The sequence below is a fragment of the Paucibacter aquatile genome (genome assembly GCF_002885975.1).
In the GTDB taxonomy this organism is placed as follows: Bacteria; Pseudomonadota; Gammaproteobacteria; order Burkholderiales; family Burkholderiaceae_C; genus Paucibacter_A; species Paucibacter_A aquatilis.
Map to the genome: position 1 here is coordinate 55,815 of NZ_POSP01000004.1, position 55,521 is coordinate 111,335.

Genomic DNA, 55,521 nt, shown 5'->3' on the forward strand with positions numbered 1-55,521 from the left:
CGATCGCGTCACCGGTGACTGCCGTGATGTCGGTATCGGTGGTCAGATTGGTGGTGGTCACCGTCACCATATCGTTCACCGTCGTGTTGGCGCCGATCTGGAAGTCATTGGCCTTCGCACCTGCGCCGAGGATGGCGGTGCCGTTGAAGGTGGTGCCGGCCAGCACGCGCTGGATTTCCGAGCCCAGCTCGGCGAACTCCTTGCCGATGGAATCCAGGTCCGTGGTGGTGTTGGTGGCATTGCGGGCCTGCACCGCCAGCTCACGCATGCGCTGCAGGGAGTCACCCACTTTGGACAGCGCCCCTTCAGCGGTCTGCGCCAGCGAGATGCCATCGTTGGCATTGCGCACGGCGACGTTCATGCCGCGCACCTGGGCTTGCATGCGCTCGGCGATCGCCAGGCCGGCGGCGTCATCCTTGGAGGAATTGACGCGCATGCCCGAAGACAGGCGCTGCATGGAGGTGGCCAGAGAGAGCTGTGTGGTTGACGCGTTACGTTGTGCGTTCAACGAGCCAATATTGGTGTTGATGATGGAGGGCATTTTCAATCCTTTCGGTGTTCAAGACATCCCGGAAACCCGGTCTATACGGTCGATAACTTGGCCGCTTGCAAAGCGGCTTTGCCAGCAGCCAGGCAGCCGGGGCCGCCTGTTCTGCACCGTCCGCGTCCTGCCTGGTGCGGCGCCTCGCATGAGGCGTCTGCACAGGGCCGGCTGACCGGACCACGGTGTCCCTTGTTTCCTCGGGCCCGTTGGGAAAGTTATCGAGCAATGTCTTGAATCCCTTGAAGATTTTTTCTTGCCTTTTTTTGAAAAACAGCCCTTAAAAAAGACGCTGCCCCGCCGAGAGGGCAGCGTCAAGGGGCTTGTGCTGGAGGGGTGAGGGTCGCCGTTTCTGTGACGACGGGCGTACTCAGGGCCAGCGAGGCTGGCCCGGGGTCATCGAAGAAGCGACAGGACTTGCTGCGGCATCTGATTGGCTTGCGCAATCATGGCCGTGCCCGCCTGCTGCAGGATCTGCGAGCGGCTCAGATTGGCGGTTTCCGTCGCGTAGTCGGCGTCCAGAATGCGGCTTCGCGAAGCGCTCTGGTTTTCCACCGAGACCATCAGATTGGAGATCACGGCGTCGAAGCGGTTCTGGGCCGCGCCCAAGGTGGCGCGCTCGGAGCTGACCGTGTTGATGGCCGTGTCGATATTGTCGATCGTGGTCTTCAGGTCTGCAGCGGTTTTGGTGTTGTCGATCACATCGCTGGTGACGGCTGTGATGTCGGCGTTGCCACCCATATTGGTGGTGGTCACCGTGACCACGTCATTGGTTGTGGTGTTGGCGCCAATCTGGAAGGCCTTGGCCCCTGCGCCAGCACCGAGGATGGCCGTGCCATTGAAGGTGGTGCCGCCCAGCACCCGCTGGATTTCGGCGCCCAGTTCGGCGAACTCCTTGCCGATCGAGTCCAGGTCGGTGGTGGTGTTGGTGGCGTTACGGGCCTGCACACCCAGCTCGCGCATGCGTTGCAGAGAGTCGGCCACCTTGCCCAGCGCGCCTTCTGCGGTCTGCGCCAGCGAGATGCCGTCATTGGCATTGCGCACCGCGACGTTCATGCCGCGCACCTGGGCGCTCATGCGTTCCGCGATGGCCAGACCGGCGGCATCGTCCTTGGCAGAGTTGACACGCATGCCCGAAGACAAGCGCTGCATGGAGATGGAGAGAGAAGACTGTGACGTGGCAACGTTGCGTTGCGCGTTCAGAGAAGCAATATTGCTATTGATGATTGCGGGCATGATGCGCTCCTGTTTCAGCTACGAAGATTCCCGGCTCAGCGCCGACGTGTTGGCAAATGCCTTGCGGCATTTGTGACGTGGACGAAAGCCTTGTGACTCTTCCATCCACCCCGCCCGGCGCCAGTCAGCCTGTGAAGCCCTGCAATCCCTTGCGGGAGTGCTCAACCAGCGGCCTTGTTACCGGACCACGCGCCTGTTTCCAGACCCGTTGGAAGTGGTATCGGACAGCACCCGTCGGAACTTAAGTGCTGTTTGTCAAGAGGCTGGATCGCTCGATAAGCGGCTGGGTCCTGGCCTTGTTCTTCGGATCGCCTGGCGCCCGGAGCCTGCGGACCCCGAGGGCCGGATGCAGCAAGGGCTGAGAAAGCAGAGACAGGCGCAAACAACAAGTGAAGAGGGCCAGCGGCATGCGAGGGTGTCGTGCAGCTGTCGTGAGGCGCGTGTGCGAGCTGTGGCTGGGAAAGTCCTTTTCTTCGTGGATGTGCTGAACTGGAGGCATGCATGGCGCCGGGGCCGCGTGGGCAGCGGCTGGATGGTCCATCAAACCGCCAAGTACCCGGGTTGATGCATGAACTGCAGGTCTCGGTCTTCGATTGCTTCATGCCATCACTTCACAAGGTCAGCTGAAACAGGAGCAGAGCGGGATGGCATCGCGGCCGGTCGAGAGGAGCAATCTCGAATTCGGCCTCGCTCTGACTTGTTTTCGGCGGCGCCGGCTGCGCACAGGCTTGGAGTAAGGGCGCCAAGCCCGTGCTTTTCTCGCGAATCAGGCGTGCACGCCAACCTAAAGTCCACTCCATTGCGGTCGAAATGCGCGCCCCGCGCGTGCGCTTCCAAAGCCAGTACCAGCTCAAGGCCGCAGCACGCACAGCCCGACTGGCCACGGAATGACGTGGCCCGGGTCGGGTGGCTGGTCCGTAGTTTTTTGGATCGATCGGGAACGATGGTGCGCTGGACTCAGGCGCTGGCTGTGAATGGCATCAACACCTTTGGAGATTGAAATGCACACAACGACGCAAGCAAGCAAGAAGGCCGGCAAGCAAGGCCAGATCGAGTCGCAAGCCGCGCTCGCTCCGGCCCCGCAGGCGCAGCCGACCGAAATGGGCACCGAGGCGGCGCTTCTGCTGGCCCAGGCCCGCAATGCTGCCTTTGTCGAGGCCGCGCACGGCCGCTTGGGCCTGGGCATGTCCATGCTCAAGCAGGCGCTGGAGCAGACCCCGATGTCGCACGATCTGATGAGCGATCTGGCCGCCTTGCTGCTGAGCGCTGGCGAGCTGGCCCAGGCCGCGACCTACGCCAAGCGTGCGCTGGAATTGCACCCGCACCATGGCCCCAGCCTCTACACCCTGGGCTTCGCCTGCTCGGGCCTGGGCAAGACCCTGCAGGCCCAGAAGACCCTGCGCCATCTGCTGCGCCTGGAACCGCTGGCCATGGACAGCCTGTTGGACGAAGCCCCGGATCTGCTGCCGGTGGCCGAGGCCGAGCTGGCGCGTTTGAATTCCCTGCTCGGTCTGGGCGACTGAGCGTCGAGGATGACAGGGCGCGCGGCGTGACGCAGTTCACGCCCGCCCTGCGGGCCGGCCCTGGGACAGGGCAGCGCCCCGAAGCAGCGCCCTCGCGCTGGACGCGCTTGTAAGAGTTTGCCTGACAAGGTTCTGGGAAGAACCGGGACTCAAGAGCTGGATTTGGGCTGATGTTGCGGGGCTGATCGGGTCTTCACAATTCGTTTCACGTTGAGACGAATCGCAAACAGACCGGAGTCAGACCATGAACGCAGACCAAATCCTCGCCGAGATCCGTGAAGCCAATCTGAACTACCTGATGCTGGCGCAGAACCTGATCCGCACGGACCGCGAGCAGGCGCTGTACCGCCTGGGCATCTCGGAAGACACGGCCACCCTGATCTCGACGCTGAGCCCGGCGCAGCTGATGAAGATCTCCTCGGGCAACACCTTGCTGTGCCGCTTCCGCATGGACGACGACCTGGTCTGGGGCCTGCTGACCAGCCACAGCAAGACGGCGGCCAACGACGGCGTCGGCCGCCTGCACGCCAGCATCCTGATGGCGGGCCGGCACCAAGAAGCCGCCTGAATGTAGACCCCCGGCTGCGCGGGACCGCGCAGCCACCCCCCGAGGGGGTTCGGATCAAGGCCGGGCAGGGCCCGCCGCTGATTCGCTCCGCGGGGCGCTTGGGAGCGGCCCGGCGCTGCCCCGCAAACACCAACACCAAATTTCGAGAGACTCCATCATGCGCAACAAGAGCATCCTGACCGAAGCCCGCCAGATCGAACGTGCGGTGACCCTGATCAATCTGGGTGCGCGCCTGCAAGTGCTGGAGTCGGAGACGGACCTGTCCTACGAGCGACTGCTGCGCCTGTACAAGGAAGTCTCGGGCAAGAGCCCGAGCAAGGGCCAGCTGCCGTTCTCGACCGATTGGTTCATGACCTGGCAGCCCAACATCCACGCCTCGCTGTTCCTGAACGTGCACGAGTACCTGAACAAGGTGTCGGAGCTGGACGAGATCGACGCGGTGATCAAGGCCTACCAGCTCTACCAGGAGCAGACCCAGGCGCAAGGCCTGGAGGCCATGTTGTCCATCACCCGCGCCTGGCGCCTGGTGAAGTTCATCGACAACGGCATGCTGACCATGACCAAGTGCTCGAGCTGCGGCGGCCACTTCGTGACCCACCCGCATGAGATTGCCCGTCACTATGTCTGCGGCATGTGCAACCCGCCGGCCCGTGCGGGCAAGGGCCGCGCCCAGGGCGCGATCCAGATGCACTGAGCCGCCCTGAGACCGAAGCCTCATGTACCGCGTCTGTCTGGTCGTCATCGCTCGTGATGAGGCGGCGACGATCGCCCGCCTGCTGGACAGCGTCCGGCCCTGGGTCGATGAGATGCTGGTGCTGGACACCGGCTCCAGCGACGCCACGCCGGCCCTGGCCCAGGCGGCAGGCGCGCGCGTGCAGCACTTCGCCTGGTGCGACGATTTTTCCGCGGCTCGCAACGCGGCACTGGACGCCGCGCAAGCGGGCGGGGCGGACTGGCATCTGGTGCTCGATGCCGATGAATGGCTGATCGCCGGTGGCCCGGCCCTGCAGGCTTTGCGCCATCAAGCCCCGGACCATGTCGCCAGCATCGAGCTGGTCGACCATTTTCACGATGGCGCGCAGCGCGAGGCGCACGCCCGGCTGAGCCGCGTCTTGCCAGCTGACGTGCGCTATGCCGGCCGCATCCACGAGCAGCCCCAGCATCAGCTGCCGCTGCGCGCCCTGGCCGTGCAAATCGGCCACGATGGCTATCTGCCCGATCGCCTGCAGGCCAAGCGCGGCCGCAATGAAGCGCTGTTGCGACAGGAGCTGCAGCAGCGCCCGGATGATGCTTACCTTTGGTACCAGCTCGGCAAGGACCAGTCGGTCTACGAGGACTATGCGGCGGCCGAGACCAGCTTTGCCCAGGCGGCGGCCCTGGCGCCGACGCCGCCGGGTTGGTGGATGGACCTGGTCGCGCGGCGGTTGTTCGGCCTCAAGCAGCTCAAGCGCCACGATGCCGGCATGGATTTCGCACAGAGCCAACTGGACGTCTGCGCCGAGTCGCCCGACTTCTTTTTCGCCCTCGGCGACCTTTTGCTCGACTGTGCCGCCGATCTGCCCGAGCAGGCGCCGGCCTTGCTCCCCATGATCGAAGACGCCTGGCGGCGCTGCCTGGAGATCGGTGAGCGACCCGAGCTCAGTGGCGCGGTGGCCGGGCGCGGCAGCCATCTGGCCGCCCACAACCTGGCCCTGGTGCTGGATGGCACCGGCCGCCCGGACGAGGCCCAGGCCTTGCGGCAGCGCTTCGCCCTGGCCGCCTGAGGGCTCGCGAGCCGGCCTTCGAGCTCGCTCTGGATCTGCTGGGTGCGTCCGCAGCTTTTCTGGCGATGGCCGGATGGGCCTGCGGTATCCAATGCTCTGACGCGCACATCCGCGCGCGATTCACAGCGAAGAGCAGCCCCGGCATGAAAACACCCGCCCATCCCCAGGCCCGCCGCATCCAGGCGATGGCGCCGCGTTACATGCAGACCTTTCGTTGTGTGGGGGCTGACTGTGTGGAGAGCTGCTGCGGAAGCTGGAGCATCGCCATCGATGAGCTCACCTACAAACGCTACCAAACGATCCGCATCGAGCCTCTGGCGAGCCAGCTTCGGCACCATGTGCAGCGACATGCCGATCCTGCGTCGGCCCATGGCGCGTACGCCAGCATTTCGCTCAAGATGGACGAAATGTGTCCCATGCTCGACAGCGACCGTCTCTGCAGCATCCAGAAGTCCTTGGGCGCCGAGGCCTTGTCCGGCACCTGCAACGACTACCCGCGCATGTATGTCCATGACGGCCAGCATCTGGGCCTGTGTGCCAGCCTGAGCTGCCCCGAGGCTGCACGCCTTGCGCTCAGCGATGCCTCGGCCCTGGACTTGAGCGAAATCTCGCTGGACATCAATCCCGAACTTGCCCCGGCTTTGCATCGCCGGCGCGACCCCTATCCGTCGGCCGAAGAACCCGATCTGGTGCGCCGTCATGCGCCCATGCTGGCCACGCTCATGGATGCCCTGGTGCGCCTGGATTCACTCACGGCAGAACAGGCCCTGGTGTATGGCGGTCTGCTCTGGCGCCGTATCGCAGCCCTGGGGGAGCCGGGCTCAGCCGCGGCGAGCGATGCGGCGCTGGAGCAGGTGCTTGATCAGTTCTTGCGCCCCGATTCCCTGTCGCGCGCGGCCGAGCTGGTGCAAGGCCTGCCTGTGCCCAAGGAGGCTCAGTTCAGCCTCTTGCTGGGCGCCTGTCAGCGCTTCATGCGCGAGCATGGTGGAAGGGCTTCCTTCCGCGCCCTGATGGATGAGGTCAGCCAGGGCCTGCTGCTGGGCGAGTCCATGGAAGTGTGCCTGGCCCGTTACCAAGATGCCGATCAGCAGGTGCTGCGCCCCTTCCTGGCGCAGCATCCCCATTTGCTCAAGAACTACACGCTCAATGCCTTGCAGGCCGCGGTGTTCCCGCGTCGAGGCACGGCCGAGCTGCAGACGGAGTACATGGATCTGGCCGTTCGCCTTGCCTTGATTCGCTTCTACCTCGTCGGACTCGCGGCCCTGCGTGGCCCGGCTTTTGGGGTGAATGACGTCATCCGTGCGGTCTACGGTGTGGCCCGCAATATCGAGCACAACCGGCGTTTCATGCCGGGTGTGATGCAGCTTCTGCAGGAGCGCGGGGCCCTGCGCCTGGAAGTGCTGGCGACCCTGTTGCTCTGAGCTGAGCTTGCGCCAGGGCAGGGCGCCTGACAGCGTCAAGCTGCCGTCCGCCATGGGCAGGAAAAGCCAGATATTTCACGGTCTGCAGCGGGCTTGTAGGAAGTTGCCTGACAAGGTTCTGGGAAGAACCGGGACTCAAGAGCTGGATTTGGGCTGATGTTGCGGGGCTGATCGGGTCTTCACAATTCGTTTCACGTTGAGACGAATCGCAAACAGACCGGAGTCAGACCATGAACGCAGACCAAATCCTCGCCGAGATCCGTGAAGCCAATCTGAACTACCTGATGCTGGCGCAGAACCTGATCCGCACGGACCGCGAGCAGGCGCTGTACCGCCTGGGCATCTCGGAAGACACGGCCACCCTGATCTCGACGCTGAGCCCGGCGCAGCTGATGAAGATCTCCTCGGGCAACACCTTGCTGTGCCGCTTCCGCATGGACGATGACCTGGTCTGGGGCCTGCTGACCAGCCACAGCAAGACGGCGGCCAACGACGGCGTCGGCCGCCTGCACGCCAGCATCCTGATGGCAGGCCGCCACCAAGAAGCGGCCTGAATGTAGACCCCCGGCTGCGCGGGACCGCGCAGCCACCCCCCGAGGGGGTTCGAATCAAGGCCGGGCAGGGCCCGCCGCTGATTCGCTCCGCGGGGCCGCCCTTCCTTCAAGGAAATAGCGGCCCGGCGCTGCCCCGCAAACACCAACACCAAATTTCGAGAGACTCCATCATGCGCAACAAGAGCATCCTGACCGAAGCCCGCCAGATCGAACGTGCGGTGACCCTGATCAATCTGGGTGCGCGCCTGCAAGTGCTGGAGTCGGAGACGGACCTGTCCTACGAGCGACTGCTGCGCCTGTACAAGGAAGTCTCGGGCAAGAGCCCCAGCAAGGGTCAGCTGCCGTTTTCGACCGACTGGTTCATGACCTGGCAGCCCAATATCCACGCCTCGCTGTTCCTGAACGTGCACGAGTACCTGAACAAGGTGTCGGAGCTGGACGAGATCGACGCGGTGATCAAGGCCTACCAGCTCTACCAGGAGCAGACCCAGGCGCAAGGCCTGGAGGCCATGTTGTCCATCACCCGCGCCTGGCGCCTGGTGAAGTTCATCGACAACGGCATGCTGACCATGACCAAGTGCTCGAGCTGCGGCGGCCACTTCGTGACCCACCCGCACGAGATCGCCCGCCACTATGTCTGCGGCATGTGCAACCCGCCGGCCCGTGCGGGCAAGGGCCGCGCCCAGGGCGCGATCCAGATGCACTGAGCCGCTCTGCAAGCCCCCGCGCCTCGGTCGCTGGCCGTGCTCTGCTGAGTCCTTGCCGACGCTTTCCTCTTCAGCCTTCTTTTCCGCCCCCTCATGCCCTGGATGCGCTGGCCGCTGCCTGCCCTGCTGAGCTGGGGCGCTGCCTGGCTGCTCTTCATGCAGCTGCAGCGTGCGGGGCTCGCCGCTTGGCCGGCCTTGCTGGCCGCCGCGGCGCTGGGTGCCGGCCTGGCCTTCTTCCACAGCGCCCGTTGGCGGCGCCTGATGGTGGCCCTGGGCTTTCCTCTGTCAATTCTTCTGGCCGGCGGTGCGTCCGCTTGGCCGGCTTGGTCCTGGTTGCTGCCCCTGGTCTTGCTGCTGCTGGCTTACCCGCGCCGCAGCTGGGGTGATGCGCCGCTCTTTCCAACCCCCGTGGGTGCCCTGAAGGACTTGCCCGCGCTGGCCCCCCTGGCGCCTGGCGAGGTGGTGCTGGATGCCGGATGTGGCCTCGGTCACGGCCTGCATGAGCTGCGTCGCTGCTACCCGCAGGTGCATCTGCAGGGCATCGAGTGGAGCCCCTTGTTGGCGCGCCTGGCCCGCTGGCTTTGCCCTTGGGCACGGGTCGAGCGTGGCGATATGTGGGCGCAGTCCTGGGCACCGTTCGGCATGGTCTATGTGTTCCAGCGGCCGGAGTCCATGGCCCGGGTCTGGGCCAAAGCCCGTGCGGAGATGCGCCCGGGCAGCTGGCTGGTCAGCCTGGACTTTGAGATCGAGGGGCAGGGCGCCTTGGCCTGTCTGGAGCTGGGTGGCCGGCACCGGGTCTGGCTGTACCAGCTGCCAGGTGCGGTGCGCTGATGCTGTGGTTCTCGGTGAGGCACAGCTGCAGTTTGGGCGGTCAAAACCGGCCAGTTGCATGGAGTGCGCGAAGCAGGCCCCGGGCACACTCAAGCGCATCAAGCTCCGGCCGATAAGGACCGGAGAGCTTTCAAAGAAAACACCATGTTTGTCATCATCGGTTGGGCCGTTTCCATGGCTTGCATCTTCGGCGTCTACATTGCCCACGGCGGCAATATCGGCGTCATTTTGAAAGCCTTGCCGTTTGAAGTGACCACCATTCTGGGGGCCGCCATCGGCGCCTTCCTGGCCAACAACCAGATGAAGGTGGTCAAGGGCGCCGTGGCTGGATTGGGTCAGTGCTTCAAGGGCAGCAAGTTCAGCAAGGCCCGCTATATGGAGCTGCTGGCCCTGATGTACGACATCTTGCAAAAGGCCCGCAAGGAAGGGTTGATGTCGATCGAAAAAGACGTCGAAGACCCGCACAGCTCGCCGCTGTTCCAGAAATACCCCGTGGTCGGCAATGATCACCATGTCACCGAGTTCATTACCGATTACCTGCGCATGATGGTCTCGGGCAATCTCAATGCCCACGAGATCGAGTCGCTGATGGACGCCGAAATCGACACCCACCACGCCGAAGAGCATGCCGCCGTGGCCGCCTTGCAGCGCATCGCGGGCGGCTTGCCGGCTTTCGGCATCGTGGCCGCCGTGCTGGGTGTGGTGAACACCATGGGCTCGGTGGGCCAGCCCCCGGCCGTGCTGGGCGGCATGATCGGCTCCGCCCTGGTCGGTACCTTCCTCGGCATTCTGATGGCCTATGGTTTCGCCGAGCCGTTGGCCGGCCTGCTGGAGCAGAAGGTCGAAGACGCAGGCAAAGAACTGCAATGCATCAAGACCACCTTGCTCGCCAGCATGCAGGGCTACGCCCCGCAGGTGGCCATCGAATTCGGCCGCAAGGTGCTGTACTCGGGCGACCGCCCAACCTTCGCCGAGCTTGAAGCTCATGTGAAGAAGAAGTGAGCTCCATGAGCGGATTGCAGTCTCTCAAGCTTCAAAATATGGCCCTTGGCGTGAGCGGCATGCTGGAGACTTGCCATGGCTGGTGACGCCAAAAAGCTTCAACCCATCATCATCAAGCGCGTCAAAAAGGGCGGCCATGCCGCCCATGGCGGCGCCTGGAAAATTGCCTACGCCGACTTCGTGACGGCCATGATGGCCTTCTTTCTGCTGATGTGGCTGCTCGGCTCCACCACCGAGGGCGACAAGAAAGGCATTGCCGACTACTTTGGCTCACCGCTCAAGGTGGCCATGCAGGGCGGCTCGGGTTCGGGCGATTCCTCCCACATTGTCAAAGGCGGCGGCAAGGACCTGACGCGTGAGTCGGGCCAGGTCAAGGCCGGTGATGTCGAGGCGCGTCAGCGCACCTTCAGCCTGCGTGCGCTCAAGGAAGAGCAGCGCAAGGCCGAGAAGGCCCGGCTGGAAGAGCTCAAGGACAAGGTCGAAGAGGTGCTGGCCAACAACCCGCAACTGGCCTCGCTGGGCGGGCAGATCCGCCTCGACATGACCAAGGAAGGCCTGCGCATCCAAATAGTGGATGAAAACAACCGCCCCATGTTTGACAGCGGCAGCGCAGTTGTGAAACCCTATATGCGGGCCTTGTTGCAGGAGCTCGGCTCCGTGCTCAAGGAAGTGCCCAACCGTTTGACCCTGGAGGGACACACCGATGCTTTGGGATTTGCCGGTGGTGAGCGTGGCTACAGCAACTGGGAGCTGTCGGCCGATCGTGCCAATTCCTCCCGGCGCGAGTTGATCGCCGGCGGCCTGCCGGAATCGCGTACGCTGCGGGTGCAGGGCCTGGCCTCCAGCAAGCTGCTCGACCCCAAGCAACCCGAAAGCCCGATCAATCGCCGCATCAGCATCATCGTGATGAATCGCGATGCCGAGGATGCGGTCTTGAAGAATGTGCCCCCGGAAGAAGACGGCGAAGAGGCTGGCGCTGCAGACCCGCCTGGGGCACCGAAAAACCCCTCAAGTTCCAACCCCAAACCCCGATAAGTCTCTCTAGCCCCTGCGAGGAAAGCCATGAGCACTGACATGAAATTTTTGGTTGTCGACGATTTCTCCACCATGCGCCGCATCGTGCGGGGCCTGCTGAAGGAAATCGGCTACAACAACTGCGAAGAAGCGGAAGACGGGGTCGACGCCCTGAGCAAGCTCAAGCTGGCCAAGTACGACTTCGTCGTCAGTGACATCAATATGCCGAACATGACCGGCTTCGAGTTGCTCAAGGCCATCAAGGAAGATCCCAACCTCAAGCATCTGCCGGTGCTGATGGTGACCGCCGAAGCCCGCAAGGAAGACATCGTGCTGGCCGCCCAGAGTGGTGCCGCCGGCTACATCGTCAAGCCTTTCACCAAGGCCACGCTGGAAGAGAAGGTCGTCAAGATCATGCAGAAACTGGCCGCTTCGGCCTGAGCCCCGGGAGACGACCATGCAGATGGAAGAACTGAGCAAACTCACCAGCGGTACCGATCCGCTGACCGTCTCTCCTGAAGTCTTTCAGCAGATCGGTACCATCACCCGCGTGCTGCACGACACCATGCAGCAACTCGGTGTCATGCCCAAGCTCCAGGTCGCGACCGACGGCCTGCCCGACGCTCGCAGCCGCCTGAGCTACATCGCCACCAAGACGGCCGCCGCCGCCAACAAGGTCTTGAACTCGGTCGACCAGGCCAAGGAAGACCACGCCCACATCACGGCCGCCACCAATGCCATGGCCGCCGCCATCGTGGCCGATCCGGTCAAGGCCGTGGCCAGCGGTGCGGTGCTGAACTTCGTGAAGGAAGTCGAAGACCGCACGGCGCGCATCGACGGCCACTTGACCGACATCATGATGGCCCAGGATTTCCATGACCTGACCGGCCAAGTTGTGGCCAAGGTGGTGACCCTGGCCAATGACCTGGAAGACAGCCTGGTCAAGCTGCTGGTGTCCATCGTCCCGCCCGAGCAGCGCGAGAAGGTCGACCCCAGCATCCTGCAAGGCCCGGTCGTGAACCCCGAGGGCCGCACCGACATCGTCGCCGACCAAGGCGAGGTGGACGATCTGCTGGCCAGCCTGGGCTTCTGAAGCCCTGGGCTTCCAGATTCTCCGGAAAGAAACCCGCTGCGGCGGGTTTTTTGTTGCCTGCGCGAAAGCTGTTGGAAGCAGCGGCAAGCGGCACAGAGCTGCCGTTGACTGTTGGGCTGGTGCCAAGAGGCATCGGGCGAGTGCTTCCGCTCATGTCCTCCGGCCTGTGCTGCGCACAGGCCTCCCCCTTTACTTCGCTTCAGCACTCACCCGACACCCCTTGTCAGTGCGACCGCTCGGCGTTTTCGTCGAAGAAGCAAGGCCTCGCTGGATCGGGACGGCTGGGTGCTCTGCGAAGTGAAGTCAAGGAGGAGACCTCAGCCGCAGGCTGGGGTCGGGGGACATGAACGGAGCAGAGCGCCCAGTCGGTCCGATCAACAAGCAACCCAAGGGCTGCTTCGTGCCGCAAGCCGCCCCAACGCAGCCGCCTCTGGCCCCGGGCAACTTGCCTCACCATGGGCGCAGTGAAAGCGAGCTTTCCCCGGCCTTTTCTGGCTTAAGTTTTCCGGCCTGCCGCGAACAATGGCGACACGGGCGATCTGCATGCCCGTCCACTCGCATTTGCCATGGCCGACCAAGACGCTCAGGACCGAAATTTACCGGCCTCAGCCCGCAAGATCCAACGATCACGGGAAGAGGGCCAGCTGCCGCGCTCGCGTGATCTGGCGCATTTCGCCATGATGGCGGCCGGCGGTGCGATCCTGGCGTTCGGTGGCCCGGGCATCACCAGCTCCCTGCAGCGCATGCTGGAAGGCGCTTTGCAATTCGACGCGCGCCAGCTCTCGCGCGGCGACTTCATGGCCTTGCGTCTGACCGAGCTGACCCTGCAGTTCTGCACCCTGATGCTGCCCATCTGCCTGGGTCTGCTGGTGGTGGCGATCGGCAGCAACCTCGCGCTCGGTGGCTGGAACTGGACCATGAAGCCGCTGCAGCCCAAGTTCTCCCACCTCAATCCCATCAGTGGAATTGGCCGCTTGTTCAGCGGCCAGGGCCTGGGTCAGGCGCTCAAGGCCGTGCTCCTGGCCGTGGTGCTGGGCACCGTGGGCGCCCTGGTGCTGAAGGACCGGATCGCCGCCTACATCGGCATCATGAGCATTCCGCTGCCGGCGGCTCTGGCCTATGCCGGCCAGCAGCTGATGAGCGGGCTGACCCTGCTGGGCGTGGCCCTGGCCTTGTTCGCGGCCATCGATGTGCCGCTGCAGCGCCAGCTCTACCTGCGCCGCATTCGCATGACGCGCGAAGAAGCCAAGCAGGAAATGAAAGAGGTCGAGGGCAATATGGAGATCAAGGCCCGCATGCGGGCCAAGATGCGCGAGATGGCCAAGCGCCGCATGCTGGCTGCCGTGCCCACCGCCGACCTGGTGGTGATGAACCCGACCCACTACGCCGTCGCGCTCAAGTACGACGACGCCAGCATGGCCGCACCCAAGGTGGTGGCCAAGGGCGCCGACCTGCTGGCCATGAAGATCCGTGATCTGGCCAAGGATTCCAAAGTGCCGGTGCTGCAGTCGCCGGTCTTGGCGCGGGCCCTGTACGCCCATGCCGAGGTGGACCGCGAGATCCCGGCCGCCCTGTTCGGTGCGGTCGCCCAGGTGCTGGCCTACATCTACCAGCTGCGCGCCGCCATGGCCGGCCGAGGCCAGACGCCTGAGCAACCGACCCCGCAGGTGCCGCCAGAGCTGGACCCGCACAACAAACCCCATTTCCGCAGCGCGACCGATCTCGACGGTTTGGAGGATGACGAAGAATGAACCCGCTGATCGCCAATCTGCAAGCCCTGCTGGGCCCGCGCGCCGCCGTGCTGAGCGCGCTGGGCGCGCCGGTGGCGGTGATCCTGGTGCTGGGCATGATGGTGCTGCCGCTGCCGCCGTTCGCCCTGGATCTGATGTTCACCTTCAACATCGCCATGGCGGTGATGGTGATGATGGTGGCGGCCAATATGGTCAAGCCGCTGGACTTTGCGGCCTTCCCGACCGTGCTGCTGCTGACCACCTTGCTGCGCCTGTCGCTGAACGTGGCCTCCACCCGCGTGGTGCTGATGGAAGGCCACACCGGCACCGGCGCGGCCGGCAAGGTGATCGAGGCCTTCGGCCATTTCCTGATCGGCGGCAACTTCGCGGTCGGCCTGATCGTCTTTGCCATCCTGGTGGTGATCAACTTCATCGTGGTCACCAAGGGTGCCGAGCGGATCGCTGAAGTCGGCGCGCGCTTCTCCTTGGATGCCATGCCCGGCAAGCAGATGGCGGTGGACGCCGACCTGAATGCCGGCCTGATCAACGAGGCCGAGGCCAAGCGCCGCCGCGCCGAGCTCGGCGACGAGGCCGATTTCTTTGGCTCCATGGACGGTGCCAGCAAGTTCGTCCGCGGCGACGCGGTCGCCGGCATGCTGATCCTGGCCATCAACATCGTCGGTGGCTTCATCATCGGCGTCGCCCAACATGGCCTGTCGGCCAGCCAGGCGGCGGATTCCTACATCCTGCTGGCCGTCGGTGACGCGCTGGTGGCCCAGGTGCCGGCCCTGCTGATCTCGGTGGCCGCGGCCATGGTGGTGTCGCGCGTCGGCACCGAGAAAGACATCGGCAGCCAGATCGGCCGCCAGGTGTTCGGTTCGGCCAAGTCCCTGGCCATCACCGCCGGTGTGATCGGCATGCTGGGCCTGATCCCGGGCATGCCCCATGTGGTCTTCCTGCTGATCGCCAGCACCCTGGGCTACCTGGCCTGGTGGCTGCGTACCCGCGACCAGGCGGCGCAGAAAGCCGCCGAGATCAAGCCCAAGGACAACGCTGCCGCGGCCGCCGAGCCCAATGGCGAAGCGACCTGGGACGACCTCATCCCGGTCGACACCCTGGGCCTGGAGGTGGGCTACCGCCTGATCAGCCTGGTCGACAAGAGCCGTGAGGGCGATCTGCTCAGCCGCATCAAGGGCGTGCGGCGCAAGTTTGCGCAGGAGGTGGGCTTCCTGCCGCCGGCCGTGCACATCCGCGACAACCTGGAGCTGCGCCCCAGCCAGTACCGCCTGAGCCTGCGCGGCGCCGTGGTGGGCGAGGCCGAGGCCTTCCCGGGCATGTGGCTGGCCATCAACCCGGGCCAGGCCACCCAGAAACTGATCGGCACCCAGACCACCGATCCGGCCTTCGGCCTGCCCGCCGTCTGGATCGACGACCGCCAGAAAGATATGGCGCAAATGGCCGGATTTACCGTGGTTGATTGCTCGACCGTGGTGGCCACCCATCTTTCACACTTGATGCAGGTTCACGCGGCCAAGCTGCTGGGCCGAGTCGAGACCCAGGCCCTGGTTGAACACCTGACCAAGCAGGCGCCGCAACTGATCGAAGATGTGATTCCCAAAATGCTAGGCATCGCCAATCTGCAACGTGTCCTCCAGCTCCTGCTGGAAGAGGGCGTGCACATCCGCGATATGCGCTCCATCGTCGAGTCCATCGCCGAGAACGCCGCCCAGATCAGCGATCCGGCCGAGCTGGCCCGCCGCATCCGCACCCACATCGCCCCGGCCATCGTTCAACAGATCTACGGCCCGGTGAAGGAGCTGGATGTGATCGCCCTCGAGCCCGAGCTGGAGCGCCTGGTCACGCAAGCCCTGAATTCCCCCAACGGCGCCGCCCTGGACCCTGGTGTCGCCGACACCCTGGCCCGCAGCGCCGCCGAAACCTCACAAGCCCAGGAAGACCGCGGCGTGCCCGCCTGCCTGCTGGTGCCCGATCTGATCCGCGCCCCCATGGCCCGCCTGCTGCGCCGTGCCGCACCGCGCCTCAAGGTGCTGGGCCACAGCGAAATTCCTGAAACCCACTCCATCCGTATCGGTTCCATCATCGGAGGCACAGCATGAATGTGAAACGCTTCACCGCCCGCACATCACGCGAAGCCATGGCCCTGGTCCGCAAGGCCTTTGGTGATGATGCCGTCGTCCTGTCCAACAAGCCCTGCCCGGAAGGTGTGGAAGTGCTGGCCATGGCGCCGGAAGGCATGTCGCAGATCGAGCGCGTGGCCGCCACCGCGCCGCGCGTGGCCTCGCCCGGCCGCCTGCAGGCCCAGCCGGGTCGCCCGGCCGCCGGCGCGCCCGTGGTCAACCCTTCGGCCAAGAGCTTTGCCGCCCGCACCGGCCAGCGCAGCGAACCCAGCTTTGGCTACAACGACCCCGCCAGCGGCTACGGCGGCGAGGTGGCTGACGATGTCCAGACCCTGGCCATGAGCACCTTGTCCTTCCAGGACTATGTGCGCGAGCGCGTCCTCAAGCGCCGCCAGGCCGAGCTGGAAGGTGCGCCCGATCCCATCTACGCCCAGCAGGCCGAAGCGCCGGCGGTCGCGGCTGACCATCCCGGCGTCAGCTCCCTCAATGCCGTGCGCCAGCAGCGCGCTCAGGCCGCCTTGCAAGCCATGCAGCCGCGCCGCCCGGAGTCGCAGCCCGCGCCTGCTCAAGCGGCGCAGCCGGCTCGCCGCGCCGTGCCGGTGCCGCCCTCGCCGCCGGTGCTGCGCGACGAGATACGCATGCCGGCCACCAGCCTGACAGCCGAGTTGCCCGATCTGCCCGGCCGCGGCCGTCGCGACCAGCAGGACATGATGAACGAGCTGCGTCAGGTCAAGGGCCTGATCGAAGAGCGCTTCGGCGCCCTGGCTTTCATGGAAAAGCTGCAGCGCCAGCCCATCCAGGCCCGCCTGACCCAAAAGCTGCTGGAGCTGGGCTTCTCGCCCGCCTTGGTGCGCAAGCTGGTTGAAGGCTGCCCCAATGAGTTCAAGGGCGCGCAGGCCGCCAAGGGTGAGCCGGCTGATGAAACCCAGTGGGCCGCCAATGTGCTGTCCCGCAATCTGCACACCGATGAAAACAGCCCGGCGCTGGAAGAGCAGGGCGGCGTGTTCGCCCTGATCGGCTCCACCGGCGTGGGCAAGACCACGACCACGGCCAAGATCGCCGCCGCCTTTGCCACCCGCTTCGGCGCCGCCCACCTGGGCCTGATCACGCTGGACGCCTACCGGGTCGGCGCTCACGAGCAGCTGCGCGCCTACGGCCGCATCCTCGGCGTGCCGGTGCACACCGCCCACGACCGCGCTTCGCTGGAAGACCTGCTGGAGCTGCTCTCGGCCAAGAAGATGGTCCTGATCGACACGGCCGGCATGGCCCAGCGCGACAGCCGTACCCACGAGCTGCTCGAGATGCTGGCCCATCCCAGCGTGCGCAAGATCCTGGTGGTCAACGCCGCCCAGCAGGGCGAGACCATCGAAGACGTGGTCAACGCCTGGGGCGCCAAGGACTGCCACGGCCTGGTGCTGTCCAAGATCGACGAGGCCGTCAAGCTGGCCCCGGCCCTGGACACCCTGATCCGCCACAAGCTGACCGTGCTGGGCGTGACCAACGGCCAGCGCGTGCCGGAAGACTGGCACCGCCTGTCAAGCCAGGCCCTGGTGCAGCGCGCCCTGCGCAGCACCGCCGCCGGCGCCTGGCGCATGGACAGCGCCGATGTGAACCTGATTTTTGCCGGGGGGCCCGCGCTTGGCTCCCAACACCCGGCCGCCATGGGCATGTTTTAAGCCCGGATGCTGAAGCCACACGAGACCCCACTCATCATGCGCGACGCTCACACCTCTGCTTCATCCCACGCCCCGCAGGACCAGGCCCATGGCCTGCGCCGCCTGTTCGCCAGCTCGCGGGTGCGCTTCATCCCGGTCGTCAGCAACCCCCATGTGGTGGGCGGCGGCGTGCTGCTGGAAGGCCTGTGCGCGGCCTTCGCCGAGCTGGGCCTGCACACCCTGGTGGTCGATGCCGGTGAGAGCTCGCCCAAGCCTTCGGAGCTGGCGAGTGTGGACCTGGCCTCCTGCGTAGAAAGCCTGTCCAAGGATGTGTCCTATCTGGCCGCGCGTGGCCTGCCCATGCGCTACATCAACGCCAACGGCTCGGCCGCCCAGTTCCTGGAAGCCGTGACCGATGCCGCCCCCTTCGCCGATGTCGTGCTGCTGCACGCCAGCGCGGCCGAACTGGCCCGTGTGGTCGCCCTGCGCGAGGTGCGCCCGGTGCTGCTGGCCGACACCGACAGCATGAGCGTCACCCATGCCTACGCCGGCATGAAATGGCTGGCCAGCCGCGCCGGCCTGATGGTCTACAGCCTGCTGCTGGCCAGCTCGCCGCAGCTGCGCCTCTCGGATCGCATTGCCCAGCAGATCAGCTCCTGCGCCGATGGTTTCCTCGGTGCCGTGCTGCGCGACTGGGCCTGCCTGGACCCCAAGACACCGCCGACGGCACCGGTCTCCCCGGAGATCCGCCATCTGGCCCGTGAGCTGCTGCTGGCCGCCCCGCCGGGAGCCGCGCTGGAAGCCTCGGTCAACGCCAGCCCGCTGCGCCCGCCCGTGCGCATGATGGGTGCAGGGCGCCCGGCCATGGCAGCCACTCTTTGATTGACGCAGGAGCTGATGATGTACACCGCCAAAGGCCGCCTCGATAACTCCTCGCTGATCAAGCAATACAGCCCGCTGGTGCGACGTCTGGCGCACCAGATGATCGCCAAGCTGCCCGCCAATATCGAGATCGACGACCTGATCCAGGTCGGCCTGATCGGCCTGACCGACGCGCTCTCGCGCTTCGATGTCGGCCAGGGCGTGCAGTTCGAGACCTTTGCCACCCAGCGCATCCGCGGCGCCATGCTTGACGAGCTGCGCGGCGGCGACTGGATGAGCCGTGGCACCCGCCGCCAGCAGCGCGAGATCGAAGGCGCCGTGCGCAAGCTCGAGCAAGAGCTGGGCCGTGCCCCGGTCGAAAGCGAGATCGCCGCCGAGATGAAGATCCCCCTGGCCGAGTACCAGGACCTGCTCGGCAAGGTGCGTGGCACCCAACTGGTCTATCTGGAAGACATGTCGGGCGACGAAGGCGACGAGGACTTCCTCGACCGCCATGTGGCCGACCACAGCAACAACCCCATGTTGAAGCTGCAGGACCATCGCATGCGCGAGGCCCTGGTCGCCGCCATCAAGAACCTGCCCGAGCGCGAGCAGTACATGATGAGCATGTACTACGAGCACGACATGAACCTCAAGGAAATTGCGGTCGTGCTCAAGGTCACCGAATCGCGCGTCTGCCAGCTGCACAGCCAGGCCATCGCCCGCCTGCGTGTCAAGCTGCGCGACTGGTAAGCCCCGCTGCCGTAATTTCAGATCCAAGCGGCGCCCAGCTCTTGCTGCTACCCTTCCGGGTGGTCAGGCTCGGTCTCGGAGCCGGCCGCGACTCTAGGGAGGAGACGCCATGTTCTTTGGCTCCAAGCGCCAATCCGCCACCCGATCGAGCGTGCCCATCGCGCACCACGAATCAGCTGCGGGCGCCGCGGCGCCCAGCACCCAGGCGCTGACCCAGCTGCTGGGTAGCCTGTCCCGTTCGGTCTCCCATGTCGGCCGCGATGCCGCCGAGGTGCGCGGGGTACTGGATGACACACAGAAAGTTGTCGATGCCCAGGCCCAGGCCATGGCCGCTCTGTCGGGCGAGCTGGGCCAGGTGCGCCAGGCCCAGCAAGGCATCAGCCGGGCCAGCGAACAAAGCCGTCAGGCCGTGCAGCGCGCCCGCCAGGCCTTGTCCGGCGTGGGCGATGAGGTGGGCGGCATCGTCCAGACCCTGCACGAGGTCGCTGACGCGGCCTCGGACATCAGCAAGATCGCCCTGCAGACCCGTCTCGTTGCGTTCAATGCCTCGGTCGAAGCCAAGCGCGCTGGCGAAGCCGGCCTGGGCTTTGGCGTGGTGGCCGATGCGGTCAAGGACCTGGCCGGCAAGGTCGACGGTTCGTCCAAGGCCATCATGAGCACGCTGTCGGCCCTCGACGCCCGCATCGAACGCTTCAGCATCGAGCTGCGCAGCGCCAGCGGCGGCCTGGCCCAGCAAAGCGCCATCCACCAGGCCTTTGCCGCGGTGGAGCAGGATGTGCTGCACATCGCCGATGCCGCCCGCCAGAGCGAGCAAATCAGTGCCTCGCTCGGCGCCCGCGCGGACGAGTTGGCGGCCGACATCCAGCAGGCGCGCGGCAGCCTGCAGGTGGCCACCGCCTGCAGCGATCGATTCTTGAAGCTCTCGGAAGAGCTGATCGAGCAGATTGCCGGCTCCGGCGTCGAGGTCGAGGATGCCCGCTTCATCGCCGCCGCCCAGCAGGCCGCGGCCCGCATCAGCGCCCTGCTGGAGGAGGCCGTGGCCCGCCGTCAGATCAGCATGGCTCAGCTCTTTGATGAACGCTATCGGCCTCTGGCAGGCAGCGATCCGGCTCAGCATCTGACCGACTTTGTCGAGCTCACGGACCGCCTGTTCCCGGCCGTGCAGGAGCCCGTGCTGCAGCTCGACGACAAGATCGTGTTCTGCATTGCCGTGGATCGCAACGGTTATGTGCCCACCCACAACAAGAAGTACTGCCAGCCTCAACGCCCGGGTGATGTGGTGTGGAACAGCGCCAACAGCCGCTATCGCCGCATCTTCAATGACCGCACCGGCCTGGCTTCGGCGCGCAACCAGCGGCCGTTTCTGCTGCAGACCTACCGGCGTGATATGGGCGGCGGCCGCTTTGTGCTGCTGAAGGAGGCCTCAGCGCCCATCACCGTGCAGGGGCGGCATTGGGGCGGTTTGCGTCTGGCCTTCGGCTTTTGAAGCCTTGGCGCGCTCTGAGCATCAGAGTTGCCAGCAAAAGCCAGCGAAGCGGTTCTGGCCAGGCGGACCGGAGCAGACAGTACGCTCAGTACGGCAAGCCGGGCCAACGACGCCAGAAGGATTTTGATGGCGACGCTCAGGGAGCCACGCAGGCGCGGTTCTTGCCGGTGTGCTTGGCCTCGTACAGCGCCACATCGGCGCGGTCCAGCGCCGCTTCCAGGGTTTCGCCCGGCCGGTACAGGGTCACGCCGGCCGAGAAGGTGACGAACACATCCTTGCCTTCGTGCATGAAGAGGCTGGCCGACAAGGCGCGCTGCAGGCGCTGCAGCACCGCCTGCGCTTCCACCACCGGCGTGCTGGGCAGCATGAGCACGAACTCTTCGCCGCCGTAGCGCGCCACCAGGTCACCCGGACGCAGGTGCTGTGACACCCGCTCCGCCAGGGACTTGAGCGCCACATCGCCGGCACCATGGCCCAGGGTGTCGTTGAGCTTCTTGAAATTGTCGATGTCCAGCAGGGCCAGGGCGATCAGGGCGTTGTCGCCGGTCTCGCGCTCGGCCTTGGCCTGCTCGACCGCGAAGGCGGCCAGCAGGCCGCGGCGGTTGGCGATCTGGGTCAGCTGGTCGGTCTGCACCTCGTTGGAGAGGCGCTGCAACTCGCCCTCGAGCTCGGCGACTTTGGCACTGAGGCTGCTGGCGCGGTCGTGCTCCAGGGTCAGGCGTTCCTGGGTTTGCTTGACCAGGGATTGCACACTGCGGCTTTCTTCCACCATCTCGCGCACCACGCCGGTCAGGCTTTCCAGTGAATCGGCTTTCTCGATCACCTCGGCATAGCGGCCGACGCTGTTCTGGAAACGATCGGTGTGCTGGCCCAGTTCGCCCAGCTCGGCCAGCATCTGGTGGATCAGCGCTTTCAGGGAATCGCGCGCGCGGCTGCGTTCTTCGCGCAGGGCGCGCTGGCGCTCGCGCGTGCCGCCCAGCATCTCGGTGACCGAGCGCACGCCGCGGCCGCTCAGGCCCTGCTCCAGGGTCTGGTTCATGGCCTCGCACTGGCCCTTGGCCCAGGAATCGTCCTCGGCCAGGTCGACCAGGCTGGCGCTCAACTCGCGGCACAGCTCGCCCAGCTCGCCGAAGAGATGCTGGCGGTGGTCCAGCAGATGGCGGGCGCGCTGGCACAAGGCCTCGATCAAGGCCGCCTTCTCGGGCGTGGGGCCGCCGGCCAGCAGGTCCAGATGGGCGGCGTCGAGCTGACGCATCAGCTCATCGGCATAGCCTTCGGGGCTCTTCAGTGCATGCTGGACGGTGCCGTGCAAGCTGGTCTCGATGCCCGGCCAGGGGCTGCTCAGACCGGCACCGGCGGCACGGAAAGTCAGTGGGGCCGAGCCCTCGCCGCCGGCGGTCAGCTCGCTGTCGGCCGCCTCCACCGTGCTGGGCGCGAAGTCTTCTTCGGCAAAAAACTGGCTCGGCGTGCCACCGGGCTCTTCCGATGTGGCGATGCTGGCATCGGCGACATCGCCGTCCCAGCTGTTGACCAACTGGTCCAGGCGTTTGAGCAGGCGCTGGCCGTCGCTGCGGTTGTTTTCCAGCACGCGCTGCAGGCCGTCTTTCTTGCGCGCGACGGTCCATTGCCGGCCGCCGCGTTCCAGGCCGCGCACCAGGCGCTCCAGGGTTTGGGCCATGGCTTCACCTTGGGCGCTGGGACCCTCGCTGCGCTGCAGGCGTTCGAGCTCGCGCAGGGCTTCATCCCAGCGCGACTCGCGCACGCAGACCTGCAGCTCCAGCCGCGCCTGCGCGTTGCTGACGCCCATGCTCAGCAGCTTGGCCAGCAGGGCCTGGGCGCGCTCGGGCAGGGCGGCGGGCGTGGCCTCGACGCCGGATTCCATGGCGTAGGCACGGGCGTAGTTTTCCGGCGTCGGCTCCAGCTGCGCCTGGGCCAGGCGCAGCAGCGCTGCCTTGGCGATCTGGGCCGGCGGCGTGGCGCCCGGCTTGCGGGCGGAGTTGGCGGGCAGAGGCGTGGGGCGGCGAGATTCGTCCATCGGTGTTGTGCTGGCTGAAGCTGGGGCGCGCTAGAGCAGTTTGCCGCCACTCGGGCGCAAGGGGCCGCCGCTCAGGCTGCCGAGGCTGCCTCCCGGATCGCCCTCGAAATCACTGTGGGCCTGGGCAATCCAGGGCGCTTTGCGTGGCAGCACGGTTTGTGCAAGCCATTGCTCGATTTCTTCCGGCGGCAGCGGTTTGCTGAAAAGGAAACCTTGCATCAGGCTGCAACCGAGGCGGTGCAGCACATCCATCTGGCGCAGGGTCTCCACGCCTTCGGCGATCACGCGCAAGCCCATGGCCCGTGCCAGGGCGATGATGGCGGTGACCACGGCCGAGCTCTGCGGCGTGATGCCCAGATCGCGCACAAAAGTGCGGTCGATCTTGACCTCGGAGATGGGCAGCGTCGTCAGATAGGCCAGCGAGGAGTAGCCGGTGCCGAAGTCGTCGATGGAGATTTCCACGCCCACTTCGTTGAGCCGGTGCAGGGCCGGGATGACGTTCTGCAAATCCTTCATCAGATTGTTTTCGGTGATCTCCAGCTGGATCGCCCGGTGCGGCACGCCATAGGCACTGACGCATTGGTGGATGTGCTCGACCAGATCGGAGCGCTCGAACATGCGGCTGGGCAGGTTGACGGCGATCGAGTCCGAGAAGCCAAAGTTGAGCTGCCAGACCTTGGCCTGGCGGGCCGCTTCCTTGAGCGCCCACTCGGACAGGGGCACGATCAGGCCGGTTTCCTCGGCCAGGGGAATGAAGTCGCCCGGGGGCACCAGCTTGTCGCCGCGCTTCCAGCGCATCAAGGCCTCGGCACCCACCATGCGGGCGGCGCGCACATCGATCTTGGGTTGGTAGTGCAGCACGATCTCGCCGCGCTCCAGGGCTTTGTGCAGGGCGCTTTCCAGCTCCAGCTTCTCGCGGCCCTGGCCGGCCAGCTGCGGGGTGTAGAGGGCGGCGGCATTGCGGCCCTGCGACTTGACCGCGTACATGGCCACATCGGAGTTGCGCAGCAGGTCGGCCATGGTCAGACCGTCGCGCGGGTAGATGGCGATGCCCACGCTGGCGGTGACAAAGCATTCCTGGCCCGAGATGAAGATGGGCTCGCGCATGGCCTCGAGCACGCGCTCGGCCACCCGCTCGGCATCACGCTCGTCGCCAATCTCGGGCAGCAGGGCCACGAATTCATCGCCGCCCAGGCGGCCCACGGCCTCCAGGGTGCGGTGCGAGCGGCCGCCGATGGTTTCCAGCATGCCTTCCATGACCTGGTCGGAATGGCGCACGCAGGCGCGCAGGCGCCGGCCCACCTCGATCAGCAGCTCGTCGCCGGCGGCATGGCCCAAGGTGTCGTTGATGATCTTGAAGCGGTCCAGATCGATCAGCAGCAGGCCGACCTCATGGCCGCCGCGGCGCGCCTGCTCGATGGCACGCTCGACGCGCCAGATCAGCTGGCGGCGGTTGGGCAGGCCGGTCAGGGCATCGAAGTGGGCCAGCTGGCGGATGCGGTCCTCGGCCTGGCGGCGGTCGGTCACATCTTGCATCACGCCGGTGTAGCCATTGGCATTGCCATGCTCGTTGAATTCGGGCTCGGCTTCGATGTGGACCACGCGCTGGCGGCCATCGAGCAGGGTCACCGGCAGATCGGTCACCAGCACCGAGTTGTGGGCGATCACGTCACGCAGCAGGCGCAGGAAGAGCGTGCGCTCCTCGTGCGGGATCATGCGCATCACGCCGATGAAATCGAGCCCTTCTTGCGGGCCGCGGCCGAACACGCGCAGCGCCTCGGCGGCCAGGGTGAAGCCACCACCCAGATGCCACTCGAAGCTGCCCATGCGGGCCAGGTCTTGCGCGCGGGCCAGGCGGGCCTTGCTGCGCTCCAGCTCGATGCGGGTGCGTGAGCTGCGCAGCAGGTAGCGAAGGCGCCCGGCCAGCAGGCTCCATTGAGGCGACTTGACGAAGAAATCGGTGGCACCGACCTGGTAGGCGCGGTTGATCGAGGCCTCGTCGTCCAGGCCGGTCAGCATCAACACCGGCGTCGATTCAAAACCTGGGATCTCGCGCAGGCGGGTGCAGGTTTCAAAGCCATCGAGCACCGGCATCATCGCGTCCAGCACGATCAGGTCCGGCGACATATGGGCAATCATGTCCAGCGCCTGCGCGCCGCTGTTGGCCGAGGTGACGTCGAAGCCGCGCTCTTGCAGGGCGGCGCTGGTCATCAGCAGATTGACCTCGTCGTCATCGACCAGCAGCACCTTGGCGCGTGCGGGCAGGTCGTCGTCGAGCTGGGGGCCGGCTGATTTCATGGTGTCGTCGGGGCCAGGCTGGCCAGGGCCAGCTTGACCTGCTGAATGTCGGCCAGCATCGCGTCCAGCAAGCCCTCCAGGCCCTCGCTTTGCTGCTGGCGTGCGCGGGTTTCGATGTCGGCGCAGCGTTCGGCCAGGGCCATGGCCCCGAGGCTGGCTGAGGAGGACTTGAGCGTGTGGCTGACATGGCGCACCACATTCAAGTCCAGCTGTTCCCCGCGCGCCGCCGCCAGCTCGGGCAGCAGGCGGTCCAGGGATTTGAGGTAGGCGGCCAGCACCCGCTCGATCAGCTTGTTGTGGCCGTCGGGGTCAAGCTCACGCAGGCGGTCCAGCGCCACCGGGTCCAGGCAGGAGCTCGCGGCGGCCGCCAAGCTGGCTTCGACCGGCTCGGCGAGTGGGGAAGGAATCGGCGTGGGCGTGGACATGTCAGGAAACGCGGGGCAGGGGCGAGTGTGTCAGACCGGCGGAACGCGCGGAGCGGCCGTGCTGCAGCGGCTCAGAATAGCGTGGCTGGAATGACAAAGCTTGCGCTCCCAAGAGACCCCTCGATATGTGCTTTTGTGGCCGACCAAAGGCCGGACGGAAGTTGCCTATTTTGCCCCTTGTGCAGCGTCCCGTCGGCTTGGAAAAGGCCAAATGGATCACGGCAGCAGGGAGGGGGAAAACCGGCAGTCACTGATGGAATGTAGCCGCAGTGTCAAGCAATTGATCCAAGCGTCTGCGGCGCTCTCGCCCGGCGTTTCCGGCGACTGCCCAAAAGCCGGGCAGGCGCTCCGTACAATGACTCGCATGAACAGCCTCAGCGATGCCCGTGCCAGCACACGCCGACTGCCCCGTCGGGCCGCCGCTGCGTCACTGGCGCTGGTGCTGGGCTTGCTGGTCTTGGCGGCCATGGCCTGGTTCATCACCTTGCAAGATGCCGCGCATTTGAGCGTGGCCGTGGTGGTGCTGACGGTCTTCTGCACGGCCGTGCTGGCCCTGTTGCTGGCCGGCCTGGGTTGGCATGTGGGCGTGCGCCTGACGCGCCAGCGCATGCATGAGGCCTTGCGCGAAGCACGCCAGCACAGCCGCCTGCTTTCGCAGCTGCAAACCGGCTGGCAATGGGCCACCGACGCCGAGCACCACCTGGTGCGCTGGCAAGGGCCGCGCGATGTGCTCAGCTCGCAGTGGGTGGGCAGCACGCATTGCCAGACGCTCTGGGAGCGCTTCCGCCTGGCGCCCGGTGAAGACCTGCCCGAAGGTGCCGACCTGCGCGAGCAGCTGAGCCGCCAGGCAGCGGAATTTGAGCTCCAGCTCCAGCCGATCGCGCCTGAGCTGGCACCGGGCACCTGGGTGCTGCGCGGCCTGGCACGCTGGGATGCCCAGGGGCGATTCGAAGGCTATTGCGGCACGGCACGCCTGCTGGAGCCCGAAGCGGCGGCAGTGCCAAGCCTGCCCCCGGCCCAGGCCAGCACCGCCTGGCTGGATGCGGTGCCTGGCCCGGCCTGGCTGCTCAGCGTGGCGCCGCCGGTGGTGCTGCTGGCCCAGAACGCCCAGGCCGCTGCCGCCGGCGCCCGGGTGGGCGAGCGCTGGCAGGATTGCCAGGCCCAGTTCCCGGCCGAACTGAGCGAGCGCTTGAGCGGCCAACTGCCCAAACCCTACACCGACGCCTCGGGCAGCTATGCCCTGGCCGTGCTGCCGCCTCTGCCGCCACCGGCCCCGCCTGCGGCCGTGGACCCGGGCGAGCATGAGTCCTTCAGCTACACCGTGTCGCACGATCTGCGCGCACCGCTGCGTGTGGTCGAGGGCTTTGCCCGCATCTTGAAAGAAGACTACGGCCGCCTGCTGGACCGCATCGGCAACGACCACCTGGACCGGGTCATGGGCGCGGCCGCGCGCATGAACAGCATGATCGATTCCCTGCTGTCCCTGTCCCAGCTCTCGGCCCAGCCGCTGGCGCGCCAGCCGGTGGACCTCTCGCAGCTGGCCGGTTTTGTGGTCGAAGAGCTGCGTCGCAGTGCGCCCGAGCGTTCGGTGACTGTGCACATTCAGCCACGCATGGTGGTGCAAGGCGACCCGACCTTGCTGCGCATGGTGCTGGAGAACCTCATCGGCAATGCCTGGAAGTACAGCGCCAAGTGCGCGCAGGCGCAGATCCGATTCGAGGCGCAGCTTGAAGAAGGGCAATGGACTTACCGCGTCAGCGACAACGGGGCCGGCTTCGACATGCGTTTTGCCGACCGCCTTTTTGGTGTGTTCCAGCGCCTGCACAGCGCCAGCGATTTCCAGGGCACCGGCGTGGGCCTGGCTTCGGTGCGGCGTATCGTGCGCCGCCATGGCGGTGACATCTGGGCCGAATCGGCCGTGGGCGAGGGCGCCCGCTTCTACTTCACATTGGCTGGCTGAGCCAGCATCTCCAGGGCCTCGACCAGCAGGCGGGCCTGTTCGGTGTCCGAGCGGCCTTCGCTGGCGCTGAGCTTTTGCAGCCGGGCCAAGGCATCGGCACGCGACAGCGAGTAACGGTGCATGAGCACGCCCACCGCAATCGCCTGCACCTCGTCCAGCACCGGGTGCGGCTCGCGTCGCGCGGCCGGGGTGGGCTCGGCCGGGCCGCCCTGACGGCGGTTGGCAAAGGCGGCTTCCACGGCCGGCACGATCTGATGGATGTCCAGGGGCTTGACCAAGTAGGCCACGGCGCCCAGCTCCTTGACCTTGGCCACGGTCTCTTCGTCGGCAAAGGCCGAGAGGAACATGAAGGGGATTTGCAGGTACTCGCGCAGGTAGGCGGCGACGTCGAAGCCGCTCAGGCCTTCCATGCGGATGTCCAGCAGGGCCAGTTCGGGGCGGTGCTCGCGCGCCAACAGGATGGCGTCGTCGCCATTGTCGGCATCGATGACTTCGAAACCGGCCTGCGCCAGACCATAGGTCAGGGTCGCCAGAACCAGACGGTCATCGTCCACTACGAGAATCTTGCCCTTGCTGCTCACCGCTGGAGGTCCCCCGCTGTGCTGGAATGCGGCCGGCTGCTGCCGACCTTGTGTTTGCTGGCATTGTCGCCCAAACCGGGGACCGGGGCGTCCTGGGGTGAGTACGGGGCTGTGCGGGCTCGGCTTTTCGACCGCGGCGTATCGGCTGCGGCGGCTCAGTGTTCGCTTTGCAGGCTGACGCTGGGCTGCAGCAGCTCGACCCGGCAGACCACCAGATCGCCCTGCTGTTCCAGGCTCAGCCGTGCCGTGCGGCGCGGCAGCAGGGCGCGCACCAGGCCCAGGCCCGAGACCCCGCCGGGCACCTGTGCCAGGCTGAAGTCCGGCGGCAGGGTCCCAGGGTTGGTGATGGCGACGCTGACGCTGTCCACCCCGCAGTGCAGGGTGCAGCTGACGGCGCCGGCCGGGCTGTGCTTGAGCGCATTGCTGAGCAGCTCGTTGAGCGTCAGTGCGATCGGGATGGATTCCGCCTCGGGCAGGGTCCAGTCATTGACCCGCTCAGACGTCAGGCCCTCGATATGGCTGGCGATCTGGCGCCCGCTCATGCGCTGCACCGAGCCGATGATGGCGTCCACCACGCGGCGCAGGCGCAGCGGGCCGGAGCTGCCGACCTGCAGGCCGTAGACCTGGGCAATTGCCTGCACCTGACCGACCGCCTCGTTGATGACGCTGGCCACCTCGGGGCGCCGGGCGGCGATCTGCTGCAGCAAGCCGGCCACGCCTTGCAGATTGTTCTTGATGCGGTGGTGCACCTCGCGCACCAGCAGCTCGCGCTGCGAGATGGCGGCTTGCAGGCGCGCCTCTTCGGCAGCACGGTGCTCGGTCACATCGCTGGCCACCAGCAGCAGCTGTTCGGGCGTGCCTTCGTCGATGGCGTCCGGGCTGTCGCCGGTGCCGGCCAGGTGCAGGATGCGCGCATCCCAGACCCGCTCGCGCTCGCCTTCGCCGAGCCGGTATTCGCGCTGCAGCACGGTGCTGGCGCTGGCCGACAGGGCGCTCAACATATCGCGCCGGATCATCTCGCCCTGCAGCGGGCCGAACAGGTCTTCCGGGCTGGCGCCCATCAGCTCGTCCTCGGTGCGGCCGGCCAGGGCGGCGGCCGCCTGGTTGATCTGCTCCACGCGCAGGGTCTTGGCGTCGTGCAGGCTGATGGCCAGGGGCGCGGCTTCGATGATGCGGCTGAGCGAGGCCTGGGCCTGCAGGGTTTGCGCCTCGGCCTGGCGGCGGCGGTCGATGTCCAGCAGGGCAAAGGTCAGCTGGCGGCCGCTGCCGCGGGTGCCGGTGACCACCACATTGCCGACCACCCAGAACTCGCGGCCATCGCGGGCCTTGAGCCGGCACTCGAAGGCCTCGGTCTGGCCCTCGGTCAGCTCGTCCAGGTAATGGGTCTGGCGGAAGGGGTGGTCCGAGGCCGGCGTGGCGACGATGCTCATGGGCTGGCCGGCGAACTCGCTCAGGTCGCCGCCGAACATGCGCCGCGCCGAGCGGTTCATCCATTCGATGCCGCCGCGGCCGACGGTGACGATGCCCACCAGCACCGAGTCCAGCACCGCCCGCTCGCGCTCGGTCTGCAGCATCAGCGATTGCTGGGCGCGCCAGCGGTCGTCCACATTGACGTAGGTGGCGATGATGCCTTCGTCCGGTGCACCGGGCCGCATCACGCGCTTGCTCACCTGCATCCAGAGCACGCTGCCGTCCTGGCGGCGCACGCGGCGCTCGCCGCGCCACAGGCCCTGCCGCTGCAAGGCCTCGCGCACCTCGGCACTGAGATGCTCGAAATCCTGGGGGGACTCGAACAAGGCCTCATGGGCCAGGCCGCCGAGTTCGTGGATGCGGTAGCCGGTCAGTGCGGCCAGGGCGTCATTGGCGCGGGCGATGCGGCCCTTGCGCAAGATGGCGATGCCCACATCGGAGAGGCTGAACATCAGCTCGCGGTCCTGCACCAGGGCTTCCAGCTCGCCTTGCTGGGCCTTGAGGCGGGAGATGTCGCTGATCACGGCGATGGTTTCGCTCTCGCGCGGCGGGCCGCTCTCGAGCTCGCTGGCTTCTGACGCGGCGCGCACCTGGCGCAGGCTCAGCGAGAGCCAGCGCGGCTGGGCCGCTTCGCTGCCGACCTGCAGGAACTCGGCCTCGAAGGTCTGCTGGGCCTGCAGCGTGGGCAGGGCTTCCTGCACCTGCTGGGCCAGCTCGGGTAGGGCGGCGAAGAGCTGGGCCACCGGCGTGCCGGCATGCTGCAGGCCGGGCAGGCCCAGCATTTGCTCGAAACCGCCGTTGCAGCGCACCAACTGGTCGCCGCGCAAATAGGCCAGGCCGAGGCTGGCGCTGTCCATGATGGTGGTCAGCTCGTGCAGCAGCTGTTCGCTGCGGGTTTCGGCCTGGGTTTGGGCGGTGACGTCCAGGGTCACCACCGAGGTGGTGCGCTTGCCCGAGGCCAGCTGGCCGGGCTCGACCCGGGTCAGCAGCCAGCGCCGGCCCAGCTCGGGGTGGCGCACGGCGTAGCGAACCTCGATGCGGTCGCCTTTCTTGAGTGCCCGCTGCAGGCGCTCGAATTCATGGAGCGAGCTGGGCTCGACGATGTCGCGGCCCACGCCCTGCAGGCTGGCCAGGGAGTTGCGCTGGCTGGCCGCGGCCTGGCCCAGATGGGCGCCGCCCGGCGGGCTGCGCGGCGTGCGCGGGCGCAGCCAACCGGCATCCTGCTGGAAGGTGGCCAGGCCGACGCCGGCGGTGTCCATCAAGGCATCGAGCTGCTGGTGGGCGAGGTCGCGCTCCTGCTCGGAGCTGCGGTCTTCCAGCACGGCCAGATAGCGCCGCGCCGGGCCGCTGCTGCCGGCCTGGGGCCGCAAGCGGCCGAGCAGCCAGCGTGTGCGGCCGGCCGGGTCCACCAGGGTGGCCTGTGTCAGCAGGCCGTCTTCATGCGCGCTCAGGGCCTCGGCCAGTCGGCCGTTCTCCCAGGCCAGCAGCTGCTGGATGGCCGGGTCGGCCTCGTGCAAGGTGCTGGGCGGCTGCAGGCACAAGGCGGTGAAGGCGCTGTTGACCTTGAGCAGCAGGCCCTGGGCATCGAAGCTGCACATGGGCAGGGGGCTCATCTCGAACCACTGGGCCAGCTCGGCCTGGGCGCGCTCGGTGTTCTCGCGCAGCAAGGCTTCGCGCGCCTTGGCGTCGCCACTCAGGGCTGGGCCTTCGTGGGGGTGTTCGGCGGCGGCGCCGGCCAGCTTGCCCGCGGCCGGTTTGCCGCGGTGTTTTTCTTCCGGCCGGGCATGCAGCATCCAGCGCGCGGCATCGTCCGCGCGGGGTTCCAGGGCGACCAGGGTCAGCAGGGCGCGCTGGCCATTGGCCAGCTTGATGCCGGTGGGCGGCGGGCCTTGGCGGCCGTCCAGCAGGGCGCGGCTGGCCAGGCGCAGCCAGTCGCCGACACGGCCGCCATGGCTGGTCTGCAGGCCGTGCAAGCCCTTGCCGCCGCTCAGGCCCGCGGCCTGCTCGAGCAGGCTTTGCGCGCTCGGGTTGGCCTCCAGCACCTCCAGCGCTTCGCCGAGCAGGAGCACCGGGTCGCTGATGAGCCCGAACACCCCGCGCAGGGCGGCGAGGTCTTGGGGCAGGAGGGAAAGCTGGGCTGACAGTTGAGCGGACATGTGCGCCGAGTTTACGGGGCGCCCGGCCGGGTTCCCGTTCACTCGAGCTGGGCGGCCTTGTTCAGGGCGCGCAGCACACAGTGGTTGATCTCTTCCGCCCCCAGCATCAGCTGTTCGGCGGCGGCGCGGAAGTCGTAGACCGATTCGTTCTCGATCGCGTGCACCAGCTCCAGATAGGGCTGGTAGGGGCCGCTGCCATCGACCAGGGCCTGGCGCACGCGCTCGGGCATGGGGATGGATTGCAGCAGCTTGGTGAAGGGCTGCTTGAGCATGTGGTCCAGCAGCGAGAACAGGCCGCAGATGAACATCTCGTCGCGCAGCTCGCTGTCGCTCATGCTCTTGGCCAGCTCTTCCATCAGCAGGCCGCGGCGCAGGGCGGCAAACATGATGGGGCGCATGCTGTGGTCCTTGCTGGCTGTGGTCAGCAAGAGGGCCAGCCAGCGCTTGAGGCGCGGATAGCCGAGCAGCATGATGGCGTGGCGGAAGGAGGACACCTCGACCGGCAGGCCGAAGGCGGCCGAGTTCAGGTAGCGCAGCAGCTTGAAGGCCAGGCTGGGGTCGCGCTTGAGTGTTTGCTCCAGGCGCTCGATGTCTTCATCCTGATCGACCCGCGACATCAGCTCGACGATGACCTGCAGATCGGCCTGGATCTCGCTGCGCGGCGCATTTGCCGGTGCCTCGTAGGCGCCCTGCATGGGCCAGCCGATCACGCCGGCGGCACCGCGGCCGAAAGCGCCGTCGATGTCGGCCGCGCTGCGCAGGCCGGCTACCAGGCGGGGCAGGGCGCTGGCCTCGCCCGCGCGGTGTTCCTCGTCCTGATCCAGCACCTGCTGGGCAAAGCAAGCATTCAGCTCGGCCGGCAGGGCGGCGCTGGGCCGGCCCTTGAGCAAGAGGGTGTTGCCGCGTTTCTTGAGTGCGCGCAGCGCCTCGCCCAGGCCGGCATCGGCGGCCATGAAGGCAGGCACCTCGAACTGCACATGGGCCGGCGCTTCGGCGCGCAGCAGCTCCTGCAGCAGGCCTTCGTTGAGCACATTGAGGATGACCTGGGGCCCGCCCGCGGGCCAGACCTCGGACACGGCGGCCAGCAGATCGGCCGCGTCGAGCTGGGCGTCCGGCCGCAAGGGGATCACGGTCAGGCGGGTGGCCGTGACCATGCGCTGGCGGTCGATCAAGGGGGTGTAGCCGAGGGCCAGAGCGCTCAGGATGGGATGGTTCATGACTCCGCGGATCCGATACGGGGGTGTTCAAACATTGAGGTACTGGAACAGCGACATGCGCTGCACCATGGCGTAGGTTTTCAGGGCGGTGTCGTAGCCGGTTTGCTGGTTCTGGAAGTCGGAGATGCCTTGCACCATGTCCAGGTCTTCGGCGGCCGAGCGCTCGGCCTGGTTGTACTGCTTGAGTGCGGCCATGCGGGATTCGGTGCCGTCCAGATTATTCAGCCTCTCACCCAACTGACTGCGAACATTTTGTAAGTTCGTCATCACCGCATCCAGATCGCGCACCCGGCCCGAGTTGGACTGCGAGATCTCCACACCGGTGCGCAGCGGCGTGCGCAGCTCGGCCACGGTGCGGTCCAGCACGTCAAAGAGCTTGAGCGAGTTGGTCGAAGGCTTGACCTCGAAGCGGTCGCCATCCACCGGCTGGCCGGAGATGGTGACGGCCATGCCGTCGAAGGTGATGGCCTTGCCGGGCGTGAAGGGGGCGCTGAAGGCCGGTGTGCCGAGGTCGGTGTCGGTCACGGTGATGGTCTGGGCCGGGCTGGCGCCGCTGATCTCGATCAGATAGTTGTGGCCGGTCAGCAGCGAGGGATCGGCGGTGCGGCCGGCGTCGATCCAGCCCTTGGGCGCGACGCCGGGCGGCACCGAGATCAGATTGGGCAGGGGGCCGGTCTCAAACGTGCCATTGCCGCTGCGCGCCTGTTCGAACACCAGGCGGCCGTCCACGGTCAGGGGGAAGTTGTCGATATTGCCGGTCTGGATGGAGCCCGAGACGCCGTTGAAGCGCACGCCGCCAGCCTGGTCCAGGAAGGGCGGGTCGCTGGCGCCCTGGCCCGAGAACAGATAGCCACCGGCGCCGTCGCCACGGTTGGCGATGGCCAGAAGCTGGTTGCGCAGGCCGGCAATCTTGTTGGCCAGGCCGGCGCGTTCGGCATCGCTGTAGCTGGCGTTGCCGGCGGCGATCATGGTTTCGCGCATCTGCTGCAGCAGCTCGTTGGCGTCGCCCAACGCAGCTTCGCTCAGTGTCATGCCGTTTCGGCTGGCCTCCAGCGCGCGCTGGTTGGCATCGACCCGGCCGATGGTGGACAGAGCGCGCTCGGAGCGTGCCGCGCCGGTCGGGTCGTCGCTGGCCTTGGTGATCTTCTTGCCCGTGGTGAGCTGCTGCTGCGAGGCCTGCATGGATTCCTGGCGGCGCTGCAGGGTCGCGATGCTGCTGTCAAAGATGTTGGCGGTGGACAGGCGCATGGTGGTCTTCCTGGTTGGGGCGCGGGCGCGCCATCAGCGGGCCGCCATCTGCAGCAGCTCGTCGAACAGCTTTTGCGCGGCCTGCAGCACCTTGGCCGCGGCCTGGTAGCCCTGCTGGAACTGCATCAGCCGCGCGGCTTCTTCGTCGAGGTTGACGCCGGCCTGGCCGGCCCGGGTCTGCTCGGCATCGGCGGCCACGGCCACCGAGACGCTGGAGAGGTAGGTGGCACCCTGCACGCGCGAGCCGATCTCGCTCATGGTGGCGGAATAGGCTTCGTTGATGGTGGCGCCCACGGCGATGCTGCCGTCAGGGCGCTGGCGCTGGCCGACGAACTTTTCCCCCTGGATGTTCAGGAAGGCCTTGGCATTGCCGTTGTTGGTGGCGGGGAACTGGGTGCGCTCCAGCGAGATGGTGTCGTCCTTGCGTGGCACGCCGTTCAGGCTCATCTCGAAGCCCAGATCGATCGGCGGCACGGCATTGGGCTCGTTGCCGATGTTCTGGCCTGCGGCCCAGGTGCCGTTGAGCACCGAGCCATCGGCCAGGGTCAGGGTGTACTGCAGCTTGGCCGGGTTGGCGGGATCGGGGTCGCCAAAAGCCAGGCTGATGGGCAGCTTGGTGGCATCGAAACGGTCGTTGACGGCGTAGATGGAATTGACCGTGGCTGAGCCCTTGTTGTCCACATTGGTGGTGGCAGTCAGGGGCGAAGCGGCGGCGATGCCGGTGGGCTGCTCCAGCACGCGACGCATTTCCACGGCGGCCTGGGCCACGGGTTCCAGGCGGTAGGAGTCACCCGGGGCGGGCGGTGTGGCGCCGAAGCTGATCTTGAAGCCATCGACGGTGTCGCCATCGGCCACGTTCTGCGTGTAGCCATCGCTGAGCCGGGTCAGCTTGTAGGTGCCGGAGCCGCTGAGATCGCTCTCCAGGCGGTAGGCGCTGGCCTGCAGCTGGCTGGCGTTGGTGATGGTCATGCTCACGTTCGAGGCAAAGCTGCCATCGGGCGCGCGCGCATTGGTGGTGGCGGGCAAGGCGCGCGGCTGACCAAAGCCGAAAATGGGCACGCCCTTGCCCGGCGGGTCGGACAGGTCCAGGCCCAGGGCTTGCTGCCCGTTGACGCGTGAGGCCAGGGCCGCGGCCATCTGGCCCAACAGATTGCGAGCGTCCTGCAGATCCTTGTTCTGGTACTGCAGCAGGGCGGACAGGGAGCCGCCCGTCAGCACGCTTTCGTCCAGCGAGCGCGGGCCGCCGGAATCGCTGATGCTGAGCGCGGCGCGTGAGCTGTCGTAGGGGTCCTGGGTGACGCTGAGTTCCTGCGCCTGCGCGCCCAGCACCAGTCGCTGGCCGCCGCCGATGAACACGCCCAGGGTGCCGTCGCTGGCGGGTAGGGTCGAGACCTGGATGTACTTGCTCAGCTCGGAGACCAGCTTGTCGCGCTGGTCCAGCAGGTCATTCGGGGTGTGGCCATTGCCGTTGGCGCGCGAGATCTGGTCGTTGGCAAAGGCGATCTGCTTGCTCAGCTCATTGACCACATCGACATTGGCCTTGAGGTCGCTGACCACGCCCGATTGCAGCTCCACCAGCTGCTGGCCGGCGCTGGAAAAGCGCGCCGCCACCTCGGTGGCGCGGCCCATCACCACCTGGCGGGCGGAGGGGTCGGAGGGGCGGCTGCTCACGTCCACCATGGCGTTCAGGAACTGGCCGGCGGCGGCACCCAGGCCGGTCTCGCCGGGCGGGAAGATCTTCTCCAGCTGGGACAGCTGACTCATGCGAGTCGAGTCCATGTGGGCGATGGCCTTGGTGGTGTAGGCCTGGCGGGTCAGGAATTCGTTGTGCGCGCGCTCCACCGTCTCGATGGTCACGCCCTTGCCGAAGTAGCCGGCGCCGGTGAACTGGCCTTCCGGCGTGGTCAGCACCACCGATTGGCGCGAATAGCCGGGCGTGTTGGCATTGGCAATGTTCTGCCCAACCGCCTGCAAGGCGGCCTGGTTGGCGAACATGGCTCGAACGCCGATGGACAGCAATCCGCTCATGGCTGGCGCTCCTCAGCCCCGAAGCTCAGGCCAGGGCGCGCTGCACGCGCACCGTGGTGTTGATCACCCGGGCCAGCTTGCTGGCGTACTCGGGGTCGGTGGCATAGCCGGCGTTCTGCAAGCCCTGGGCAAAGCCCTTGGCCCCGCCCGTCTGGGCCTGGGCCACGACCTTGCTGTAGCGCTCGTTGTTGCTGATCAGCTTGGCGTAGTCCTTGAACGCTTCTTCGTAGCTGCCGTAGGCGCGGAACTTGGCGGTCACGCGCTGGGCCTTGCCATCCACATACTCGGTGGTCTGCACCTCGGCGACGGCGCCCTTCCAGCCCGGCGTGGCCTTGATGCCGAAGACGTTGAAGGAGGGCTGGCCGTCCTTGGTGTTGATCTCGCGCTTGCCCCAGCCGGACTCATGCGCCGCCTGGGCGATCATGAAGCTGGCCGGAATGCCGGTGCTGGCCTCGGCGGCCTTGGCCGCGTCGTCGTGCTTCTGGATGAAGCTGGCCACATGCGGCGCCACATTCTTCTTGGCCAGGGTGGGTAGGGGCTGCACGGTCTTGAGCGGCTCCGCCTTGCCGTCAGTCACGCCCATCTGGCGCTGCAGCTGACGTGCAATCGCATCGGACAGACCGCCCGGCAGGCCGGTCATCTTGCCGGCGAACTGGGTGTCCAGCATTTCGCTGCCCATCTGTGTGGCGGAGTTCTCCAGCATGCCGGTGGCCATGGTGTTGGAGCGCATGCTCTTCATCACCTCCTGCATGAACAGGGATTCGAACTGGCGCGCGGTCTCGCGAATGCTGCTCTTGGGGTCGCGCGAGGCGGCGGCACGCAGGGTTTCGATCGAGCGGTGGTCGTTGCCCAGGCTGGTGCCACCACCGAGGGCCATGCCATTGTTGGGAGAGAGGGCCATATCAGATCACCTCCAGCTCGGCGTTCAAGGCGCCGGCGGTTTTCATCGCTTGCAGGATGGCCAGCAGGTCTTGCGGCGTGGCGCCCAGCGAGTTCAGCGCCTTGACAACATCGGCCAGCTTGGCACCCGCGGGCAGCTGGATCAGCGAGCCGGGGTCCTGCTTGATCGAGATGTCGGTCTTCTCGGTCACCTGGGTCTGGCCGCCCGACAGGGCATTGGGCTGGCTGACTTGCGGTGTGGAACTGATGGTCACCGACAGATTGCCGTGGGCCACGGCACAGGCGGCCAAGGTGACGGCCTGGTTCATGACCACCGAGCCGGTGCGGGCGTTGATGACGATGCGGGCGGCCGGCTCGGCCAGATCCAGGGCCAGGTTTTCCATATCGGCCAGGAAGTTGACACGCTCGTCCGGGTCGTTGGGCGCGCGCACGCGCACGACACGGCCATCCAGGGCCTGGGCCACGCCATTGCCCTTGGCCTTGTTGATGGCGCGGGCCACGGCGCGAGCGGTGGCGAAATCGGCGGAGTTGAGGTCGAGTTGGATGTAGTCGCCGTTTTGCAGCGGCGTCGGCACCGAGCGCTCGACCAGGGCGCCGCCGGGTATGCGGCCGGCCGAGAGGTGGTTGATCTGCACCTTGGAGCCACCGGCCGAGGCGCCGGCGCCGCCGACGATCAGATTGCCTTGCGCCAGGGCATAGACCTGGCCGTCGGCACCGCGCAGCGGGGTGGTGATCAGGGTGCCGCCGCGCAGGCTCTTGGCATTGCCGACCGAGGACACGGCGATGTCGAGCTGCTGGCCGGGCTGGGCAAATGCGGGCAGCTGGGCCGTGACCATGACGGCGGCGATATTGCGCGGCTGCATGGTCACGCCTTGCGGCAGGATGACACCGAATTGCTGCAGCATGGCGGCCAGGCTTTGGCCGGTGTAGGGAGCTTGGGTGGTCTGGTCACCCGTGCCGTCCAGACCCACCACCAGGCCATAGCCGGTCAGCGAGTTGCTGCGCACGCCCTGGATGGCGGCCACTTCCTTGATCCGGGCGGCGGAGGCCTCGGCGGGCCACCAAAGGGCGGCGCTGGCCAGCAGGGCGGCGAGGCCGATCAGGGCGCGGAGGAATTTGTCGGTGGCTGTTTGCATGATGGTCGTGGAGGGGGAATCCTCTACGACCGATTCTGGGCAAACTTAAGTCGGCCAAAGGTTCAAAAAGAAGCGCGACAACCAGCCTATTCCATGGGCGTCGGCGGTGGCGCCGCGGCCCTTCTGTTCGATCCGAACATTGGCCACCGAAGCCGAGGGCACGACATTGCCCTGGGTGATGGCGCGCGGGTCCACCTGGCCCGAGAAGCGCAGAACATCGACGTTATGGTTGACGCCGATCTGCTTCTCGCCGCTGATCATCAGATGGCCATTGGGCAGCACGGCGGTGACCACGGCGGTGATGCTGCCGGAGAAGTCGTTGGTGTTCTCGTTCGTGCCCTTGCCGGTGGACTTGGTGGCCGAGCTGCCGCCGGCCGAGGCGCGGCCGAAGGAGTTGGCGCTGACAAAGGGCAGGGCGGTGACGCCGGCGGTCAGCGAGCCGGTCTTGTTGAGCTCGCTGGTGCTGCTCTGGCTGGCGGTGACCTTCTCGACAATCTGGATGGTCAAGGTGTCGCCCACCATGCGGGCGCGGTGGTCTTCGAACAGCGGCCGGTAGGCGGCGGCCTGGTAGATGGCGCCATTGCTGGGGCCATGGGCGGGCAGGGCGGGCATGTTCACCACCGGCGTGTGCTGCAGCTCGACCTGGGGTTCGCGGTAGAGCGTGCTGCAGCCGCCGAGCAGCAAGGCACTGGACAAGGCGAGCAGCAAGCGAGGCAGGCGGGCGTGAAGCATGTGATGGCGGGGCAGGGTGTTCATGAGCGGAGGCTCCATCAGATCTGTGCGAGCTTTTGCAGCATCTGGTCCGAGGTTTGCACGGCCTTGGAATTGAGCTCGTAGGCGCGCTGGGTCTGGATCATGGACACCAGCTCCTCCACCACATTGACGTTGGAGGTTTCCACATAGCCTTGTTGCAGCGAGCCCAGGCCGTTGGCATTGGGCGCGCCGGCATTGGGCGTGCCCGAGGAGGCGGTCTCCGAGAACAGGTTCTGGCCCTTGGGGTCCAGGCCGGCCGGATTGACGAAATTGGCGAGCTGGATCTGGCCCAGGGTTTGCGGCGCCGGTGTGCCCGGGACGGTGATGCTGACCGTGCCGTCATTGCCGACGGACACGCTCAGTGCATTGGCCGGCACGGTGATCCCGGGCAGCACGGTATAGCCGTTGTTGGTGACGATCTGGCCGTTGGCGTCGAGCTGGAAGGAGCCGTCGCGCGTGTAGGCCGTGGTGCCGTCCGGCATCTGCACCTGGAAGAAACCATTGCCCTTGATGGCCAGGTCCAGGTTGTTGGTGGTTTGCTGCAGATTGCCCTGGCTGTAGATGCGGGCGCTGGCCACCGGGCGCACGCCCAGGCCGACCTGCAAACCCGTGGGCAGTTGGGTCTGCTCGGTGGTGTTGGCGCCGCTTTGCCGCAGGTTTTGATAGATCAAGTCTTCGAACACCGCGTGTGAGCGCTTGAAACCATTGGTGGCGACGTTGGCCAGGTTGTTGGAGATGGTGTCCAGCTGGGTCTGCTGGGCCTCCATGCCGGTCTTGGCAATCCAGAGTGAGCGGATCATGGTCGGTGTCCTTCAGGGAATCGGGAGGTCAGGTGGTGCCCAGCAGCTTGGCCGATTGCTGGCCCTGGGTCTGGGCAATCTGCATCAGCTTCATCTGTTGCTCGAACTGGCGGCCGGCGGCAATCATGCTGACCATGGTTTCGACGGCGCTGACGTTGGAGCCTTCCAGCGCGCCGTCTTGCAGGCGTGCCGTCGGGTCGGCGGGCAGGTCGCCGTCGGGCGCACGGAACAGACCGTCGGCGCCGCGCGTCAGGCGTGCCTCGGGCGTGACCAGCTTGAGCTTGCCGATGGTGGTGCTGGTGCCGTTGGCCGCTTTGGCGCTGACGGTGCCGTCGCCGCCGATGGACAGCTCGGTATTGGGCGGCGCATTGATCGGGCCGCCATCGCCTTGCACCGGCAGGCCGTTGCGTATGACCAGCAGGCCTTCGGCATTGACATCGAGTGCGCCCGCGCGGGTGTAGGCCTCGGTGCCGTCCAGGCCCTGCACGGCCAGCCAGGCGTTGCCCTTCATTGCCACATCAAGGCTGCGGCTGGTGGCTTGCATGACGCCGGGGTCGGAGTTGTAGCCGGTGGTCGTTTCCAGGGCGTAGGCTCGGGTGCTGGCGCCATCGCCACGCACCGGCACCGAGCGAAAGGCCTGCAGCTCGGCCCGGAAGCCATTGGTCGAGACGTTGGCCAGGTTGTTGGCCAGCACGTCCTGACGCTGCATGGCCGCCTTGGCGCCGGCCATCGAGAGGTAGATCATGCGGTCCATGGCGTGTCCTTGGGCAGGGTCATGCGGGATCAGGCCTTCAGTGCGCGCTCAGCATCAACGCAGGTTGACGATGGTCTGCAGCACCTGGTCCTGGGTCTTGATGGTCTGAGCGCTGGCCTGGTAGGCGCGCTGGGCGGTGACCATATTGACCAGCTCGGCGGTCAGGTCGACGTTGGACTCTTCCAGCGCGCCCGATTGCAGCTTGCCCAGGTTGCCGTCACCCGGCACGCCCACCACCGCCTCGCCCGAGGAGAAGGTGCGCGCCCAGACATTGCCGCCCATGGGCTGCAGGCCTTGCGGGCTGCGGAAGGAGGCCAGCTCGACCTGGCCCGCCGGCTTGGATTGACCGTTGGAGTAACGCGCCATGACGATGCCGCTGTTCTCGATCAGGATGCCGGAGAGCTGGCCCGGAGCGTAGCCGTCCTGGGTCAGGTTGGTCACGGCGAAGCTGGAGCCGTTCTCGGTGGCGCCCAGCACGTCAAACTGGATGCCGGGGATGTCCAGGGTGGCGGCGCCGGCGGCGTTGCGGCCGGCGGGCACATCCATGTTCAGCTTGGTCGTGGGATCGATGGGCTTGCCACCGGTCTTGGGGAAGGTCACGGTGGCATAGGGCGTCAGCGGGTTGCCACTGGCATCGGTGCCGATGGCGCCGCCGGCGGAATCGGTGGCGAAGGGTGAGCCGTTGGCGGTGGCGAAGATGTTCCAGGTCGTGCTGCCGTCGGCGGCGGGCTCGTTCTTCTGGAAGTAGAGCGTGATGGCCACGTCCTGGCCCTTGGCGTCATAGGCCGTCAGCGAGGTGGCGTTGTTGTAGGTGGCCGGGTTCTTCAGGTCGATGCCAGGAATGGCGGCGTTGGCCGTGACTTTGGAGCGCGAGTCGAGGTTGAACTCGGTGGTGATGGCGGTGGTGGTCTTGGGCGCGATGCCCGAGGTGGGCAGCTGCAGGGGCTGGGCCAGGCCGGGCTGGATCACGCCGGCGCCATCGGCCGGGTAGCCCATGAGCTTGAGCTGGTCGTTGTTGACGATGAAGCCGTTGCGGTCGACCTTGAACTGGCCGTTGCGGCTGTACATGGTCGGGTTCTTGCCATCGCTGAGCTGGAAGAAGCCGCCGCCGTTGATGGCCAGGTCCATGGGGCTTTCGGTCGTGGTGATATTGCCCTGTGTGAACTGCTGGGCCACGGCGGCCAGGGCCGTTCCGATGCCGACCGGGCTGCTGCCCGCGCCGTTGAGTGCGCCGGCATACACATCTTTGAACTCGGCCCGTGAGGCCTTGGAACCATAGGTGCCGGCATTGGCGATGTTGTTGCCGATGACGTCGAGATTCTTGCTCGCGCCGTTCAATCCGGAGAGGCCTTGTTGGAAGCTCATGATGGGTCCTTAGCGGGAAATCGTGAAAGGGACAGGCGCGGCGAGCGTCAGTCGAAAGTCTTGATGCTGGCGTAGTCAACCAGCCCAGCGTTCTGAAGCTGCAGCTTCAGCGAGGTGCCGCTGGTGTTGACGGCCAGCACCTTGTCCTGGGCGTAAAGCGTGCTGCTCACGGCGGCCGTGCCCTTGGTCGCAGTGATGCGGAATTTGAGTCCGGCGTCGTCGGCGTACTTGTCCGAGGCCCACTTGAAGTTGTGGCGGCCGGTGCCTTGCGCGCCGAGCTGCACCGTGTCGACCACGGCGCCGGCGGGGCTCAAGACCTCCAGCTTCACCGCATCGGCGGGGCTGCTCAAGGCGTAGCTGCCTTCGCCCACCCCGTTGGTTTGCTGCAGGCGGTTGCCCTCGACGCTGACTTCGCGGCCCACCAAGGAGACGCTTTGCAGGGCCTGCATCTGGGTGAACTGGTTGGCCAGGGACTTGATGCTGTTGTCCAGGGTGCTGACGCCGCTGACCGTCTGGATCTGCGCCATCTGGCTGGTCACCTGGGCGTTGTCCATGGGGTTCATGGGGTCCTGGTTCTGCATCTGCGCGACCAGCAGCTTGAGAAAACGGTCCTGCGTGTCCACGGCCTTCTTGCTGGCCGACTCTTCCGCGGTGTTGGTGGTGGTGCCGGTCGACTTGACGGCGCTGATGACGTCCATGGCGGGCCTCTTTCAGGTGAAGCTCAGGACTGGCCGAGCTGCAGGGTTTTGAGCAGCAGGCTCTTGGCCGTGCTCATCACCTCGATGTTGTTCTGGTAGGAGCGGGAGGCCGAGATCATGTTGACCATCTCCTCCACCGTGTTGACATTGCTGTAGGTCACATAGCCTTCGGCGTCGGCCTTGGGATGCTTGGGATCGTGAACCCGGCGCCCGGGCGTCTGGTCTTCGCTGATGGTGCTGACGCGCACGCCGGCGGCACCCTGGTCGCCGTTGGCGCCCATCAGGGCGGTCTGAAACACCACCTGGCGGGCCTTGTAGGCCTGACCATCGGGTCCGGCCACGGTGTCGGCATTGGCCAGATTGCTGGCCACCACATTGAGGCGCTGGCTCTGCGCGCTGACGGCGCTGCCCGAGACATTGAAGATTTGAAACATGGACATGGTCTGCTCCTGGCCGGTGGTCTGCTAGTGCCGGGCCGCTCAGGCCGCGTTGGGCGACTTCATGGCGTCCAGCGTGGTGCGCACCGAGCTGTTGATGAAACGCAGCGTGGCTTCGTACTTGACGGAGTTGTCGGCGAAGCTGGCCCGTTCGCGGTCCATGTCGACGGTGTTGTTGTCCAGATTGGTCTGCGCCGGCACGGCATAGAGCTTGCTCGCTTCGCTGCGCCCGCCGCCGATCGGGCCCATATGGCCTCCCTGGGTGGTCAGGAGCTGGCCCGAGCCGCGGCTGGACGAGGTGGCCTCACGCAGAGCGCGGGAGAAGTCAAGATCGCGGGCTTGGTAGCCCGGGGTGTCGGCATTGGCAATATTGCTGGCGAGCATGCGCTGGCGTTCCGAGCGCAGGGCCAGGGCCTCGGTCTGGAAGTTCAGGTTGGCGGTCAGTCGGTTCAGCATGATGCGTGCCCCCTGCTTGGGTTCGGGCTGGAGCGCCGCGCCTTGGGGCTGGGGAGGGTCTCAAGGTCCCTGTCCGTCGGACGGGAATGGGCGATGTGAACGGATTGTGTTGGGCCGCTCTGAAAACATTAGCGGGAATAGCAAGGGCTTTGCTGCGCATTTCGGCCCTCGTGGCCAAGGGGTGGCGGCCTACAGTCCATCCATGCTTTCGACTCGCTCCATCCCTGTCGCTCAGATGCTCCGCCGCCCGGCGCGCCTGGCAGCATGGCTGATCCTGAGCCTGAGTTGGAGCCTGCCTTTGTGGCTGGTAGGGATGCTGAGCGAGGCTCAGGCCCAGACGGCCAAGCCGGTGGTGACCGAAACGCTGAGCACCGAATTGCGCTTGCAGGTCCAGGACCTGGCCCAGGCCGGCGCCAAGGCCGGCATGCCCGCGCAGGCACGGGTGGAGGTGCAGGTCGGTCAACTCGATCCGCGCCTCAAGCTGGCGCCCTGTGCCCAGGTGCAACCGTACTTGCCCACCGGCCTGCAGATGTGGGGCCGCACCCGCATCGGTCTGCGCTGCATCGATGGTCGCGCGCGCTGGAACGTCACGCTGCCGGTGCAAGTCAAGGTCTATGCCCGTGCCCTGGTGGCCGCCGAACCCCTGGCTTCGGGGGTGAGCCTGACTCAAGCGCAGCTGGCAATGGCCGAAATAGACATAGCGTCTGTGGCCGGCGCGGTGTTCACCGATGCGGCCGGCTTGACTGGACGCAGCCTGGTCCGCCCTGTGGCGGCTGGCGAAGCGATCAGCAGCAGCAGCTTGAGGGCGCGGCAGTGGTTTGCGGCGGGTGAGACGGTGCAGGTCCGGGTTTCCGGGCCGGGCTTCGCGGTCGCCGGCGAAGGTCAGGCCATGGCCGCGGGTTTGGAAGGACAGAACGTCAAGATCCGCTTCGAAAACGGGCGGATGGTGACGGGTCGGGTCGTCGGTGAACGACGGGTGGAGGTGTTGTTGTGAACAACGCTGGCACACGTCAACCGGTGTTGAGACTCAGCTCTGAGGCGGAAAAACCCCGCTTCTGGGGCGGGAGCGGTTTTGTCGAAAGTACTAAAGTCTTCATGTTGAGCGTCGATACACCGGAAAACCTGGACAGGTTTGGGCATGACCCAGGCCTATGGAGAGCACCATGAAAATCGGTAATAGCCCAGAGATCGCATCGTCGGCCGTCACGGCCGACAAGGCGGGCGCGGCCCAGACAGGGCGAGCGCAAGGCCAGGGCGCGACTGCACAAGTGGCCGGAAAGAAGGCGCCGGAGGCCAGCGCCACCCTGGAGCTGTCGACCAATGCGACCAAGCTCCTGGCGGGTGTGGCGGAAGACGGCAGCTTCGATGCCGAGAAGGTCGGGCGCATCTCGCAGGCCATCTCGGACGGCAAGTTCACGGTCAACGCCAACGTCATCGCCGACAAGCTGATTGCCAACGCTCAAGAAATGCTGAGCCGGATGACGCCTCACTGATCGAGGCGGTTCGGGCCTTTGCCTGCTGTGACAGGGCAAGGGTTGATCAAAGTTTCGTTTGTTGAACCCTAACGCGTTCTCAACGCCTTATGGCGGGGACAGCCATGCACGCTTTGCCTCCCTCAGATTCCACTCCCGCAGCGCTCGGCCAGCAGCTCGAGCAGCCGCTGCTGGAGGTGGAAAGCTGCCTCAATTTGCTGGGTGATGCCTTGCTGCGGCGCGACACCCAGGCCATCGAACAACACGCTGCTCGCCTGCATCAGGCGCTGGCGGTGGCGATCACGAGCTTCAGCGAAGCCGCTCGCAGCGGTGCGGTGCCGGCCCATCTGCGTCATCGTCTGGTGCAGGCTGGGGGCCGTGTGGCCGCCCAGCGTGAGTCTTTGGCCCGCGCCACGGCGGCGCTGGACCGTGCGATCGACGTGCTGATGCCCGGCGAAGCCAACGGCCTGTATTCGGCGCTGGGCAAGAACGAGCGCAAGAGCCTGGGCGGCGCTTCGATTCAAGCCTGATCGGCCCGCTCGCTGCTCGGCCGATGGGTGCCGGGCATGAAAGCAGCCCAAGCCACGCTCACTGCGTGGCTTTTTTTCGCACCTTGTCCAGGTAGGCGTGGCCGTCGGGCGGCAGACCGCTGCGTTGCGATTCCCAGATCATTTCGCCCAGGCAGTCCATGGCCACGTGGTGGGCCTCGTGCAGGGAGTTGCGCCGGGCGGCCAGCAGATCGACGGCCTGGCGGATGCCATGCGGCTGGTCGATGGACTGCTGCTCGCTGATGGTCAGGTGCATGGACAGATGCAGAAAGGGGTTGGTGCGCCCCTCTTCGACGCTGTAGACCGCCGCCAGGGCCGCCTCTTCATCGGCCAGTTCGGCGTGGTATTCCGGGTGCTGGGCGATCCAGTCGGCGGCGATGGCCTCCATGGGAATCAGGGGCTGGCCGTCGCGCAGCTTGCGGTAGGTGGCGCAGAAGAAGCGGCGCACCTCGAGTTGGGATGGGGCAAACATAGGGCCAGATTGTCGCTGCTGCGCGCCCGTCTATTTTGTGGGCGGCTCGCCGGTGGCCGGCGTGGGCGCGCTCCAGCTTTCGCCATGGCGGGCTTCATGTTCCCGCCGCGCCTGTTCGCGCTCCTGGGCCAGCAGGGCTTCCAATTGCTGGCGTGCCTGCCGCGATGCGGCGATCAGGGCGCCGTTGTCGTGCTGCAGTGGCAGCATCTGTTCCAGCTGATCCAGGTTGTGCCGGCGGAATCGCCAGGTCAGCTTGCGGGCGGCATGGGGCTCCAGGCCCAGCAGCTCCATGACGCTGCGGCCGCTGTTCAAGGCTGCGTCAAAGGTTTCGCGCTCGATCAGCTGCACGCCCAGATTGCGCAGGCTGAAGTAGTGCCGCACATTGCGCGCCCGCGCCACCACCTGGGCCTGCGGGAAATGCTCGCGCGCCAGCTCGGCAATGGCCAGGCTCTGCGCCACATCGTCCACCGCGATCACCAGCACCCGCGCTTGCGCCGCGCCGGCGCTGCGCAGCAGGTCCAGCCGGGTGGCATCACCGAAAAACACCCGCCAGCCAAAGCGCCGCATGGCCTCGATGGCCTCGGCATCGTGGTCGAGCACGGTGGCTTCATAACCGTGGGCAAACAACAGGCGGCCGACGATCTGCCCGTAGCGGCCGAAGCCGGCGATCAGGATGGGTGCGGGTGGCGGGCTTTCTTGCTCCGCCGGCCGTGCGGCCGTCTTGCGCTGCAGGCGCGGCAGCAGCAGGCGGTCGCTGGCCAGCAACAGGGCCGGCGTGCAAGCCAGGGAGAGGGCCACGGCCGCCACCAGCGCTGAGTTTTGCGTGGCGTCGATCAAGCCGGCCTGCTGGGCCAGCTGGAACACCACGAAGCCGAACTCGCCGCCCTGGGCCAGCAGGATGACGAAGACCGGCCGCTCCAGCACCGGGATCTGCATCCAGCGCGACATCAGCCCCAGCAACAGGCCCTTGCACAGCAGCAGCGCGGCCAGCAGGCCCAGCACCAGGGCGGTTTGCTCGCGCAGCACCCGCAAGTCCAGGCCCATGCCCACGGCGATGAAGAACAGGCCCAGCAGCAGGCCTTTGAAAGGCTCCAGATCGGTTTCCAGCTCACGCCGGTATTCGCTCTCGGCCAGCAGCACGCCGGCAAGAAACGCGCCCAGGGCCATGGACAGGCCGACACTGTGCATCAGGGCCGCGGTGCCGATCACCAGCAGCAGGGCCGCGGCAGTGAAGATCTCGGGCGTGCGGCTGCCGGCGATCCAGCGCAAAGCCGGGCGCAGGGCCAGGCGCCCGCCGAGCACAATCAGCAAGACCATGCCCAGGGCCTTGGCGGCCGCCCAGGCTCCGCTGCCCTCGGCCGCCGACACGGTGCTGCCGGCCGCCACAATGGGCACCAGGGCCAGCACCGGAATGGCGGCGATGTCCTGCAGCAAGGCCACGCTCAAGATGCTTTGACCTGCCGTTGTGCGCCCGAGGTTGCGCTCTGCCAGCACGGCCAAGGCCACGGCCGTGGACGACATGGCCAGGCCCAGGCTGAGCACCAGGCCCAGGCCGGCCGGCACGCCGAACAGCCACGCCAGGCCCAGCAGCATGGCGGCCGACCCGAACAGCTGCAGCGAACCCCAGCCGAAGATGGGCCTGCGCATGGCCCAGAGCCGTTTCGGCTCCAACTCCAGGCCGACCAGGAACATCATCAGCACCACGCCGAACTCGGCCACTTCGAGGATCTGCCCCGGGTCGCTGACCAGGCCCAGCACGCTGGGCCCGATCAGCACGCCGGCGATCAGGTAGCCGAGGATGGAGCCCAGGCGCAAAAAGCGCGCCAGCGGCACGGCGACGACGGCCGCGCCCAGGCAGACCAGGGGAAGTTGCAGCCAGTTGCTGCCGGCGGCCGCGCTCATGGCTGGGGCTCCTCATGTGAGGCTGCACGCGCCGGGGTGGCCGGGCGCAACGGGCTGAACAAGGCCGGCCGGGCGTCCAGCGGCACTTCGGGCAGGCTGGGTTCGGCTTCATGCACGCACCACTGGGGGTAGGCCTCCAGCCGGGCCAGAAAGGACTTCGTGTGCTGCTGCAGCGCGGCTTCGTCGGCTTGATGGGCGCCGTGCAGGATCAGGGGCGGCAGGAAGTTCATGCCGCAGATGCGCGCGCTCTGGGTGTAGGGCAGCAGGAAGTGCTCGATCGGGTGTTCGTGATGGCCCTGAGCGCTGTAGGCTTCTGCGCTGCCGCCGGTGGAAGTGACCAGCCAGAAGTCTTTCCCGCGCAAGGCATGGCCTCCGGGGCCGTAGGCCCAGCCGAAGCTCAGTACCTCGTCGACCCAGAGCTTTTGCAGAGCCGGCATGCTGTACCAGTGCAGGGGGTGGAGCATGATGACCAGGCGCGCGGCGGCCAGCGCCCGCTGCTCGGCAGCCACGTCGATGGCGTAGTCCGGGTAGCGGCGGTAGAGGTCGTGCAGGGTCCAGCGCGTGGCTTGGGCTTGCGCGGCGTCCATCAAGCGGGCACTGACGCGCGAACGGGCGCGGTCGGGGTGGGCGGCAAGAATCAGGATGTCAGAAGTCTCAGGCATGGCCTGAGGTTAACCCGAGCGCCCAGCGCTTAGGATGTCGGGCTGTGTTGTTGTCGCTTGCAGCGGCTTTTGTGCATGCCCTGAGGAGTGAGCCCATGCCTGTGATCCTGATCGCCAATCCCAAGGGTGGGGTGGGCAAGAGCACCTTGTCCACCAACATCGCCGGCTACCTGGCCTCGCAAGGCCACAGCGTGATGCTGGGCGATGTCGACAAGCAGCAGTCGGCGCGCCGCTGGCTGGCCTTGCGCCCGTCCCACCTTCCGCGCATCCAGGGTTGGGATTTTGAAGGGGACCAGGTCGTCAAGCCGCCCAAGGGTGTCAGTCATGTGGTGCTGGATTCTCCGGCCGGGCTGGACGGCAAGCGCTTGAAGACCCTGCTCAAGTTGGCCGACAAGCTCTTGATGCCGTTGCAGCCCAGCCTCTTCGATATCCAGGCCAGTTTCGATTTCATTCAAAGGCTGCGCGAACTGCGTGGCGATGAAGACTCGCCCAAACGCCAGCCCGAGCTGGCTTTGGTCGGGATGCGTGCCAAGGAAGGCACGCTGTCGGTGCAGCAGCTGCAGGGCTTTCTGGAGGGGCTGGAGGTGCCGGTGCTGGGCATGCTGCGCGACACCCAGAACTATGTGCAGCTGGCCGCACATGGCTTGAGCCTTTGGGATGTGGCGCCCAGCCGTGTCGAGCGAGACTTGGCGCAGTGGGCGCCGCTAACGGCCTGGTTGGACGCAAGGAAAGCGTGATTGCTAAAACGCAAGTTGAGTTCGGCTTGCAGCTTTCGTTTGCGAGTTCTGACGCCAGAAAAGTGCGCAGGCCTAACACGGCAGCGTGGGTATCACCCATCGGGGTGAGTGCGATGCACCACGCCGGGGCTCTATCATGCGGTCCGACATGAAACTCTGCACACGTGGCGCCGAAGGATGGGCATGAAGGTTTTGCTGATCGATGATCACCCGCTGATCCTGGCGGCTTTGAAGACCGTCATCGAAGGCATGGGCGAGCATGTGCAGGTGGTGGGCGCCGACAGTGCGGCCTCCGCCCGTCAGGCCTTGCAGACGCACCAGGATTTCAACCTCGTGCTCCTGGATCTGCAGCTTGGCGATGCCAGTGGCTTTGATGTGCTGGATGAGTTCCGTGCCGCCTACCCGGCCCTGCCCGTGGTCATCATCTCGGCCTCCGATCGGGCCAGCGATGTGATCCGTGCCATCGACCAGGGTGCCATGGGTTTTGTGCCCAAGCGGGCCGAGACCGAGCTGCTCTCCCAGGCACTCAAGCTGGTGATGTCCGGTGGCATTTATGTGCCACCCATGGGCCTGGGCAACGAAGGCGGTGCTGAATTCGAGACGGCTCCGGCCTCCGGGGCGATCAGCGCGCAGCAGAACAAGCTGCAGCAGATTCAGCAGCAGGCCATGAACTCCAACTATCAGGTCACCACCGGCCTGGAAGGTCTTGCGCTGACACCGCGCCAGACCGATGTGCTGGCCCTGCTGCTGCAAGGCAAGCCCAACAAGATCATCGCTCGCGAACTGGGCGTGTCGGTCGAGACCATCAAGGACCATGTCGCCGCCGTGCTCAAGGCCCTCGGCGTGGGTTCGCGCACGCAGGCGGTGCTGGCCGTGGGGCAGATGGTGCAGCGTCAACCCGACGCGCATTTCTCGACCTGGCGCGTGGCGCAACCCTGAGCACCGGACCGCTTCTGGGCCGAGGCGCCGTGATGGCGCTTGCCGCTCAGCTGGGCGTGTAGGCCAGGCGCACGTAGATCGGCGCAAAGGCCTCGGCCTGGGTGATTTCCAGCAGGCGCTCGCGCGCCAGTTCCAGCATGGCGATGAAGGTCACCACCAGCACCGACTGGCCGCGTGAGACATCGAAGAGCTGCTCGAACTCGACAAAGCGCTGACCCTGCAGGCGCCGCAGTACGATGCTCATGTGTTCGCGCACCGAGAGCTGCTCCCGCGTGATCTTGTGGTGCTGGTTGAGCTTGGCGCGGCGCAGGATGTCCAGCCAGGCCTCGCGCAAATCGTTGGCCTCCACGTCGGGGAAGCGCGGCTGCAGCGATTGCTCGATGTAGACCTGGGCGCGCAGGAAATCGCGGCCCAGCACGGGCAGGGCGTCCAGGCGAGCCGCGGCCAGCTTGATCTGTTCGTACTCGAGCAGGCGGCGCACCAGCTCGGCACGCGGGTCTTCCGGTTCGGCGCCGTCCTCGGTCTTTTTGGGCGGCAGCAGCATGCGCGACTTGATCTCGATCAGCATGGCCGCCATCAGCAGGTACTCGCTGGCGAGCTCGAGGTTGTGCTTGCGCAGCTGGTCGACGTAGCTCAGGTACTGGCGCGTGACATCGGCCAGCGGGATGTCGAGGATGTTGAAGTTCTGGCGCCGGATCAGGTATAGCAGCAGGTCCAGCGGGCCTTGAAAGGCTTCGAGGAAGACCTCCAGCGCATCCGGCGGGATGTAGAGGTCCAGCGGCATCTGGAACAGCGGCTCGCCATACAGGCGGGCCACGGCCACGCTGTCCACGGTCTCGGGCAGCCCCGGCAGCTCTTCGGCCGGGGGCGGCGGCAGCTCAGGGCCTGCGGCCTGCTCGCCGCTGTTGTTGCTGCTGCTCATGGCAACTCAGAACCAGTCCGGCAGGGCGCCGAGCGTCGCTTACTTGGCTTGCGTCTGGTAGACGTAGGGCTGTTGCTCGACGCGTGCGGCGCGGTAGTCGGCCTGGGCGCTGCGGTCCACCGCCTTGTCCCAGAGCAGGGCACGGCCGGCGCGCTGCTCGGCTTCCAGCGTCGGCTTCTTGGCCTTGAGCTCGTCGATGAAGGTGCTGGCGTCGGACTTGTAGGCTTTCCAGAACAGAGGCATGGTGTGGCAGTGCTTCGCAAACAAGGTGGGCGGCCGGCAGAAAACCGGCTGCAAGACGAGATTTTACAGGCTGGCCGTGTGGGCGCTGACCCGCCATTGCTCGAAATCGGCATGAATGCCGTTCGGACCCAGGGCTTCGGCCAGGCCGCCGCGCCGGACCAGGCTGGCTGGCTGCTCGTTCAGGCCGCACAGCAGCAAGGCCTGACCCTGGCGTTGCAGGCCGCGCTGGAGCTGCAGCAGGGCATCCAGACCCGAGGTGTCCATGGAGATCAGCTGGTGCATGTCCAGCACCAGCAGGCGCTGACCGGGCTGCAGCCGTTCAGCCAGGCCCTCGACCTTGCCGACCGCGCCAAAGAACAGCGAACCGTAGAGCTTGAGCGCCAGGGTGCCGGGCGGCAGGCCGGTCTGGGGCAGCTCCTGCACCTGGAACAAGGTACTCATGCGGTAGATGAAGAACAGGCAGGCCAGCACCAGGCCGGCCTCCACCGCCACCATCAGATCGAACACCACGGTCATCACGAAAGTGCCCAGCAGCACGGTGCGGTAAGGCAGGCTGAAGTGGCGCAGACGGGCGAACTCATGCCACTCGCCCATATTCCAGGCCACCACCAGCAGGATGCCGGCCAGGGCCGCCAGCGGGATGTGGGCGGCCAGCGGTGCGGCCACCAGCACGATGATCAGCAGCACCAGCGCATGCACCATGCCTGCCACCGGGCTGCTGGCGCCGGCGCGCACATTGGTGACCGTGCGGGCGATGGTGCCGGTGGCCGGAATGCCGCCGAACCAGGGCGTCACGAGGTTGGCAATGCCCTGGGCCATCAGCTCCTGGTTGGGGTCGTGGCGTGGCTGGTCGCTGAGCTTGTCAGCCACGCGGGCACAGAGCAGGGATTCGATGGCACCGAGCAGCGCCAGGGTCAGGGTCGGGATGAGCAGTTGCTTGGCGCCGGTCCAGCTGACCTCGGGCCAGGCGAAGCTGGGCAAGGTCTGGGGAATGCCGCCGAAGCGGCTGCCGATGGTTTCCAGCGGCAGCTGCAAGCCGTAGCACAGCGCGGTGGCACCGACCAAGGCGATCACGGTGCCGGGCAGCTGCGACATCCAGCGCTGCAGCCGTGCGCGGGTGCTGTGGCTCTCGCGGTCCATGGCATAGGTCTTGGGCCAGAGGCTGACCACGGCCACGCAGGCGCCGCCCAGCAAGGGCGCGGCCCAATGGATGTCGCCGATGTGCAGGGCGGTCAGCCGCAGCTGGCTGAAGAAATCGGCCGGCATGTGGGCAATGGGCAGGCCCAGGAAGTCTTTCAGCTGGGACAGGCCGATCAGCACGGCAATGCCGTTGGTGAAGCCGATCACGATGCTCACCGGGATGTAGCGCACCCAGGCGCCCAGCCGCAGGGCGCCGAGCGCGATCAGCAAGCAGCCAGCCAACATGGTGGCGACCAGCAGATTGCCCAGGCCGTAGCGTTGCACGATGCCGTAGATCACGACGATGAAGGCGCCGGCCGGCCCGCCGATCTGCACGCTGGAGCCGCCCAGGGCCGAGATCAGGAAGCCGGCAATGATGGCGGTGAACAGGCCTTGCTCGGGCTTGACGCCCGAAGCGATGGCAAAGGCGATGGCCAGGGGCAGGGCGACGATGCCGACGGTGAAGCCCGCGCCGAGGTCGGCGATGAAGCGCTGGCGGCTGTAGTCCTGAAGCAGGCTCAGCGAGCGGGGGCGGAAGCGGTGGAGGAGCGGCGGCATGATCGAGGTCTTGCACCGATTCTGCGCCTCTTGCGGCTTGCGGTTTTGAGAAAACTCAGCTGCTGGTGGCGCTGTGGTAGGGCCGCACGATGCTTTCGATCAGGGCGGCGCTGCCGGCCTGGGCCAGGCGGCGGTCGAGATGGGCCAGGATCTGGCGCGCGTCGGGAAAGTCCTGGCGCAGCCCGAGGTGGAAGGGCACGTTGGCGGCCAGATAGGGCGCCGGAATGGACATCACCTGAGCCTGGATGGCCAGCTTCTTGAGCCGCCACTGCGTGACCAGCGGGCTCAGCGAGACATGGACGTCACCGCGTGCGGCCAAGACCATGCGGAAGACGGCGTCGTGGCCCATGGTCCATTCGACATGCGGGAAATCGGCCAGCACCTGCTCGGCCCATTGATTGCCTTTTTGATCGACCAGATGGAAGGCCTTTAGGTCCTCGCGCGAGCGCAGGCGCTCCAGCTGCGCCCGCTGCGGATGGCGGGCACTGAAGAACAGATGGGGGCGCAGCTCCACCAGGGGCAGCTCGTTGAAGAGCGCGTACTGCCGGCGTTCGTCCGAGGCAAAGGTGCACAGGCCATCGGCCTGGCCCAGCTTGACCATGGCTTGGGCGCGCCGCCAGGGCAGGCCCAAGGCTTCCAGCTGGACGCTGTCCAGGTCCTTCAGCAGGGCCTGCAGCAGATCGGGCAGGATGCCTTGCACCCGTTGAGGATGCAGCTGCGGATCGACGAAGGAGTAGGGCGCGTAGTCGTCGTTGTAGCTGATCAGCAGGGGCTGGCGCACCGCGCCAGCCCGGGCCTCGCGGCCGACGAGGGCCGCTGCAGATGCCGCACCACCCGCCACGGCGCCCAGCAGCAGACCCAGGACGGTCTGGCGGCGGCACGCCACCGGCCGGCTGCGCAGCATGGGCCGGGTGGGCCTCAGCGCACCCGCATGCCCGGCTGGGCGCCGGGGAAGGGCTCGAGCACGAAGATACCGGGATTGGCCTTCTCGTCGGCGTGGCTGGCGGCCAGCACCATGCCCTCGCTGATGCCGAACTTCATCTTGCGCGGCGCCAGATTGGCCACCATCACGGTGAGCTTGCCTTCCAGGTCTTCGGGCTTGTAGGCGCTCTTGATGCCGCTGAAGACATTGCGCAGGCGACCTTCGCCCACGTCCAGGCTCAGGCGCAGGAGCTTGTCCGAACCGTCCACATGCTCGGCCTTGACGATCTTGGCGATGCGCAGATCGACCTTGGTGAAATCGTCGATCTTGATCTCGGGCGCCAGCTCCTCGCCGCCCGGCAGGGGCTTGGCGGCCACGGCCGGTGCAGGGGCTTCGAACAGGGCTTCCAGCAGCTTGGGGTCGACGCGCTGCATCAAGTGTTCGTAGGCGCCGATTTGGTGGGCGCCGAGGGCGCGCTGGGCGTCAGCGAACTGCAGCGGCTCGATCTTCAGGAAGCTCTCGACCTTGGCCGCCAGGGCCGGCAGCACGGGCTTGAGGTAGATGGTCAGCAGGCGGAAGGCCTCGATGCAGACGCTGCAGACGTCGTGCAGCACGGCGTCCTGGCCTTCCTGCTTGGCCAGCTCCCAGGGCTTGTTCTGGTCCACGAACTCGTTGACGCGGTCGGCCAGCATCATGGTTTCGCGCAAGGCCTTGCCGAACTCGCGTTCTTCGTAGAGCTGGGCGATGGTGGCGCTGTGGGCGCGCAGGCCGTCCAGCAGGGCGCGGCCCTCCACGCCCAGATCGGCCGAGAGGCGGCCGTCGAATCGCTTGGCCAGGAAGCCGGCAGCGCGCGAGGCGATGTTGACGTACTTGCCGACCAGATCGCTGTTGACGCGGGCCACGAAGTCATCGGGGTTGAAGTCGATGTCTTCGACGCGTGAATTCAGCTTGGCCGAGATGTAGTAGCGCAGCCACTCGGCGTTCATGCCGAGGTTGAGGTATTTGAGCGGGTCCAGGCCGGTGCCGCGGCTCTTGCTCATCTTCTCGCCGTTGTTGACGGTCAGGAAGCCGTGCACGAAGACGTGGTTGGGCGTCTTGCGGCCGCTGAAATGCAGCATGGCCGGCCAGAACAAGGTGTGGAAGTAGGTGATGTCCTTGCCGATGAAATGCACCTGCTCGACCGACTCGTCGGCCATGAAGGCGTCGAAGTCTTGGCCGGTCTTGCCGAAGTAGTTCTTCAGCGAGGCGAGGTAGCCGATAGGCGCGTCCAGCCAGACGTAGAAGTATTTGCCCGGTGCGTCGGGGATCTCGATGCCGAAATAAGGCGCATCGCGGCTGATGTCCCAGTCGCCCAGGCCGCCCTTGCCCTCTT

Annotated in this window: 52 protein-coding genes (2 of these 52 running past the window's edge); 25 read left to right on the forward strand and 27 right to left on the reverse strand. The window is 66.5% G+C overall.

All coding sequences use genetic code 11. The features are described 5' to 3' along the window. Positions 1 to 541 carry the 5' portion of a flagellin N-terminal helical domain-containing protein gene (locus C1O66_RS19930; RefSeq protein ID WP_102769793.1) on the reverse strand. It extends 305 nt beyond the left edge of the window, so only the first 541 of its 846 coding nucleotides appear in the window; it begins with the start codon at positions 539 to 541; the stop codon falls past the left edge of the window. Positions 542 to 937: 396 nt separating this feature from the next. Further along, on the reverse strand, positions 938 to 1,753 hold the full coding sequence (locus C1O66_RS19935) for a flagellin N-terminal helical domain-containing protein (protein ID WP_243392938.1): 816 nt from the start codon (positions 1,751 to 1,753) through the stop codon (positions 938 to 940). Between C1O66_RS19935 and C1O66_RS24515 the strand changes: the two genes are divergently transcribed. The 19 genes from C1O66_RS24515 to C1O66_RS20025 all read left to right on the forward strand — a co-directional run bounded on the left by C1O66_RS24515 (position 1,671) and on the right by C1O66_RS20025 (position 20,876). Beyond that, complete coding sequence (locus tag C1O66_RS24515) at positions 1,671 to 1,853, forward strand: hypothetical protein (protein ID WP_243392960.1); 183 nt, start codon at positions 1,671 to 1,673, stop codon at positions 1,851 to 1,853. The two genes, C1O66_RS19935 and C1O66_RS24515, sit on opposite strands and share 83 nt — an antisense overlap. Positions 1,854 to 2,778: 925 nt before the next feature. Then, a complete protein-coding gene (locus tag C1O66_RS19940) occupies positions 2,779 to 3,300 on the forward strand; it encodes a tetratricopeptide repeat protein (protein WP_102769795.1) in 522 nt (173 codons plus the stop codon). A 244-nt stretch (positions 3,301 to 3,544) separates the two neighbouring features. Beyond that, complete coding sequence (flhD, locus tag C1O66_RS19945; RefSeq protein ID WP_102769796.1) at positions 3,545 to 3,868, forward strand: flagellar transcriptional regulator FlhD; 324 nt, start codon at positions 3,545 to 3,547, stop codon at positions 3,866 to 3,868. A 157-nt stretch (positions 3,869 to 4,025) separates the two neighbouring features. Next, entirely contained in the window at positions 4,026 to 4,562 is a 537-nt protein-coding gene (gene flhC, locus C1O66_RS19950) for a flagellar transcriptional regulator FlhC (protein WP_102769797.1), read from the forward strand. Positions 4,563 to 4,584: 22 nt separating this feature from the next. Then, positions 4,585 to 5,631 (forward strand): glycosyltransferase, encoded by a 1,047-nt coding sequence (locus C1O66_RS19955; RefSeq protein ID WP_102769798.1) that lies wholly within the window; start codon positions 4,585 to 4,587, stop codon positions 5,629 to 5,631. Between the two features lie 143 nt (positions 5,632 to 5,774). Continuing rightward, positions 5,775 to 7,052: a flagellin lysine-N-methylase gene (gene fliB / locus C1O66_RS19960; protein ID WP_102769799.1), complete on the forward strand. Its 1,278-nt coding sequence runs from the start codon at positions 5,775 to 5,777 to the stop codon at positions 7,050 to 7,052. 230 nt (positions 7,053 to 7,282) lie between these two features. Then, positions 7,283 to 7,606 (forward strand): flagellar transcriptional regulator FlhD, encoded by a 324-nt coding sequence (gene flhD, locus C1O66_RS19965; protein WP_102769796.1) that lies wholly within the window; start codon positions 7,283 to 7,285, stop codon positions 7,604 to 7,606. A gap of 170 nt (positions 7,607 to 7,776) precedes the next feature. Further along, positions 7,777 to 8,313, forward strand: coding sequence for a flagellar transcriptional regulator FlhC (gene flhC / locus C1O66_RS19970; protein ID WP_102769797.1), 537 nt, complete (start codon positions 7,777 to 7,779; stop codon positions 8,311 to 8,313). Positions 8,314 to 8,406: 93 nt separating this feature from the next. Continuing rightward, entirely contained in the window at positions 8,407 to 9,144 is a 738-nt protein-coding gene (locus C1O66_RS19975; RefSeq protein ID WP_102769800.1) for a class I SAM-dependent methyltransferase, read from the forward strand. 144 nt (positions 9,145 to 9,288) lie between these two features. Then, complete coding sequence (gene motA, locus C1O66_RS19980) at positions 9,289 to 10,146, forward strand: flagellar motor stator protein MotA (protein WP_102769801.1); 858 nt, start codon at positions 9,289 to 9,291, stop codon at positions 10,144 to 10,146. A 75-nt stretch (positions 10,147 to 10,221) separates the two neighbouring features. Continuing rightward, the gene (gene motB, locus C1O66_RS19985; RefSeq protein ID WP_102769802.1) at positions 10,222 to 11,181 is read left to right on the forward strand and encodes a flagellar motor protein MotB; all 960 of its coding nucleotides are present in this window, start codon (positions 10,222 to 10,224) and stop codon (positions 11,179 to 11,181) included. A gap of 27 nt (positions 11,182 to 11,208) precedes the next feature. Then, positions 11,209 to 11,601: a chemotaxis response regulator CheY gene (gene cheY / locus C1O66_RS19990; protein WP_102769803.1), complete on the forward strand. Its 393-nt coding sequence runs from the start codon at positions 11,209 to 11,211 to the stop codon at positions 11,599 to 11,601. Between the two features lie 16 nt (positions 11,602 to 11,617). Beyond that, positions 11,618 to 12,253, forward strand: a complete 636-nt coding sequence (locus C1O66_RS19995; protein WP_102769804.1) for a protein phosphatase CheZ — start codon at positions 11,618 to 11,620, stop codon at positions 12,251 to 12,253. Positions 12,254 to 12,819: 566 nt separating this feature from the next. Next, a complete protein-coding gene (gene flhB / locus C1O66_RS20000) occupies positions 12,820 to 14,004 on the forward strand; it encodes a flagellar biosynthesis protein FlhB (protein ID WP_102769805.1) in 1,185 nt (394 codons plus the stop codon). Then, a complete protein-coding gene (flhA, locus tag C1O66_RS20005) occupies positions 14,001 to 16,100 on the forward strand; it encodes a flagellar biosynthesis protein FlhA (RefSeq protein WP_102769806.1) in 2,100 nt (699 codons plus the stop codon). Before flhB ends, flhA begins: the two co-directional genes overlap by 4 nt. Beyond that, positions 16,097 to 17,797, forward strand: coding sequence for a flagellar biosynthesis protein FlhF (flhF, locus tag C1O66_RS20010; protein ID WP_102769807.1), 1,701 nt, complete (start codon positions 16,097 to 16,099; stop codon positions 17,795 to 17,797). The genes flhA and flhF overlap by 4 nt, the downstream gene beginning before the upstream one ends. A gap of 36 nt (positions 17,798 to 17,833) precedes the next feature. Beyond that, positions 17,834 to 18,658 (forward strand): MinD/ParA family ATP-binding protein, encoded by an 825-nt coding sequence (locus C1O66_RS20015; RefSeq protein ID WP_207796041.1) that lies wholly within the window; start codon positions 17,834 to 17,836, stop codon positions 18,656 to 18,658. Positions 18,659 to 18,676: 18 nt separating this feature from the next. Beyond that, on the forward strand, positions 18,677 to 19,390 hold the full coding sequence (locus tag C1O66_RS20020; protein ID WP_102770387.1) for an RNA polymerase sigma factor FliA: 714 nt from the start codon (positions 18,677 to 18,679) through the stop codon (positions 19,388 to 19,390). A 109-nt stretch (positions 19,391 to 19,499) separates the two neighbouring features. Then, entirely contained in the window at positions 19,500 to 20,876 is a 1,377-nt protein-coding gene (locus C1O66_RS20025) for a methyl-accepting chemotaxis protein (protein WP_102769808.1), read from the forward strand. A gap of 136 nt (positions 20,877 to 21,012) precedes the next feature. Here C1O66_RS20025 and C1O66_RS20030 read toward each other — a convergent pair whose 3' ends face one another. The 3 genes from C1O66_RS20030 to C1O66_RS20040 are packed head-to-tail and all read right to left on the reverse strand — an operon-like array spanning position 21,013 to position 25,634. Next, positions 21,013 to 22,911 carry a diguanylate cyclase domain-containing protein gene (locus tag C1O66_RS20030; protein ID WP_102769809.1) on the reverse strand — a complete coding sequence of 633 codons (1,899 nt, stop codon included), beginning with the start codon at positions 22,909 to 22,911 and terminating at the stop codon, positions 21,013 to 21,015. 30 nt (positions 22,912 to 22,941) lie between these two features. Further along, positions 22,942 to 25,209, reverse strand: coding sequence for a putative bifunctional diguanylate cyclase/phosphodiesterase (locus C1O66_RS20035; RefSeq protein ID WP_102769810.1), 2,268 nt, complete (start codon positions 25,207 to 25,209; stop codon positions 22,942 to 22,944). Beyond that, positions 25,206 to 25,634, reverse strand: coding sequence for an Hpt domain-containing protein (locus C1O66_RS20040; RefSeq protein ID WP_102769811.1), 429 nt, complete (start codon positions 25,632 to 25,634; stop codon positions 25,206 to 25,208). The genes C1O66_RS20035 and C1O66_RS20040 overlap by 4 nt, the downstream gene beginning before the upstream one ends. Positions 25,635 to 25,998: 364 nt before the next feature. On the opposite strand from C1O66_RS20040, the gene C1O66_RS20045 reads away from it, so the two are divergent. Then, positions 25,999 to 27,594, forward strand: coding sequence for a sensor histidine kinase (locus C1O66_RS20045; protein WP_165794711.1), 1,596 nt, complete (start codon positions 25,999 to 26,001; stop codon positions 27,592 to 27,594). On the opposite strand, the gene C1O66_RS20050 is transcribed toward C1O66_RS20045, so the two are convergent. The 14 genes from C1O66_RS20050 to flgB form a co-directional block, all read right to left on the reverse strand. Further along, positions 27,573 to 28,175: a response regulator gene (locus C1O66_RS20050; RefSeq protein WP_102769813.1), complete on the reverse strand. Its 603-nt coding sequence runs from the start codon at positions 28,173 to 28,175 to the stop codon at positions 27,573 to 27,575. The two genes, C1O66_RS20045 and C1O66_RS20050, sit on opposite strands and share 22 nt — an antisense overlap. A 155-nt stretch (positions 28,176 to 28,330) precedes the next feature. Continuing rightward, complete coding sequence (locus tag C1O66_RS20055) at positions 28,331 to 31,801, reverse strand: PAS domain S-box protein (protein WP_133155307.1); 3,471 nt, start codon at positions 31,799 to 31,801, stop codon at positions 28,331 to 28,333. Between the two features lie 38 nt (positions 31,802 to 31,839). Further along, positions 31,840 to 33,018, reverse strand: a complete 1,179-nt coding sequence (locus tag C1O66_RS20060; protein WP_102769815.1) for an EAL and HDOD domain-containing protein — start codon at positions 33,016 to 33,018, stop codon at positions 31,840 to 31,842. Between the two features lie 27 nt (positions 33,019 to 33,045). Continuing rightward, positions 33,046 to 34,266 (reverse strand): flagellar hook-associated protein FlgL, encoded by a 1,221-nt coding sequence (gene flgL, locus C1O66_RS20065; RefSeq protein WP_102769816.1) that lies wholly within the window; start codon positions 34,264 to 34,266, stop codon positions 33,046 to 33,048. Between the two features lie 33 nt (positions 34,267 to 34,299). Continuing rightward, positions 34,300 to 36,294, reverse strand: coding sequence for a flagellar hook-associated protein FlgK (gene flgK / locus C1O66_RS20070; RefSeq protein WP_102769817.1), 1,995 nt, complete (start codon positions 36,292 to 36,294; stop codon positions 34,300 to 34,302). Positions 36,295 to 36,319: 25 nt separating this feature from the next. After that, positions 36,320 to 37,195, reverse strand: coding sequence for a flagellar assembly peptidoglycan hydrolase FlgJ (flgJ, locus tag C1O66_RS20075; protein ID WP_102769818.1), 876 nt, complete (start codon positions 37,193 to 37,195; stop codon positions 36,320 to 36,322). Position 37,196: 1 nt separating this feature from the next. Continuing rightward, positions 37,197 to 38,330 carry a flagellar basal body P-ring protein FlgI gene (locus tag C1O66_RS20080; RefSeq protein ID WP_102769819.1) on the reverse strand — a complete coding sequence of 378 codons (1,134 nt, stop codon included), beginning with the start codon at positions 38,328 to 38,330 and terminating at the stop codon, positions 37,197 to 37,199. A gap of 45 nt (positions 38,331 to 38,375) precedes the next feature. Next, positions 38,376 to 39,086, reverse strand: coding sequence for a flagellar basal body L-ring protein FlgH (locus tag C1O66_RS20085; RefSeq protein ID WP_243392895.1), 711 nt, complete (start codon positions 39,084 to 39,086; stop codon positions 38,376 to 38,378). A gap of 14 nt (positions 39,087 to 39,100) precedes the next feature. Then, a complete protein-coding gene (flgG, locus tag C1O66_RS20090; RefSeq protein WP_102769820.1) occupies positions 39,101 to 39,883 on the reverse strand; it encodes a flagellar basal-body rod protein FlgG in 783 nt (260 codons plus the stop codon). 28 nt (positions 39,884 to 39,911) lie between these two features. Further along, positions 39,912 to 40,637 carry a flagellar basal-body rod protein FlgF gene (flgF, locus tag C1O66_RS20095; RefSeq protein ID WP_102769821.1) on the reverse strand — a complete coding sequence of 242 codons (726 nt, stop codon included), beginning with the start codon at positions 40,635 to 40,637 and terminating at the stop codon, positions 39,912 to 39,914. Positions 40,638 to 40,691: 54 nt separating this feature from the next. Continuing rightward, positions 40,692 to 42,002 carry a flagellar hook protein FlgE gene (flgE, locus tag C1O66_RS20100; RefSeq protein WP_102769822.1) on the reverse strand — a complete coding sequence of 437 codons (1,311 nt, stop codon included), beginning with the start codon at positions 42,000 to 42,002 and terminating at the stop codon, positions 40,692 to 40,694. A 47-nt stretch (positions 42,003 to 42,049) separates the two neighbouring features. Continuing rightward, positions 42,050 to 42,700, reverse strand: a complete 651-nt coding sequence (locus C1O66_RS20105; RefSeq protein ID WP_102769823.1) for a flagellar hook assembly protein FlgD — start codon at positions 42,698 to 42,700, stop codon at positions 42,050 to 42,052. 23 nt (positions 42,701 to 42,723) lie between these two features. Further along, positions 42,724 to 43,140 carry a flagellar basal body rod protein FlgC gene (gene flgC, locus C1O66_RS20110; protein WP_102769824.1) on the reverse strand — a complete coding sequence of 139 codons (417 nt, stop codon included), beginning with the start codon at positions 43,138 to 43,140 and terminating at the stop codon, positions 42,724 to 42,726. A gap of 39 nt (positions 43,141 to 43,179) precedes the next feature. Further along, positions 43,180 to 43,593, reverse strand: a complete 414-nt coding sequence (gene flgB, locus C1O66_RS20115) for a flagellar basal body rod protein FlgB (protein WP_102769825.1) — start codon at positions 43,591 to 43,593, stop codon at positions 43,180 to 43,182. A 202-nt stretch (positions 43,594 to 43,795) separates the two neighbouring features. Here flgB and flgA point away from each other — a divergent pair, with 202 nt between their 5' ends. From flgA to C1O66_RS20130, 3 genes are all read left to right on the forward strand, one after another. After that, positions 43,796 to 44,587 carry a flagellar basal body P-ring formation chaperone FlgA gene (flgA, locus tag C1O66_RS20120; RefSeq protein WP_243392896.1) on the forward strand — a complete coding sequence of 264 codons (792 nt, stop codon included), beginning with the start codon at positions 43,796 to 43,798 and terminating at the stop codon, positions 44,585 to 44,587. Between the two features lie 169 nt (positions 44,588 to 44,756). Further along, positions 44,757 to 45,086: a flagellar biosynthesis anti-sigma factor FlgM gene (gene flgM, locus C1O66_RS20125; RefSeq protein WP_102770390.1), complete on the forward strand. Its 330-nt coding sequence runs from the start codon at positions 44,757 to 44,759 to the stop codon at positions 45,084 to 45,086. A 104-nt stretch (positions 45,087 to 45,190) separates the two neighbouring features. After that, positions 45,191 to 45,595 (forward strand): hypothetical protein, encoded by a 405-nt coding sequence (locus tag C1O66_RS20130; protein ID WP_102769826.1) that lies wholly within the window; start codon positions 45,191 to 45,193, stop codon positions 45,593 to 45,595. 58 nt (positions 45,596 to 45,653) lie between these two features. Here the strand turns inward: C1O66_RS20130 and C1O66_RS20135 are convergent, their stop codons facing one another. From C1O66_RS20135 to kefF, 3 genes are read right to left on the reverse strand one after another with little or no spacing between them, the layout of a single operon-like run. After that, positions 45,654 to 46,085, reverse strand: a complete 432-nt coding sequence (locus C1O66_RS20135) for a DUF1841 family protein (RefSeq protein ID WP_102769827.1) — start codon at positions 46,083 to 46,085, stop codon at positions 45,654 to 45,656. Between the two features lie 30 nt (positions 46,086 to 46,115). Next, complete coding sequence (gene kefC / locus C1O66_RS20140) at positions 46,116 to 47,987, reverse strand: glutathione-regulated potassium-efflux system protein KefC (RefSeq protein WP_102769828.1); 1,872 nt, start codon at positions 47,985 to 47,987, stop codon at positions 46,116 to 46,118. Beyond that, positions 47,984 to 48,649: a glutathione-regulated potassium-efflux system oxidoreductase KefF gene (kefF, locus tag C1O66_RS20145; protein ID WP_102769829.1), complete on the reverse strand. Its 666-nt coding sequence runs from the start codon at positions 48,647 to 48,649 to the stop codon at positions 47,984 to 47,986. Before kefF ends, kefC begins: the two co-directional genes overlap by 4 nt. 95 nt (positions 48,650 to 48,744) lie before the next feature. Here kefF and C1O66_RS20150 point away from each other — a divergent pair, with 95 nt between their 5' ends. Continuing rightward, positions 48,745 to 49,386 (forward strand): ParA family protein, encoded by a 642-nt coding sequence (locus C1O66_RS20150; RefSeq protein WP_102769830.1) that lies wholly within the window; start codon positions 48,745 to 48,747, stop codon positions 49,384 to 49,386. 183 nt (positions 49,387 to 49,569) lie between these two features. Beyond that, positions 49,570 to 50,325: a response regulator gene (locus C1O66_RS20155; protein ID WP_102770391.1), complete on the forward strand. Its 756-nt coding sequence runs from the start codon at positions 49,570 to 49,572 to the stop codon at positions 50,323 to 50,325. A gap of 46 nt (positions 50,326 to 50,371) precedes the next feature. On the opposite strand, the gene C1O66_RS20160 is transcribed toward C1O66_RS20155, so the two are convergent. The 5 genes from C1O66_RS20160 to metG all read right to left on the reverse strand — a co-directional run. Beyond that, positions 50,372 to 51,247, reverse strand: a complete 876-nt coding sequence (locus C1O66_RS20160) for a segregation and condensation protein A (protein ID WP_102769831.1) — start codon at positions 51,245 to 51,247, stop codon at positions 50,372 to 50,374. A gap of 39 nt (positions 51,248 to 51,286) precedes the next feature. Beyond that, on the reverse strand, positions 51,287 to 51,490 hold the full coding sequence (locus tag C1O66_RS20165) for a DUF3460 family protein (RefSeq protein ID WP_102770392.1): 204 nt from the start codon (positions 51,488 to 51,490) through the stop codon (positions 51,287 to 51,289). A 63-nt stretch (positions 51,491 to 51,553) separates the two neighbouring features. Further along, positions 51,554 to 53,227: a SulP family inorganic anion transporter gene (locus C1O66_RS20170; RefSeq protein ID WP_207796042.1), complete on the reverse strand. Its 1,674-nt coding sequence runs from the start codon at positions 53,225 to 53,227 to the stop codon at positions 51,554 to 51,556. Positions 53,228 to 53,282: 55 nt separating this feature from the next. Continuing rightward, positions 53,283 to 54,131, reverse strand: a complete 849-nt coding sequence (locus C1O66_RS20175) for a substrate-binding periplasmic protein (protein ID WP_102769833.1) — start codon at positions 54,129 to 54,131, stop codon at positions 53,283 to 53,285. A gap of 14 nt (positions 54,132 to 54,145) precedes the next feature. Further along, positions 54,146 to 55,521 carry the 3' portion of a methionine--tRNA ligase gene (gene metG / locus C1O66_RS20180; RefSeq protein WP_102769834.1) on the reverse strand. The gene runs 679 nt beyond the window's last position, so only the last 1,376 of its 2,055 coding nucleotides appear in the window; its start codon lies off the right edge, out of view; it ends in the stop codon at positions 54,146 to 54,148.

What these genes read in the sequence shown, in the direction of transcription:
- C1O66_RS20060 (WP_102769815.1), bottom strand. Translation starts at nt 33,018, where the DNA reads ATGAACCATCCCATCCTGAGCGCTCTGGCCCTCGGCTACACCCCCTTG.
- flgE (WP_102769822.1), bottom strand. Translation starts at nt 42,002, where the DNA reads ATGAGCTTCCAACAAGGCCTCTCCGGATTGAACGGCGCGAGCAAGAAT.
- C1O66_RS20080 (WP_102769819.1), bottom strand. Translation starts at nt 38,330, where the DNA reads ATGCAAACAGCCACCGACAAATTCCTCCGCGCCCTGATCGGCCTCGCC.
- C1O66_RS20025 (WP_102769808.1), top strand. Translation starts at nt 19,500, where the DNA reads ATGTTCTTTGGCTCCAAGCGCCAATCCGCCACCCGATCGAGCGTGCCC.
- flhD (WP_102769796.1), top strand. Translation starts at nt 3,545, where the DNA reads ATGAACGCAGACCAAATCCTCGCCGAGATCCGTGAAGCCAATCTGAAC.
- C1O66_RS20135 (WP_102769827.1), bottom strand. Translation starts at nt 46,085, where the DNA reads ATGTTTGCCCCATCCCAACTCGAGGTGCGCCGCTTCTTCTGCGCCACC.
- C1O66_RS20045 (WP_165794711.1), top strand. Translation starts at nt 25,999, where the DNA reads ATGAACAGCCTCAGCGATGCCCGTGCCAGCACACGCCGACTGCCCCGT.
- flgM (WP_102770390.1), top strand. Translation starts at nt 44,757, where the DNA reads ATGAAAATCGGTAATAGCCCAGAGATCGCATCGTCGGCCGTCACGGCC.
- flgK (WP_102769817.1), bottom strand. Translation starts at nt 36,294, where the DNA reads ATGAGCGGATTGCTGTCCATCGGCGTTCGAGCCATGTTCGCCAACCAG.
- kefF (WP_102769829.1), bottom strand. Translation starts at nt 48,649, where the DNA reads ATGCCTGAGACTTCTGACATCCTGATTCTTGCCGCCCACCCCGACCGC.
- flhD (WP_102769796.1), top strand. Translation starts at nt 7,283, where the DNA reads ATGAACGCAGACCAAATCCTCGCCGAGATCCGTGAAGCCAATCTGAAC.
- C1O66_RS20160 (WP_102769831.1), bottom strand. Translation starts at nt 51,247, where the DNA reads ATGAGCAGCAGCAACAACAGCGGCGAGCAGGCCGCAGGCCCTGAGCTG.
- flhA (WP_102769806.1), top strand. Translation starts at nt 14,001, where the DNA reads ATGAACCCGCTGATCGCCAATCTGCAAGCCCTGCTGGGCCCGCGCGCC.
- C1O66_RS20035 (WP_102769810.1), bottom strand. Translation starts at nt 25,209, where the DNA reads ATGAAATCAGCCGGCCCCCAGCTCGACGACGACCTGCCCGCACGCGCC.
- flgB (WP_102769825.1), bottom strand. Translation starts at nt 43,593, where the DNA reads ATGCTGAACCGACTGACCGCCAACCTGAACTTCCAGACCGAGGCCCTG.
- C1O66_RS19995 (WP_102769804.1), top strand. Translation starts at nt 11,618, where the DNA reads ATGCAGATGGAAGAACTGAGCAAACTCACCAGCGGTACCGATCCGCTG.
- flhB (WP_102769805.1), top strand. Translation starts at nt 12,820, where the DNA reads ATGGCCGACCAAGACGCTCAGGACCGAAATTTACCGGCCTCAGCCCGC.
- flgL (WP_102769816.1), bottom strand. Translation starts at nt 34,266, where the DNA reads ATGCGCCTGTCCACCGCCAACATCTTTGACAGCAGCATCGCGACCCTG.
- flhC (WP_102769797.1), top strand. Translation starts at nt 4,026, where the DNA reads ATGCGCAACAAGAGCATCCTGACCGAAGCCCGCCAGATCGAACGTGCG.
- C1O66_RS20055 (WP_133155307.1), bottom strand. Translation starts at nt 31,801, where the DNA reads ATGTCCGCTCAACTGTCAGCCCAGCTTTCCCTCCTGCCCCAAGACCTC.
- C1O66_RS20165 (WP_102770392.1), bottom strand. Translation starts at nt 51,490, where the DNA reads ATGCCTCTGTTCTGGAAAGCCTACAAGTCCGACGCCAGCACCTTCATC.
- C1O66_RS20130 (WP_102769826.1), top strand. Translation starts at nt 45,191, where the DNA reads ATGCACGCTTTGCCTCCCTCAGATTCCACTCCCGCAGCGCTCGGCCAG.
- C1O66_RS19940 (WP_102769795.1), top strand. Translation starts at nt 2,779, where the DNA reads ATGCACACAACGACGCAAGCAAGCAAGAAGGCCGGCAAGCAAGGCCAG.
- C1O66_RS19955 (WP_102769798.1), top strand. Translation starts at nt 4,585, where the DNA reads ATGTACCGCGTCTGTCTGGTCGTCATCGCTCGTGATGAGGCGGCGACG.
- fliB (WP_102769799.1), top strand. Translation starts at nt 5,775, where the DNA reads ATGAAAACACCCGCCCATCCCCAGGCCCGCCGCATCCAGGCGATGGCG.
- C1O66_RS20170 (WP_207796042.1), bottom strand. Translation starts at nt 53,227, where the DNA reads ATGCCGCCGCTCCTCCACCGCTTCCGCCCCCGCTCGCTGAGCCTGCTT.
- flhF (WP_102769807.1), top strand. Translation starts at nt 16,097, where the DNA reads ATGAATGTGAAACGCTTCACCGCCCGCACATCACGCGAAGCCATGGCC.
- C1O66_RS20155 (WP_102770391.1), top strand. Translation starts at nt 49,570, where the DNA reads ATGAAGGTTTTGCTGATCGATGATCACCCGCTGATCCTGGCGGCTTTG.
- C1O66_RS20020 (WP_102770387.1), top strand. Translation starts at nt 18,677, where the DNA reads ATGTACACCGCCAAAGGCCGCCTCGATAACTCCTCGCTGATCAAGCAA.
- C1O66_RS20105 (WP_102769823.1), bottom strand. Translation starts at nt 42,700, where the DNA reads ATGGACGTCATCAGCGCCGTCAAGTCGACCGGCACCACCACCAACACC.
- C1O66_RS20175 (WP_102769833.1), bottom strand. Translation starts at nt 54,131, where the DNA reads ATGCTGCGCAGCCGGCCGGTGGCGTGCCGCCGCCAGACCGTCCTGGGT.
- flgJ (WP_102769818.1), bottom strand. Translation starts at nt 37,195, where the DNA reads ATGGCCCTCTCTCCCAACAATGGCATGGCCCTCGGTGGTGGCACCAGC.
- C1O66_RS20030 (WP_102769809.1), bottom strand. Translation starts at nt 22,911, where the DNA reads ATGGACGAATCTCGCCGCCCCACGCCTCTGCCCGCCAACTCCGCCCGC.
- C1O66_RS20085 (WP_243392895.1), bottom strand. Translation starts at nt 39,086, where the DNA reads ATGAACACCCTGCCCCGCCATCACATGCTTCACGCCCGCCTGCCTCGC.
- flhC (WP_102769797.1), top strand. Translation starts at nt 7,777, where the DNA reads ATGCGCAACAAGAGCATCCTGACCGAAGCCCGCCAGATCGAACGTGCG.
- flgA (WP_243392896.1), top strand. Translation starts at nt 43,796, where the DNA reads ATGCTTTCGACTCGCTCCATCCCTGTCGCTCAGATGCTCCGCCGCCCG.
- flgF (WP_102769821.1), bottom strand. Translation starts at nt 40,637, where the DNA reads ATGGACCGCATGATCTACCTCTCGATGGCCGGCGCCAAGGCGGCCATG.
- C1O66_RS20040 (WP_102769811.1), bottom strand. Translation starts at nt 25,634, where the DNA reads ATGTCCACGCCCACGCCGATTCCTTCCCCACTCGCCGAGCCGGTCGAA.
- C1O66_RS20150 (WP_102769830.1), top strand. Translation starts at nt 48,745, where the DNA reads ATGCCTGTGATCCTGATCGCCAATCCCAAGGGTGGGGTGGGCAAGAGC.
- C1O66_RS19975 (WP_102769800.1), top strand. Translation starts at nt 8,407, where the DNA reads ATGCCCTGGATGCGCTGGCCGCTGCCTGCCCTGCTGAGCTGGGGCGCT.
- C1O66_RS24515 (WP_243392960.1), top strand. Translation starts at nt 1,671, where the DNA reads ATGCCCGAAGACAAGCGCTGCATGGAGATGGAGAGAGAAGACTGTGAC.
- C1O66_RS20015 (WP_207796041.1), top strand. Translation starts at nt 17,834, where the DNA reads ATGCGCGACGCTCACACCTCTGCTTCATCCCACGCCCCGCAGGACCAG.
- flgG (WP_102769820.1), bottom strand. Translation starts at nt 39,883, where the DNA reads ATGATCCGCTCACTCTGGATTGCCAAGACCGGCATGGAGGCCCAGCAG.
- flgC (WP_102769824.1), bottom strand. Translation starts at nt 43,140, where the DNA reads ATGTCCATGTTTCAAATCTTCAATGTCTCGGGCAGCGCCGTCAGCGCG.
- kefC (WP_102769828.1), bottom strand. Translation starts at nt 47,987, where the DNA reads ATGAGCGCGGCCGCCGGCAGCAACTGGCTGCAACTTCCCCTGGTCTGC.
- motB (WP_102769802.1), top strand. Translation starts at nt 10,222, where the DNA reads ATGGCTGGTGACGCCAAAAAGCTTCAACCCATCATCATCAAGCGCGTC.
- motA (WP_102769801.1), top strand. Translation starts at nt 9,289, where the DNA reads ATGTTTGTCATCATCGGTTGGGCCGTTTCCATGGCTTGCATCTTCGGC.
- cheY (WP_102769803.1), top strand. Translation starts at nt 11,209, where the DNA reads ATGAGCACTGACATGAAATTTTTGGTTGTCGACGATTTCTCCACCATG.